Source organism: Streptomyces sp. NPDC028991 (assembly GCF_055564775.1).
Genome location: NZ_JBVHVP010000002.1, coordinates 56625 through 111736 on the forward strand (window position 1 = coordinate 56625; position 55112 = coordinate 111736).

Here is a 55112-nt window from a genome sequence, read left to right on the forward strand (position 1 = left end):
CACCAGCCGGAGTCGGGAGGGAGCGGACGATGTCGATGACCTTCCGGTTCGTCCGGCCGCTGCACCGGCCCTCCCCGGACGAACCCGGCCCTGCGGGCCGCGCCGCGTCACCCGACCGCCGCGCCGCCTGACCCGCTTCGCCTCCTCTGCCTCACGCCACTCCCTCACCGTCTCTTCGGCCGGGACCTCGGCGCGGCCGTCTCCTGCCTCAGCCGTCCCTTGTCCCAGCCGTCTCCTGCCGTAAGGACGTATGCCATGGAAGTCATCGGGGTGCTCGCCCTGGTCTGTCTGCTCGTCGTCGCCGTCGTGCTGTTCGGCGTCTCGCGGCTCTTCCGCAAGGTGGAGCAGGGCAAGGCGCTGATCGTCTCGAAGATGCGCAAGGTGGACGTGACCTTCACCGGCCAGGTGGTGCTGCCGGTGCTGCACAAGGCCGAGGTCATGGACATCTCGGTGAAGACCATCGAGATAACGCGGGCCGGCAAGGAGGGGCTGATCTGCCGGGACAACATCCGCGCGGACATCCGCATCTCCTTCTTCGTCAAGGTCAGCAAGACCGCCGAGGACGTCGTCAAGGTCGCCCAGGCGGTCGGCACGGCACGCGCCAGCGACCGGAACACCCTTCAGGAGCTGTTCCACGCGAAGTTCTCCGAGGCGCTGAAGACCGTCGGCAAGCAGATGGACTTCACCGACCTCTACACCAAGCGCGAGGAACTGCGGTACCGGATCATCGAGGTCATCGGCGTCGACCTCAGCGGGTACCACCTGGAGGACGCGGCGATCGACTACCTGGAGCAGACGCCGCTGAACCAGCTCGACCCGGCGAACGTCCTCGACGCCCAGGGCATCCGGAAGATCACCGAGCTGACGGCCGTGGAGCACGTACGCACCAACGAGGCCCGGCGCACGGAGGAGAAGGAGATCACCCGGCAGAACGTCGACGCGCGCGAGGCCGTGCTGGAGCTGGAGCGCCGTCAGGCGGACGCCGAGATCAAGCAGAAGCGCGAGATCGACACCACCCGGGCCCGTGAGGAGGCCGAGACGGCACGGGTGATGGAGGAGGAGCGGCTGCGTGCGCAGGCGGCCTTCCTGCGCACGGAGGAGCAGCTCGGCGTGCAGCGCGAGAACCAGGCCCGTGAGGTCGCGGTCGCCGCGAAGAACCGCGAGCGGGTCATCGCCGTGGAGAACGAGCGCATCGAGAAGGACCGCATGCTGGAGGCCATCGGCCGCGAGCGGGAGACCGAGCTGACGCGGATCGCCGCCGAGAAGGAGGTCGAGGCGGAGAAGCGGGACATCGCCGAGGTCATCCGCGAGCGCGTCGCCGTGGACCGTACGGTCGCCGAGCAGGAGGAGTCCATCAAGAGGCTGCGGGCCGTCGAGGAGGCTGAGCGGCAGCGGCAGGCCGTGATCATCGCCGCCGAGGCGGAGGCCCAGGAGCGGCTCGTCAAGGACATCAAGGCCGCCGAGGCCGCCGAGCAGGCCGCCACGCACCGTGCCGCCGAGGAGCTCACCCTGGCCGAGGCCCGGCTGAAGAGCGCCGACCTCGACGCGCGGGCCAAGCTGCGGACGGCCGAGGGGCTCCAGGCCGAGGCAGCCGCGGAAGGGCTGGCGGCCGTCCAGGTCCGCGACAAGGAGGCCGAGGTCATCGAGAAGGCCGGCCGCGCCGAGGCCGAGGCGACCGAGGCCCGGATGCGCGCCGAGGCCGAGGGCGCCCGTGCCAAGGCCCTGGCCGAGGCCGAGGCCATCGGCGGGAAGCTGAAGGCGGAGGCCGCCGGACTGACCGAGAAGGCCGCGGCGATGGCCGCCCTGGACGACGCCTCGCGCGGACACGAGGAGTACCGGCTGCGTCTGGAGGCCGAGAAGGACATCCGGCTCGCCGGACTGGACGTGCAGCGGCAGGTCGCCGAGGCCCAGGCCACCGTGCTCGCCACCGGGCTGGAGAACGCCGACATCGACATCGTGGGCGGCGACTCGGTCTTCTTCGACCGCCTGATGTCCTCGATCTCGCTCGGCAAGGGCGTCGACGGGTTCGTGAAGCACTCCGAGACGGCACAGGCCCTCGCCGGCCCGTGGCTGGACGGCTCGTCGAGCTTCCCCGACGACCTGACCCGCGTCCTCGGCTCGGTCTCCACGGCCGACGTGCAGAACCTGACGGTCTCCGCGCTCCTCATGAAGCTGATGAAGTCGGGCGGCACCGACGCCGGGCAGGTGCAGCGGCTCCTCGACCGGGCGGGCGAACTGGGTCTCGCCGACACCCCGCTCACCGCCCTGAACGGCGCGGCCCGGGTCTGAACCGCCGCCGGGTGCCGAAGCCGCCGCACGGGGGTCGGCGGTTTCGGCACCCGCCTCCTGGAAGCTCCTGGAAGGGACGAACGATCATGGCCACCGCACCGGAGACGGCCCCGCACGACGCCGCCGACGCAGGCGCGTACGAGGTGCTGCGCGACCGCCTCGCCGCGCAGGCCGCCGAGCTCACCCGGCGGACCGAACACCTCAACACCCGCCGGGTGGAGGAGTTCGGCTCGGCACGGCTCGAACTGGCCGGCACCGAGCGGCTGCGCACGGAGCACCCGGGCGTGCCGTGCGACGTCGTCGCCGTCGGGGACACCCTGCTCCTCGGCTCCACCGGCCGGCCGGGCCGCCGCCCGCAGACCGCGGTGGCCGACGTCTTCACGCTGTACGACCGCGACCTGAACCGGCTGCCCGAGCCGGCCGTGCCGGGCCTGCTCGACGACCCGTCCTTCGTGCGGGAGTTCGCGGACCTGCACCGCTACTACCGGCAGGCCCGCCTGCTGCGGCTGCGCTCCGTCGACGGCAGGCTGCTCGCCGTCTTCCGCACCGGCGAGAAGGCGGACGACATCCGCGTGCTGCGCTGGACGCTGTCCGAGGACGGGCGGGCGGCGGCCTTCCTGGACGCGCGGGGCGAACGCGACGACGTCTTCCCCCCGTCCCACGACTTCGAGTGGACCGCGGCGACCCGCGAGGACCACGTGCTGGGCCGCCACCCGCACGTGGCCGTCCAGGGCGAGCTCTTCGTCGCCGCCGTCGGCGGCACCCTCACCGTCAAGCTGGACGACGACACCGAGACGGGCGAGGGCATCCACAGCGAGCCCGTCGACGAGCCGCTGCAGGCGCTGGCCGACGCCGACATCGCGCACGCCCGGGTCGGCGCACTGATCCTGCTGCGCGTCCGGCCCTACAAGGAGGACACCGACCGCTACCTGGTGTTCAACACCCTCACCAGGTCGGTGGTCCGCATGGACGGCATCGGCCTGGCCTGCCGCCGGCTGCCCGACGGCCAGGGCATCGTCTTCCCCGGCGGCTACTGCCTGGCCACGGGCGCCCACAAGACGTACGAAATGGACACCACGGGGCTGGAGTTCGAGCGGGAGACGCGCTCGCCCAACGGCGAGGACGTGCTGTTCGCCTTCCACGCGCGCGGCGAGAGCCGGGGCCTGCTGCTGTCGTACAACACGATCCGCAAGGAGGTCGCGAACCCCCTGCCGTGCCGGGGCTGGGCCCTGGCGGACGACGGCACCTTCACGGTGCTGCGGGCGGACGGCGACGAACCGGCCCAGGTGCACCCGGTGCAGCTGTGGCACTCGCCCTACGTCTCCGACACCCACGCCGCCACCGCGCCCACCGGGAGCGGCCCGCTGGCCCGGGTGGGCAACGCCGACCTCGTACGCGGCATCGCCGCCTGCCTGTCCGTCGCCGGCGCCGTCGGCGAGGGCATCACCACGGCCGAGGGCTACCGGGCGCTGGCCGCCGCCTGCGTGCGCGCGGCCGACGGCCACCACTGGCTGGGCGAGGACGACCTGGGCGGCCTGGCCGGTGTGCTGGCGGCGGTACGGGAGACCGCCGAGCAGGTACTGGCCGAGTTCGAGACCGTACGGTCGCTGACCCGGCAGGCCGCCGAGGCCCGCGACGAGGCCGCCGAGCGGATCGCGGCGGTGGTCCGCAGGCTGCGCGGCGAGGCGCCCCGCCAGGCCGCGGCCTGGGTGCGCGGCCTCACCGAACTGCGGCGCGCCCACGGGCACCTGCTGACCGTCAAGGAGATGCGGTACGCCGACGGCCCCGGCATCGACGCCCTCGCCGAGGAGGCCGGGACCGCCCTCGCCGACCTCGGACAGCGCGCCGTGACCTTCCTCGCCCGCGAGGACGCCTTCGACACCCAGCGCGAGGACGTCGAACGGCTCGTCGCCGACGCGGAGGCCGTCACCACCGTCGCCGAGGCCGGTCCCGTCGCCGCCCGGATCGACGAACTCGCCGACGGGCTGCGCACGGTCACCGACGTCGTGGCCGAACTCGACATGGGCGACGCCACGGTCCGCACCGCCCTGTTGGAGCGCGTCGCCGCCGTCCTGGGCGGCGTCAACCGCGCCCGCGCCACCCTCGACGCCCGCCGCCGCGCCCTCCTCGACCACGAGGGCCGTGCCGAGTTCGCCGCCGAGACGACACTGCTCGGCCAGGCGGTCAGCTCCGCGCTCGCCGCCGCGGACACCCCCGAGCGGTGCGACGACCAGCTGGCCAGGCTGCTGGCCCGGCTGGAGGACCTGGAGTCCCGCTTCGCGGAGTTCGACGCCTTCCTCGGCGAACTCGCGGACCGGCGCACCGAGATCTACGAGGCCTTCGCGGCCCGCAAGCAGGCGCTCTCCGACACCCTCGCCCGCCGAGCCGAACAGCTCGCCGTCTCCGCCACCCGGATCCTCGGGACGATCGCCAGACGGTGCGCCACGCTCGCCGACACCGACGCGGTCAGCACCTACTTCGCCTCCGACCCCATGGTGGCCAAGGTCCGCCGCACCGCCGAGGAACTGCGTGCCCTCGGGGACACCGTCCGGGCCGAGGAGCTCGACGGCCGCCTCAAGTCGGCCCGCCAGGAGGCGTCCCGCGCCCTGCGCGACCGCACCGACCTGTACGCCGACGACGGCCGCACCCTGCGCCTGGGCACCCACCGCTTCGCCGTCAACACCCAGCCCCTCGACCTCACCCTCGTCCCGGACGAGGACGGACTCGCCTTCGCCCTCACCGGCACCGACTACCGGGCGCCGGTCACCGACCCCGGCTTCGCCGCCACCCGCCCGTACTGGGACCGCTCGCTGCCGTCGGAGTCGCCCGGCGTCTACCGCGCCGAACACCTCGCCGCCCGCCTGCTGCGCGAACACGGCCCCGGCGTCCTCGCCTCGGCCGACGACCTGCCCGCCCTCGTCCGCGAGGCCGCGCAGGAGGCGTACGACGAGGGCTACGAGCGAGGCGTGCACGACCACGACGCGACGGTCGTCCTCACCACACTGCTGCCCCTGTACGAGAAGGCCGGGACCCTGCGCCACGAGCCGGGCGCCCGGGCCGACGCCCAGCTCTTCTGGTCGCACGGCACCACGCCCGAGGCCCGCCAGACGTGGACCCGGCGGGCCGTGTCCCTGGCCCGGGCGCGGGACACCTTCGGCCTGTCCTCAGCGATCGCGGACCTGGAGGCCGAACTGGCCCGGGCCATCGGCGCGTGGAACCCGCACGCCGAGGACGCGGCCGGTGCCGCCGCCTGCTACCTCTTCCACGAACTGACCGGCACCCCCGACGGCTTCGTCCTCGGCGCGGGCACGCGCACGCTCCTGGAGAAGTTCCGCCGCACGGTGGGCGATCCCGCCTTCGACGAGGACCTCGCCGCGCTCGACGACCTCGCCGCCCGCAGGCAGCTCGCCGAGGCGTGGCTGTCGTCGTACGCGGCCGCCACCGGCACGGACCTCACCCCGGGCGACCTCGCCGAGGCGGTGGCCGCCGAACTCTGCCCGGACCTTCCCCGCTACCACGGCGAAGCACCGCCGGCGGCCACGGCGGAGGGCCTGCTGGGCACGCATCCGCGCGTCACCGGAGGCCGGCTGCCGCTGCGGCTGGACGAGTTCCTCGCCCGTACCGCGCGCTTCGCGGCGCTGGACGTGCCCGCGTTCCGCGCCTACCAGCGGCGACGGACGGCCCTGGTGACGGCGGAACGCACCCGCCTGCGCCTGGACGACCACCGCCCGCGCGTCATGTCCGCCTTCGTCCGCAACCGCCTCGTCGACGAGGTCTACCTCCCGCTCATCGGCGACAGCCTCGCCAAGCAGCTCGGTGCCACCGGCGACACGAAGCGCACCGACACCGGCGGCCTCCTGCTGCTCCTGTCCCCGCCCGGCTACGGCAAGACGACCCTGGTCGAGTACGTCGCCGACCGCCTGGGCCTGATGCTGGTGAAGGTCGGCGGCCCCGCGCTCGGCCACACCGTCACCTCACTCGACCCGGCCGACGCCCCGAACGCCACCGCCCGCCAGGAGATCGAGAAGATCAACTTCGCGCTGGCCTCCGCGAACAACACCCTGCTCTACCTCGACGACATCCAGCACACCTCGCCGGAGCTCCTCCAGAAGTTCATCCCGCTGTGCGACGCCACCCGCCGCGTCGACGGCGTGTGGGACGGCCGGCCCCGCACCTACGACCTGCGCGGCAAGCGGTTCGCCGTCTGCATGGCCGGCAACCCGTACACGGAGTCCGGCGCCCGCTTCCACGTCCCCGACATGCTCGCCAACCGGGCCGACGTATGGAACCTGGGCGACGTACTGACCGGGAAGGAGGACGCCTTCGCGCTCAGCTTCCTGGAGAACGCGCTCACCGCGAACCCGGTCCTGGCCCCGCTCGCCGGCCGCGACCGGGCCGACCTGGAGCTGCTGGTGCGCATCGCCTCCGGCGACCCCACCGCCCGCGCGGACCGCCTCGCCCACGCCTACCCGCCGGCCGAGTCGGAGCGGATCCTGGCCGTCCTGCGCCACCTCCTCGCGGTCCGCGAGACGGTGCTGGCCGTCAACGCCGCCTACATCGCCTCCGCGGCCCAGGAGGACGGCACCCGTACGGAGCCGGCCTTCCGGCTCCAGGGCTCGTACCGCAACATGAACAAGATCGCCCAACGCATCCGCCCGGTCATGAACGACAGCGAGCGCGCCGCCGTCCTCGACGACCACTACACGGCGGAGGCCCAGGCACTGGCGCACGGAGCCGAGGCCAACCTCCTCAAGCTCGCCGAACTGCGCGGCACCCTCACCCCCGATCAGGCCGCCCGCTGGGCCGAGGTACGGGCCGCCCACGTCCGTACCGCCACCCTGGGCGGCCCCGAGCACGACCCCGTCACCCGCGCGGTCGCCGCCCTGGGCCTCCTCGCGGACCGGGTGGCCGCCGTCGAGTCGGCCATCACCCGCGCCGCCGACCCCCGGCACCTCCTCGCCAACCCGGACCGCTCGGGGTGACCGCGCCGGCCGTCGCGGGCGTGCCCTCGGGAGACGGCGAAGGGGCCCGTACTCACCAAAGCGCGAGGTGAGTACGGGCCCCTGCGGAAGCCGGTCCGCGTGAGGCGGTCCGGGTAAGGCGGTCCGCGTAAGGCGGTCAGACGGTGCTCTTCGCCGACTCCTGGTCTTCGTCGTCGTCTCCGGTGCTCCCACCGGCGTTCCGGGTGCGGACGAACTCCAGGAAGGTGTTGAGTTCGCGCTTGACGACGGGGGCGAGGAGATAGAGGCCGATGATGTTGATGACGGCCAGCGAGAAGAGGAAGGCGTCCGCCAGGTCGATCAGGGTCTGCAGCGTCAGCAGCGAGCCCGCGATGGCGAAGAGGGTGTAGACGACCTTGTACGTGATCTCGCTGGCCCGGCTGCGGCCGAAGAGGTACGTCCACGACTTGAGGCCGTAGTAGCCCCAGGTCAGCACCGTGGAGATCGCGAACAGCAGCACCGCGAGGGTGAGGACGTACGGGAACCAGGGCAGGACCGTCTCGAAGGCGTCGGAGGTGATCGTGACGCCACCGATCTCCTTGCCCTCGCGGGCCTCGCCCCAGCTGGCGGGGTCGGCGATGACGATGGTCAGCGCGGTCATCGTGCAGACGACGACGGTGTCGATGAACGGCTCCAGCAGCGCGACCAGGCCCTCACTGGCGGGGTGCTTGGTCTTGACCGCGGAGTGGGCGATGGGAGCGGAGCCGAGGCCGGCCTCGTTGGAGAACGCGGCCCGCTTGAAGCCGATGATCAGCGCGCCCAGCACACCGCCGACGACCCCCTGCGGGTTGAACGCGCCCTCGACGATGGAGACGACGGCGTCCGGCACGGCGGTGACGTTGACCAGGATCACGATCAGGCAGGCGAGGATGTAGATGCCGGCCATGGCGGGCACGAGCCTGCTGGTGACGTTGGCGATGGAGCGGATGCCGCCGAGGAGCACGATGCCGACGATCGCGGCGACCAGGATGCCGAAGAACAGGGCGCCGGCGGAGGAGCCCAGCGCGCCGTCCTCGCCGCCGGCGACCGAGACCAGCTGTGCGTAGGACTGGTTGACCTGGAAGAGGTTGCCGCCGAAGAGGCCGAAGAACAGGATCAGGAAGGAGGCGAGGACCGCGAGGACCTTGCCGAGCGTCTTGCCGTTCTTGCCGAAGCGCTCGGCCAGCCCCTTGGGGAGGTAGTGCATCGGGCCGCCGGAGACGGTGCCGTCGGCGTGCACCTCGCGGTACTTCACACCGAGGGTGACCTCGACGAACTTGGTGGCCATGCCGAGCAGGCCGCACAGGATCATCCAGAAGGTGGCGCCGGGGCCGCCGATGGAGACGGCGACGGCCACACCGGCGATGTTGCCGAGGCCGACGGTGCCGGAGACGGCGGCGGTCAGTGCCTGGAAGTGGTTGACCTCGCCGGCCGACCCCTTCTCGTCGTACTTACCCCTCACGACGTCGAAGGCGAGTTTGAACTTGCGGAGCTGGATGAATCCGAACCAGCTGGTGAAGACCAGACCGGCCACGACGAGCCAGGCGACGATGAGGGGCAGGTCGGCACCACCGACGGGGACGGTGTAGAAGACCACCTCCCCCAGCCACTTGGCTATGGGCTCGAAGAATCCGCTGACGGCTTCGTCTACGGACTGGGTGACGGAGTCGAGTGACACTTGGCTACCTCGATGACGCGGGGCTGGCGGGCTGGGGAGTCTCGCCGTATGAGCGGTCTATGAGCGAACGTCGTTGTCCGGTGGGCGAACCCGTGCGCACGAACCGGCTTCGGACCGTGATCGTCCCGGACTGTCGTGCGTGTGTGCGGGCCATCCCTCCGCAGTACGGCAGTCGGCCGATCCACCTGCGGAGTTGCGCCGTTCTACCACGTCTTTGCTGGAGCTTTAGTGACGTATCTCACGTCACGGTTCGTGACCAGCACAAATCCCAGCAGGTGAGACCGGACCGTTATCCGGGGCGCCGGATGCGTGCTATGGGCACGTACAAGTCGAGGGGTGCCGGGGCGGTCGAAGCCGACCTCGAGGCCGGTCAGGTCGCCGTCACCACGGCGAACGGTCCGGACGACGCGCTGCCGGCCAAGGTCGTCGACGACGCCGGCCGCGGGCTCGCCGGCCGAGTGGCCCGAAGGGCCCGCCCTTCGCGGCGTGGGCGCGTGCCGTGAGGAGCCGAGGCCCAGCCGTTTGCGGCGCGCGGAGCGGTGATACCCGGCAGGCGTCGAGCGAAGGGCTGCTCGGTGCCTGCTGTCAGAAGAAGAGGAGGGTGCTGTGACCACCACAGTCGACGACATGCTCCGCACCTACCCCGCCGATCTGGGCGAGGTGGACCGGGAGGCCATGGTCAGGTGCATCGAGGAGTGCATCGCCTGCGCGCAGGCGTGTACCGCGTGTGCGGACGCCTGTCTGTCGGAGGGCATGGTCGGTGATCTGGCCAAGTGCATCCGTACCGACATGGACTGCGCCGACGTCTGCGGCGCCACGGCCGCCGTCCTGTCCCGGCACACGGGATACGACGCCAACATCACGCGGGCCGTGCTGCAGGCCTGCGCCACCGTCTGCAAGGCGTGCGCCGACGAGTGCGCCGCCCATGCCGACACGCACGAGCACTGCCGGGTCTGCGCCGAGGCCTGCCGGCGCTGCGAGCAGGCGTGCAACGAACTGCTCGCCGGCCTGGGCTGAGGCGGCGGAGCACAATGCCGGGCGGGCCCCCGGTCCTTCGGGGGCCCGCCCGGCATTGTGCGCTGCCGCCCTGGGTCAGTGGTAGGCGTGGACGACGGCGTGGCCCTTGCCGCGGCCGATCATCCACTTGTTGACCGGCGTGGTGATCAGGAACGCCACGGCGAAGCCACCGAGCAGGGCGTACCAGAACAGCCCGTCCGACAGGTGTGCGTCCATCGCTCCCGGTGTCAGCGCGATGATGCCGTTGTCGACCAGTTCCATCACCGCGATGGAGACGGTGTCGGCGGCCAGGGCCACCTTGATCGCCGCCTTCAGGGACACCCCGGCGCGCACCACCGCGAAGAGGGTGAAGGAGTAGCCGAAGACGAAGGCCAAAGTGATGGCCAGGGCCATCGTCGGCACGTTGCCCCACAGCAGGGCGGTGCCGATGACCATGCCGAGGATCTCGCCGATGGCGCACCCGGTGAGGCAGTGCAGCGTCGCCTTCACCGCCGTCGCCCAGGTGGTGCCCTGGGCGTGTCCGCTGTGCTGCCCGCCGTGACCGTCGTGCCCGCCGTGACCGCCGTGGCCGCCGTGACCGCCGTGGCCGCCCGCAGGGGCGGCGTGGCCGTGCGCGGTACCGGAGTGGTGCGTGCTGTGGTCCATGACCTTCATCCCCATTCGACGTCCCGCAAGGCCCGGGTGGCCCTCCAGCCGGAACGCTATACCCCTAGGGGGTATTCCTGAAGGGCTTCGGACCTCCTGTGGGCCAGTGCGGGCCAGTGCGGGGCGTGGGCGGGGCATGTGCGGGGCTTGGGCGGGGCACGTGCGGGGCGTGTGCGGGGCGTGTGCGGGGCGGGCACCGCTCGTGCCCGACCCGCACCGACGTGACGGGGTCAGTCCTTGCCGAGCAGCTTGGTCATCTGCTCGATCTCCGCGCTCTGCGAGGTGATGATCTCTCCGGCCATCCTGGTGGCGGGGTCGTGGGCGCCGTCGGCCTGTTCGGTCTCCGCCATCTCGACCGCGCCCTCGTGGTGCTTGATCATCAGCTCCATGAAGGCGGTGTCGAACGCCTTGCCCGAGGCGTTCTCGAGCTCGGTCATCTCCTCGGCCGTCATCATGCCGCCCATGCCGTGCGCGGAGTGGTCCATCGCGCCCTCGGCGGGCACTTCCTCGCCCCAGGAGGTCAGCCACCCGGAGAGCGTCCTGATCTCCGGGTCCTGGGCCTTCTTGATGTCCGCGGCGAGCTTCTTCACTTCGGCCGACTGCGCCCGGCCGGGTGCGAGGTCGGCCATCTCGATCGCCTGGCGGTGGTGGGGGATCATTCCCTTCGCGAAGGCCACGTCGGCGGCATTGTGCTGCCCTTGCGAAGCCGAAGCGGAGCCCGAGGCTGGAGCGGAGGCCGGAGCGGAGGCGGTGGCGTCGCCGTGGCCGCCGTGTCCGGCCGAGCCGTCGCCGTCGGTGTCCCCGCCGCAGGCGGCCAGGACGAGTGCTGCCGCACCTGCGGCGACGACGGCGGCACTGCGGCGGACGAGTGAACGCTTGCGGATCATGGTGGTGCAACTCCTTGACGCGCCGTTCGGCGGCGCGTGGTGAGAACGGGTGTCAGGGCACGCGAAAGCGCGACACCCCCACCGGAGAAAACCGGGCGAGGGGCGCCGGGCGGGCGGCTCTATATCCGCAGGAGCTGGAGCTCGGAAAGGTCGGGCGGTGCCCGGCCGTCGTGCGGCGATCCCGGCAGCGCCTCGGCGGGCGCGGGTGCCGTGGGCGTGTCCGGCAGGGCGCCGGTCAGGGTGGGCGGCGTGTAGGCCGAACCGGTTCCGGTGGCCGCGCACGTCCCGTCGGCGTGATCGAGATGACTCGATCCACCGTCCGAGTGCGTGCATCCCCCGTTCGCGTGCGGAACGCCGTCGGCCGCGGCCATCACCATTTCGTGACCGGTACCCGTCTGTGCGGCCGGCACCGCCCCGGGGGCGAGGCCGTGCATGCCCAGTACGCCGGTCAGCACCGTCATCACCAGCAGCACGAGCAGCCGCCCGGCCGGGCGGCTGTCTGATCGGGTGCTCCTCGTCACGCGCCCATCGTACGATCCCGCACCGGAGCGGCAGGCGCGCCGGCGCGTGTGGCGGACAGTCCCGGGCGGGCTCGGACAGTCCCGGGCGGGCTCGGGGCGGGCTCAGGCGGGCTCGGGGCGGGGGACCGGCCTCGAGCACACGCGTGTCAGGTCCTGGCGGCGGCCGGGGCCGGTTCCTCGCGGCCGTGCGGCCGTCGGCGAGGAAGGGGCTTGAGCTGGGCGCGGGCGGTGTGGAGGGCGGTGGTGTACCCGGCAGGGCCGGAGCCGGCGGTGACGACCTCGCGTATCCCGCTCACGCGGTCGCCTCCGGCTTCTCCGGGGCGATCTCGGCGATCAGGCCCTCGACCAGGGCCTTGATCTCGTCGCGGATCGGACGGACGGCCTCGACGCCCTGGCCGGCCGGGTCATCGAGCTTCCAGTCCAGGTAGCGCTTGCCGGGGAAGACGGGGCAGGTGTCGCCGCAGCCCATGGTGACGCAGACGTCGGACTCGCGGACCGCGTCGACGGTGAGGATCTTCGGCGTCTCCGCGGAGATGTCGATGCCGGCCTCGGCCATGGCCTCGACGGCTGCCGTGTTGACCTGATCGCCGGGGGCGGAGCCGGCGGAGCGGACCTCGACGCGGTCTCCGGCCAGGTGGGTCAGCCAGGCGGCGGCCATCTGGGAGCGGCCGGCGTTGTGCACGCAGACGAACAGGACGGACGGCTTGTCGGCCATGATGATCGTTCTCTCTCGTCGCATGGCGGAACCCGGCCGCCAATGGCTTCAGCCCCCGCTGGTGTCAGCGAACGGTGATGTGACAGTATCAGCGCATGCTGACTTCAGTCGATCCTGATGTGATCCGGGTGCTGGGTGATCCGCTCCGCCTTCGGATCGTGACCCTGCTGGCGCGCGAGACGCTCTGCACGACGCACCTGGTCGAGGAGACCGGAGCCAAGCAGACCAACCTCTCCAACCATATGAAGGTGCTGCGCGAGGCCGGGATCGTGGAGACCGAGCCGTGTGGCCGCTACACCTACTACAGGCTCAGGCCCGAGGTCCTGTCCGGGCTCTCCGAGCGGTTCGCCGCGCTCGCCGCCTCCGCCCGCGACGCGGCCGAGAACAAGAGGTCCTGCCCGTGACCTCCACCGAGCCCACCACCACCTCCGCTCCGACCGGGGGCGGGGGCGACTCGATCGTCGGGAAACTCTCCACCCTCGACCGCTACCTGGCGGTGTGGATCCTGACCGCCATGGCCGTCGGTCTGGGCCTCGGACGGGCCATCCCAGGGCTGAACGACGCGCTGGCGAAGGTGGAGATCGGCGGGATCTCCCTGCCGATCGCCCTCGGACTGCTGATCATGATGTACCCGGTCCTGGCGAAGGTCCGCTACGACAGACTGGATGCCGTCACCGGCGACCGGAAGCTGATGGCCTCCTCCCTGGTCATCAACTGGATCATCGGACCCGCGGTCATGTTCGCCCTGGCGTGGATCTTTCTGCCGGATCTGCCCGAGTACCGCACGGGGCTGATCATCGTCGGCCTGGCCCGCTGCATCGCCATGGTGATCATCTGGAACGATCTCGCCTGCGGCGACCGCGAGGCCGCGGCCGTGCTCGTCGCGCTCAACTCGGTGTTCCAGGTTCTGGCGTTCGGTCTGCTGGGCTGGTTCTACCTCGACCTGCTGCCCGGCTGGCTCGGCCTGGGCGACGGCGAGCACCTGGACATCTCGATGTGGGAGATCGCCCTGAACGTGGTCATCTTCCTCGGCGTCCCGCTGCTGGCCGGCTTCCTGACCCGCCGGACCGGTGAGAAGAAGATGGGCCGCGAGAGTTACGAGCGGCGGTTCCTGCCGAAGATCGGGCCGTGGGCGCTGTACGGGCTGCTGTTCACGATCGTCGTCCTCTTCGCCCTGCAGGGCAGGACCATCACCTCCCAGCCCCTGGACGTCGCCCGGATCGCGCTGCCGCTGCTGGTCTACTTCGCGGTCATGTTCTTCGGCACCTTCCTGCTCGGCAAGGTCCTGGGTCTCGCCTACGACCGCACCACCACACTGGCGTTCACCGCGGCGGGCAACAACTTCGAGCTGGCCATCGCGGTCGCCATCGCCACCTTCGGCGTCACCTCCGGCCAGGCCCTCTCCGGCGTCGTCGGCCCGCTCATCGAAGTCCCGGTCCTGATCGGTCTGGTCCACGTCGCGCTCGCCTGGCGCAAGAAGTTCACCACCGGCGCGGTGACCACGGCCCCGTGACGCGGCACGTGGGCGTGCTGGTGGGCGTGCTGGGGGGGGGCGTGTTGGTGGGAGTGTTCGGGGCGCTGCCGTCCGCTCGGCTGTGGCGCCTGACCGCAGGTCCGGCTCGGGCCGTGGTCAGGCGCGCAGGTCGAGCATGGCGGCCATGGCCGCCACCACGGACGGGGCGACCTGGTAGTAGACCCAGGTGCCGCGCCGCTCGGAGGTCAGCAGGCCGGCCTCGCGCAGCTTCTTGAGGTGGTGGGAGACGGTCGGCTGGGAAACGCCGACGTCCGCGATGTCGCACACGCACGCCTCCCCGCCCGGGTGGGAGGCGATCTTGGAGAACAGGCGCAGACGCACGGGGTCCGACAGCGCCTTGAACATGGCGGCCATCTTCTCCGCGTCGGCTCGGGAAAGCTCCCCGGCGGTGATCGGCGGACAGCACGGCACGACGTCACCGTCCTGTAGGACGGGCAGTTCCACGGCCTCTGATTTCGACATGTGTCTATCTTGACACTCGTCGATGCGGGTGCCAAGCTCCGAGGCGTAGACGGATATCGACAGGCATCGAAGCAAGGAGCCGTCGTGACCACCGCCCTCCGCCCCATGCTCACCGCGTTCACCGCGTTCACCGCGTTCACCGCGCTCACCGCGCTCACCGCGGCTCGGGCCCGCCGCACCGCCCGTCGGCCGACGGGCGGTGCGGCGTCAGCTTCCGCGTCAGCTGCGCTCAGGTCAGCGACAGCGCCACCCGGGTGGCCGAACGCCGGCAGCACACCCAGCTGACCGCCTTGACCCACGCGCGCTGACCCCCTTCGCCTCTCAAGGAGACCGAGCATCATGAGCACCCAGCAGCTCCCCGTCGTCGTCATCGGAGCCGGCCCCGTCGGGCTCGCGGCCGCCACTCACCTCGTCGAGCGCGGCATCGAGCCCCTCGTCCTGGAAGCGGGAGACCGTGCCGGTGCGGCCGTGCGTGAATGGAGCCACGTGCGCCTCTTCTCCACCTGGGGCGAGGTCGTCGACCCGGCCGCCGAGAAGCTCCTCGCCCCCACGGGCTGGACGCGCCCCGATCCGGCGACGTATCCGTCCGGCGGAGACTGGGCCGAGCAGTACCTGCAGCCGCTCGCCGACGCCCTCGGCGACCGCGTCCGCACCGGCGTCACCGTCACCGGCGTCTCCCGGGCCGGGCGTGACCGGATCGTCGACGCCGACCGGGACCAGCAGCCGTTCGTCGTGCACGTCGAGTACGCCGACGGCCGTGAGGAGCGCCTCCTCGCCCGCGCCGTGATCGACGCCTCCGGCACCTGGACCACCCCGTCCCCGGCCGGCGGCAGCGGCCTGCCCGCGCTCGGCGAGAAGGCGGCGGCCGACCGGATCACCTACCGCGTGCCGGATCTGAAGGACCCGGCCGTCCGTGCCCGGTACGCGGGCAAGCGCACGGCCGTCATCGGCTCGGGTGCCTCCGCCTTCACCGTGCTCGCCCTCCTCGCCGACCTGTCCGAGTCCGAGGACGGCAAGGGCACGCACGCGGTGTGGGTCCTGCGCCGGGGCATCTCCGGCTCCACCTTCGGCGGCGGCACCGCCGACCAGCTGCCCGCCCGCGGCGCGCTCGGCCTGGCGGCGAAGGCCGCTGTCGACAAGGGCCACGCGGACGCGGTCACCGGCTTCCGCACCGAGGCCTTCGAACGCGACGGTGACGGACGGCTCGTGCTCCTCGGAGAGGACGGACGCCGTCTGGACGCGGTGGACGAGGTGATCGTGCTCACTGGGTTCCGCCCCGACCTGTCCTTCCTGGGCGAGCTGCGTCTGGGCCTCGACGAGCGCCTCCAGGCCCCGGTGGAACTCGCCCCGCTGATCGACCCCAACCAGCACTCCTGCGGCACCGTCTACCCGCACGGCCACCGCGAGCTCTCCCACCCCGAGAACGGCGTCTACCTGGTCGGCATGAAGTCCTACGGCCGCGCCCCGACCTTTCTCGCCATGACCGGCTACGAGCAGGTCCGCTCCGTCACCGCCGAGATCGCCGGCGACCTCGAAGCGGCCGACCGCGTCGAACTCACCCTCCCGGAGACGGGAGTGTGCGGTGGCGCGGGCCTGTTCGACACCCCCGACGCCCGGCAGACCGACGGCGGCGGCTGCTGCGCGGCGACGGAACCCCAGCTCGTACAGCTCTCACACGGCACCACGCCGCCCAACGCCACCGCCACTCCCGCCTGATGCTTCCAGGCGCCCCTGCGCCGTGCCGACGAGCCGGGACGGGAGTACGAGCCCGTGCCGCGCGACCGAGCCCAGGGGCGGTAGCGCCGCCCGAGGTTCACTGGCGGTCGTGCCGCCTCGGTGACGGCCCCAGGGACGCGGCGGGTACCTCAGGAGGTTCGTCCCGGTCGAGTGGGCCCCAGCGCCCAGGCTGTTCGGTGATGATGCGGGAGGCTTCCATGATCACCCGGTCGGCGATCCAGCCGAGGGGTTCGATCTCGGTCACCAGGGGCTCGTTGTCCGGTCCGCGGGCCGACTCGGAGCCGTGCAGGACCCACGGCCGGGTGCGGGGGGCCTTGACGCGCGGCAGGTGGCAGTAGTCGTACAGCCGACGGGCGACCCAGACGCGCACGGGTCGCTCACCCCACCAGCTCTCGAGGTCCAGAGGGCTGGCCGACAGCCCCGGCAGCTCGATTCCCGTCAGATCGTCCGTACTGCTCGCCTTCGGCAGGTCGCTCTCCGGCCCCCGGGACCAGCGCACGTAGAGGCCGCGTCGGCGGGTGATGAGCCGGGTGAGCTCATCGAGGCTGCCGAACGTCGGCAGATCGACGGTCTTGGACATGGTGCTGGTGGGCCGATGCCGGGGGCGGTCAGGTGGTCAGAAGGGAGTCGTCTTCGGTACGCGCTCCGGGCAGCCGGTGGCGGGCCGCGATGAGGGCGGCGTCGACGTCGCGGGTTCCGGTCGACACGCACAGCGTGTAAGAGACATCTTCCATACGCCGACGCGCCTCCTCCGTGCCGTCTTCGGCGTGCAGGGCACGCAGCGTCGTGTACTGCTCGATGAGGTTCTTCAGCACGACGGGGTGTGCCAAGAGCATCGGGAGCCTCCCTCGTCACCATCGCTCACTTGGGTCATACACCGACCCGTGTGCCCCGGGCGCAGGCCGCCAATCCGGTGCGTTCCCGTACCCGGCGGCCAGGAGGGCCGGGGGCCTATGTGGTGCTCAGTCGGTGGACAGGGCCTGGAGCAGGTCGCCGACCTCGGGGTCGGGCAGGGAGCGGGCTACGTCGGCCTGGGCGACCATGCCGACCAGGTCGTGCCCGTCGATCACCGGCAGCCGGCGCACCCTTGTTCCGTCATGGTGCACGGGATCTCCTCCACGTCGTCGTCGGCGCCGACGGCCACGGCCTCACCCTGGGCCGGCTCGCCCGGCGGCCGGGCAGGTCGCGGGTTCCTTGCCCGCGCCGAGGACCTTCACGACGACGCCCCGGCCGGTCAGTACGCTCGGCCCCGCCCGTCAAGACGTCTCGGTCCGTGGTCGGGGAGCACCGTCTTGACAACGGAAAAGGGCGAGGCCCGAAGACCTCGCCCGACCGCTACAAAGCCCCAGCTCAGGGCCACACCAGGCAGTAAGGCTGATGCCCCGCCTCATGCAGCCGGTGCGAGAAGTCCTGCCACTCGTGCAGCGATTGAACACGGCGGGGTGCTGACCTGGGGTTTCTCGGAGACGTGTGCGTTGACCTGTGGAAACGACCTTCGGTAGTTCTCACGGGTCAACGCCGTTTCCCGGCCTCATGTGCCCTGGATGTGCCCTCGCGGCTCACAGAGCCAGAGGCTTGGACAGTGGTATCGACCTCTGTTGCAGGCCCTCCAGCACGAGGTGAGGGACCACTTCGAGTGCCGTGTTCAGGGCGTACTCCAGAGCCGCAGCATCGGGAGACCGATCGATGTCGAGGGCATCGGTCCATTTGCGAGGCTGATAGCGCGCCAGCATGGAGAAGCTGTAGAGAAGCAGCCACCAGGACATCAACGGAGTCGGTGGCGCTTTGCTGGGCTCGAAAGCCGCCCGCAGGTAACGGTGCGCCCGGAAGCGGTAGACCGGGGCCCGGGCATCGAAGAACTCTTCGATGTCCACCTCTTGCATGTCGTTCTTGGGAGCTGGCCAACACAGATCGACGGAGAAGCACCCGGCCTTGATTTCCTCGAACGCCTCATCCTCATCGCCCCAGACTCGCGCGCTCTGGAGGCCCGCGTACTTGGCGATGAAGTCCTTGACCCACATCCCTCTGCCCGGCAGCGGGGGAGTGTCCTCGTGTACGAAGACAGTGGCGCGAACGTATCCCGTGGGTTCACGTGTGGTGTTGTCAAAACACCCGCCCAAGTCTCTGGCAGGCACATAGCTGCGTGCCAAAAGGTCGACTACGGGGGTGTGCTTCGATTCTTCGAGTGGGACCTCGACAAGTTCAGGGATCGAATTCCATATGGATCCGAGGCTGACTGCGTCGGCCGTGCGTTCCGACCCAGTGGCGCCGGAGACTGCCTGGAAGGCACCCACCCCCTCCGGCCTTACTGCGATGTCTGGGATGTCGCTTTTCATGTCCAGGATTTTCAGGCCGTGTTTGTCAAAGGTCCACGTCCCCTCCGAATGGGCGGCTGTTATCGCTAGTCCAGCTTGGACGAGGCCGTAGTACAAGTTGATGGGGCGAGTGGCGGGAGAGACGACTTCGGCCGCCTTCATCTGCTCCTCGAACTGTTGCAGAGCGGCGGAGAACGTTCTCCTCCTGGAGGCAGAACTCTTGAGGTGACTCTTGTCCGTCAGGCTCGTGCGGCAGTGTCGCAGCCCCAGCTGTATCGCTGTTGTCCCGTTCATGTATGCCCGCCTTCTTCCGTGAAGGACAGTGTGGCTGGTCGTGAGTCAGGAAGACGGGAAAATACGAAAGGGCGATCGGCTGACCAGGCCCCACGAGAGCGAGTACAGGCCGTGCCTGGCTCCCGAGTCGTCTCTCCTGCGCTACCTGCTGCCGGGCAGGGCATGCAGCTGAACGTGGAAGGCGACGGCGTAACCCGCCATCGAAGCCTTCCAGGGGGCGGCATCGGCGTGGGCGATCTCCTTCCACGCCGCAGCGTTGGCGGCGGCGAACGCCTCCTTGGCCTTCGCTGGTGCAGTGCGCCAAGAAGGGAGGCTGCTGGCGAAGGCGTCCGCCTCAACGAGCGTGTGTCCGGCTTCGAGGAGCCGCAGGATGAGGATGGCGGGATCGATCCAGGCTGCGCCGCGTGTGGGCCAAGCCCAGTCGATGATGTGGGCGCGGTCGTCCACGAGCACGTTGTGCGGGGCGAGGTCGGTGTGCAGGAGGGTGTAGCCAGAGAAGAGGGCGGCAGTTCCGGGCGGGGCGTAGGCGGCCCAGCGCTGTTCGGCGGCCTTGATGGGAACGTCCGTGGGAGCGGTGGTCTCCTGGAGTTCCGCAAGAGCGGCAGCAACGAGGGGCAGGTCTGGGGAGCCCGGGCTGTAATCGGCGTGCCGTCCCGGGAGGATTTCGTATCCGAGGAGGCCCCAGCCGGCCACCTCGATGTGCCAGTACAGGCGGGGGCAGGCACGGGGGAGGTGTGGGTTGATCGCGGCCTCTCGACGCTGGGCCGGGGCCTGTGGGTGGTCGGTGGGGATGCCCTTGACGAAGACTGGGCCGTGATCCGTGTCGAGGAACGCGGCGATGCCCGAGTTCAGCCCTCCGCCGGCGGTGCGGGCGGCGTGGACGGGGCCCGCCTTGTCGGCGATGGCCTGGCGTGCCTCCACGGGAAGGTCGTGGAAGTGGCGGCGGATCATGGACACGGCGCGGTTCCTCGGAGAAGACGATGGGCTGCCCCGGCCAGCGTACGGCCGGGGCAGCGCGCCGGAGCGGAGCCCCGGTCTAGTAGGGCTGGTCGTCGCCGGCCGAGCAGCTGCACCCGGCGGACTCGGCGACGTCGACGTCCAGGTCGCCGATGATCCGGAACGTGCCCTCAGGGACCGGGGGCGCGGAGATGGGCACGGGCAGGGTGCCGGTGGCCTCTGTGGGCGGGCGCAGGCCGATGGTGACCGGGACCGGTGCGGGCCGGGTCAGGGTGGCGCTGGTGGGAGTCATGTTCCGTAACCTCCGTGTTGGCAGTAGAGCGATCGGTTGTCCCCCGCCTCCTGGTGGAGCTTGGCCAGCGGTCGGCATGTCCTGCAGGTGCCGACCTTCGAGCAGCCGGAGCATCCACCGGTGCGGAGCTGGAGGGACTCGGCGATGCCGCCGAGTCGGGGGAGGGCGGTCAGACCCTCGGTCATGAGGTTCACGCCGGGGTCGCGGCCGATCTTGCAGACCGAGGCGATGCCGTGCGGGTCCACGTGGAAGAAGGTGTGGCCGGCGTTGCAGCCGGTGAAGACACGGCGGGCGCGGACGTACTTCTGGGCCTGTGAGACGAGCGGCTTCGCCTCTCCGTCGATCGTCGGGGACATGTTCGTGAAGACCTGGTACGGGAAGCCCCAGCGGTCTTCCACCAGGCGGACCATGTCGTCCACCTCGTGGGCGTTCTCCTCGGCGACGATGATGTTGATTCGCACGGGCAGGCCCGCCGCACGGGAGGCGTCCAGGCCGCGGCTGAAGCGGTCGAAGGCGCCGCGGTTGCGGGTGACGGCGTCGTAGGTCTCCCCGGTCGCCCCGTAGAGGCTCACCGTCAGGCGGTAGGGCCGCAGGCGGGCGAACAGCTCCTGCATCCTCACTTTGTGGAGCTGGCTGCCGTTCGTCGATACCTGGATCATCATCCCGAGCCCGGTGGCGTATTCGTACGCGGCGGCGAACTGCGGGTCGATCAGTGCCTCGCCGCCGGTGATCTGGAGCCACAGGACACCGGCGTCTCGCAGCATCGTGAGCAGGCGCGTCTTGTCGTCCCAGTCCAGACCCTCGAACCGTTTCTCGCCGAGGTAGCAGAAGCCGCAGTCGTGGTCACAGCCGAGGTTGATCTCCCATGACGCCTTCGCGTACCCGTGGGTGGAGCGTTCGCGGGCGAGGAGGGTGTCCCGCAGTGGCCCGGCGGGCAGGGGCATCTGCCATGCGGCGGTGGCCGCCTCGGCGAGCCAGGCCGGGGCCGACCGGTCCTCGGTGACCGCTGTGCGCAGTTCCTCGAAGCGGGACTCGGGGATGGCCACTCCCTTGGCGTGACCGGGCCGGAGGAGGAGGTACTGGCCCAGGAACGGACTCGCGATCAGTTGGTGCACGTTGCCTCCATGTCGTCTGGCAGGGGGTGGGGCGGGTCCGTGCAGAGTGGAGTCGGGGGAACTCCTCGGACCCGCCCCGCTCACCGGCCACCTGTCCTTCGGCTGGCCGGCCGGTGAGGCTGGAAAGCCCCGACGCGGGGATCTACGAGGCAGTGGCCAGATCGTTGAGCAGCTCGTCGAGGCCGACGACGCTGAACGACTGGAGGCGACGAACCAACTGCGAGGCGAGGAACGTCCCGATGTTCGGGTGGCCGTACGGCAACGGCGCATCCGGCTGCGCGATGACCTTCACACCGCCCTCGTCCCGGCCGTACAGAGTGCCGTGCACGCCGTACAGGGGTGCGCTCCTGGCCAGGAACAGCGTCGGGTCGTCTTCCAGGTGCGGACAAAGCCTCGCGGCGGCACGGGTGTGCCTGCGGCACACCGGAGGTTGATTGGTGAGGATGCTCGGCCGACTTGGATCGTGATCCCGAGGGCCGGCGAGAAAGATGTAGCCGAGGGGTGTGCGGGCTGGACGCGTGCAGACCTGGCAGGTGAGCGTCTGCATGCACACCATCTGCCGGTGGGGGTGCATCAGCTTCCACTGCGGCTCACCGGAGATCCGGCCTTCGGCGTCGACAGGGTTCCACCCGCACCGGGCCCGGAGCACGCCCCGCGGGTCTCGGTCCCGGGGGTCTTCGTCCGCGTAGTACAGCCGCGGACCGGAGGAGTGCCGCGTGATGACGAGGTTGTCCGGCGCCGCGTCCTCCCCTTCCCTCTGGGTGATGTACGGGATCAGGGAGAGGTTCTTGTCTCTCGATTCGACGGCCCGCGGGTTGTACGTGAGGCGGAGAGGCGGGAAGGTCACGGCGCCTCCGTAAGGCACTGGTGGGCCACCATGCGTTCGAGGAGTTCGTCGAGCATCCACGCCATGCGCCGGATGTGTCCGACGGCCCGGCGGTGGTCGGTGGGTACTTCCTCGGTCCGGATGGTGCGCCCGCGCTCGATGAGGTCGGCCACTTGCTCGTCCTGCTCGGCCACCTTGGAGACCACGGCGAGGTGGCCGAGTCGCATCAGGTGGCCACGGAGACGCTGCGCGTGCTCGTCGACCTCGTGTTCGGTGGGCGTGTAGTCGTCCAGGACGGCTGCCACGTCATCGAGCAGTAGCCCGTCGACAAACGGCGCCCAGCGCTGAACCGCCTCCAAGACCTGCCTCAAGCCAGCCTCGGTGAAGGGCGGTACGGCGGCTCGCACGGGATGGGACCAACCGGGGCGGAGGGCGGTGGCCGTCATCGCCCCGTCTCCCCTGGCACGGCGAGGCGGAGCCGGTAGGTACCTCGTACGAGGACGGGCACGGTGATCTCCTCTGCGTGAAGTCGGCGAACCGGACGCCCCTGGAAGGGCCGACCGTCGGCTTCGAGGCTCTCGTCGCGGTAGTGGCGTTTCCACGCCGCCGCTACGCCGTCTCCCCGCCGTCTGGACGGCGGAGAAGCGCCGGTCGGACGGCGTGGAAACGCGTTCGGGACAGGACGAACCTGGGTCACGCCCGTTCGTACGACCGGAAGAGTGACCGCGATGCTGAACGACTCAAACCCGGCGAGCCATCGTCCGCACACGCACTGGATGCCCCTGGCCGGTCGATGCGAGCCGCTCGCCCCGGCCCGTGACCGGGTTCGCACGGTGCTGGCCGACGTCGCCCCCTGCGTGGACGACGCGGTGCTGGTCGTATCCGAGCTGGTGGGCAACGCCGTGCGACACACGACTGCCGGCCCCGACTGTCTGACCATCGAAATCGACAGGGATCAGGTCGTCGTCGCGGTCCACGACCCGGAGCCTGACGACGGTCGTGTGCACCTGTCGGAGACGGCTGCTGATCCGCTTGCCGAGTCCGGCCGTGGGCTGTGGCTGGTGCAGACGCTGGCATGTCGGTGGTACGTGGAGACCACCGCCGTCGGCAAGGCGGTCGTTGCCGTCCTGCCGCGCGGGAAAACGGCAGTCAGCCGAGCGGCAGGCTCTTGACGACGTCCCACCGATAGGCGCGGTCCTCGCGTCGCAACTCCACCAACTGCGCTTCCTGGACGTGCAGATCGACTGGCGCGAGGCCACGGAGTGGGGTGACGGCCTCGATGACTGGGGCGGCGCGGCGGGGCCGGTTGTTGTAGGCCAGGCTCAGGTGCGGGCGGAACAGCGCGGTCGGCTTGCGGGGAGCCAGCCCCAGCAGAGCCATGGACTCGCTGAGGGCCGCGTGCAGCGCCAGTACCGGGCCCCAAGGGGCGACCGTCAGGCGTACGGCTCCCCGAGAACCCGCGAGCGGGACCGCCCGCAGGCGGAAGGCCGCAGGGAGAAGCGGGGCCGCCGTGCTGATGACGTCATCGAGACGGCTCAGCGGCAGCGCTGCGGCGGAACCGACGCGTGTGAGCGTGATGTGCAACCCGTCGTCGGGGACAGCATCCAGGCCGAGCGGCGCGAGGTGCTGCTGGCAGCGAAGAGCGAGGTCGGCCAGTGCTGGGCTGCCGGGGAAGGTGAGCATCCAGTAGTACGCCCGGGTGTGTGCCGTCCAGCCGGGTCGGTCCCAGTGATCGACCATGGTCTCCACGGCGTCGAAGGCGGCCTGGTCGTGCGCCGCGATCACCGCCGGGTCACTCAGGTCGGCCGGCGGGTGGGCAGGGAAGGCTGCGGGATCGGCGCTGAGCTGGATGTGCGGCCAAGACACCCGGCGAACTCCTTCGTGATCGCCCCGCCTCGGCAGGCGGGAGCTGACGGCCCCAGACGCGGAGCTGTTCGTCATACTCGCGCACCGCCGGCCGGGACCGCCAAGGGGCTGCTCGCTCGTACAGGTCCCGAGAGCGTTGCAGCACCGAGCTGATCGGCAGCGGGCTGGCCAGAGTGATCGCCTGTTGCCCGAGGGACATGGCGTGCTCCACGTCGGGTGCTCGCTGTTGAAGCACCGCGGTGGCCACGTCGAGGCGGACCAGCGAGCGGCTCCACGCGGACTCGGACTTCTCGACCAGGTCGTCGAGGTCTTCGGCGTCCCGCAGCACGTGCCGGGTGTCCTGCAGAGCGACACGGGCGGTCAGCGCATTGGCCAGGGTGCGGGCCCGCCCATACGGCAAGAAGGAGATGCAGGAGGTCAGGCCGGGGGTCACGTCATGCCGGTCGGAGAGCTCCAGCGCCCGCCCGATGGCCCGCTCGGCCTGGTTCCGGTCACAGAGCTTGCCGAGCGCCCGGGCCCGGCCGTTGACCAGCAGCCGGATGGCTTGCGGGTGGTTCGGCGCCCGGTCCACCGCGGCGGCGGCCCGCGCGTCGGCCTCGTCGTAACGGCCTGAGTAGTACGCCGCGAAGGACTGGGTGCCGCAGGCCCACATCTCGGTGTCGAGATCGCCGATCGCCCGGCTCAGTTCCAGTGCTTCGGCGCAGTACGCCTCAGCCAGGGGAAACGCGCCGGTGTTCACCGCCATGTAGCCGAGCAGCCCGCCGGCACGTGCGGTGATCCGGAACAGTTCCCTGCGTGCGGACGGAGGTTGCTGACCGGCGAGCAGGGTGTGCCCCATGCCGCGCAGGCTCTTCGTCTGTCCCCACAGGCCGTCCGGCCCATCCTTCTCGTACCGCTCGGTGATCGCCTCGATCCGGGAGGCGAGAAAGGACAGAGTGGTCTGGTCGACGTTGCCGCAGGCCAGCTGGCGGGCTCGGGCGACGATCTCCGCCGGGTCGTCATCGTGGGCGGTCGGGCCGGCCTGGGGAGAAAGTGGAACGTCCGCCGGTAGTGGCTCTGGGGCAGTCGGCCGTTGAGCCGAGGCCGAAGCGAACAGGTCGCGGGCAGCCCTGCCCAGCAGCTCCTCCAGAATGCGGCACGTGTCGGGGCGGGGAAGCTGCTTCAGTTCCCCACTCATCCACCGGTCGAACTGTCGCGAAGAGACCGCGACCGAGGTCAGCCGAGGGTCGCCCGCCTCCTCGGCCAGGTTCCGGGCCGCGCGGGAGAACTGCACCTCGAACGCCGTGTAAGTCGTGAGGTGGCGCTCTTCGAGTAACTGCCGAAGCAGCGTGTTCCGGGGCATGGAAGACCTCCCAACACGTCGGCGGAACCAGGGGCTCCTCGGCGAACGGCACGCACGCCGGACCGTGCGGCGTACGGGATGTCCTACGCAAGAGTGCCGACGCAAAGCGCAATTAGGCAATATGTCTGGCCAAGTTGGCCCGTTCGGGTTGTCCGCCGACGGGCGGATGGACAGACTGCTTCCATGGCACTGAAGAGGCTGGTCCCTCAGTCGGTCTACCGACGCCAGCTCGCCACACGGCTGCGCGAGTTACGGGAGGCGTCCGGCCTGACCCTCACCGAGGTGTCGGAGCAGATCGAAGTCAACCAGGGGTCTCTCAGCCGGATCGAGACCGGCGAGCGCGGTACCACCCCGGTACTGGTTCGCGCTCTCCTCGACTGCTACGCCGTCACGGACACCGAGCTGCGAGACGACATCCTGGACTTGGTGCGTGCCGATAAGGAACAGCAGAAGCCCTGGTGGCGCAAGTACTCCACGGTTCTCACCCCGACCCGCTACGACGGTTACCTCGCCCTGGAGGCAGGTGCCGTCGCGCTGGCCAACTACCAGCCCTTGCTCGTTCCCGGCCTGCTTCAGACGGAGGACTACGCTCGCGCTGTCATCGCCCAGATGCGTCCTGATCTCGGTGACGATCAGGTGGACGCTCTGGTCAAGGTACGCATGGAGCGCCAGGAAAGCTGCTTGTCCAGTGAGCGCCCCGCCGAACTGCGGGCCGTCCTGGACGAAGCCGTCCTCCACCGCGTCATCGGCTCACCCACCGTGATGCGCCAGCAGTTCGCGCGCCTGGTCCAGGTCGGCGAACAACCGAACGTCACCATCCAGCTCCTCCCGTTCACCCTCGGCGCCCATCCGGGCCTGTACGGCCCCTTCGTCATCCTCACCTTCCCCCAACCCACAGCTCCGCTGGTCTGGCTGGAGAACCCCAACAACTCCGTGTATCTGGAGTCCCAAAGCGACGTCCAGAACTACACGGACACCTTCGACCAGCTCAGTGCCTCCGCCCTCAGCCCGGCCGAGACCCTTACCCGCCTCATCCGCACTGCCGAGGAGCTCGAACCTTGAGCACGATTCCACCCCGCCGCCCCCGCTCCGAGGAACTGCACAACGCGCACTGGCGCAGGAGCTCCTACAGCGGAGGCGCCAACGACTGCGTCGAGATCGCCGACCTCGGTGCGTATGCGGCGGTGCGCGATTCCAAGGCCCCCGACCTCCCACCTGTGATCCTCAGCCGTTCCGCCCTGGGCGATCTGCTGGACCGATACGCCGACGGTGAGGCTTGCATCGGCTGAGGCACTGCCCGAGCCGCACATGCGCCCGTTTCAGCCGCTGACTAGGAGCGCCCGCGTGAGCAATCAGTCCGACAAGCCGTTCCTCCAGATCGTGGTCTGCGCGGCTGGGGTTGCAGCCGACATCGGCCGGCTGATCACGGCAGCGCACGAGCGGCACTGGGATGTCGGCGTCGTCGCCACCCCGCAAGGGCTCGGCTTCCTTGACGCGGAAGCAGTCGAGATCCAGACCGGCCGCCTCATTCGCTCGGCCTGGCGGTCACCGGGGGAGCCGCGCCCGAGCCGAGCTGCGGATGCGATCGCGGTCGCCCCGGCGACCTTCAACACGGTCAACAAGTGGGCCGCCGGGATCTCGGACAACCTGGCGCTGGGCATCCTGTGCGAGGCGCCCGCCATGGGCGTTCCGGTCGCCATGTTGCCGTACCTGAACTCCGCCCAGGCCGCCCATCCTGCATACCGTAGGAGTCTGGACCTGCTGCGCGAAATGGGTGTCCTGATCGGTTCCTACGAGCCTCACCGGCCGAAGGCAGGCGGTGGGGCCGACCGCTACCGCTGGGAGGAAGTGCTGGAGCTGCTTGCCCCGAGGTTGCCCGCGCGGTCGTGATCAGCGACGACGTGCTCGCGGCGGCGGGGGCGAGACGGTGCTTGCCTCGTGGACCGGAGTGCTGGGTGTCCCATCGGGCCGCACTGTCCTGCGGGCCTGTGCTGCACGGGCGCGTGTGTTGGGCGTCGGCCGGACCACGTCCACGTCAGACTCGGTCGCGCGGTTCTGCAGCCGCCCGAGCGCCGCGAGACGACCCAGCAGAAGGTAGAGGCCCCCGGTGAAGTGGGACGAAGTGACCCTCGTCATCCTCGCCGCGTCCGGCTGCGTCACGCTACTGCTGGCGCAGATCAGCGAGGTGCTCGCGAGGCTGCCACAAATCATCCGCGCGTGGCTTCACGTTGCGGACGTACACGCACCGGCAATGTGATCGATTATGCCTTCACCGAGGCGGAGCCCCAAGGACACCGGCGAAGCTCAGGGCACATCAGTGCTCTAGCCCTAACCCATGTGCCCTGGCGGCCTGACGCCCCCTCCCGGCAAACGACGAGAGCGGGACCCGAAGGCCCCGCCCAACCCGCAAGAAACCCCAGCTCAGGGCCACACTAGGCAATAAGGCTGATGCCCCGCCTCATGCAACCGATGGCTGAAGTCCTGCCACTCGTGCAGCAACTGGTACACGTTGAACGCGTCCCTCGGCCCGCCCCGGTCCGGGACCGTCGACCAGATGAAGGCGGCCGCGCCGACCGCCTCCTCGCCGATACCGCGCAGGGGGTCGACGACGGTCATCGGGAGCTTCACGACCGCGTAGTCGGGGTGCAGGACGACGAGTTCCAGGGGCGGGACCTTGTGCAGGGGGACGCCCTCGATGCCGGTGAGGACCATGGCGGCCATGGTCTCCGGCTTGATCTTGGTGAACATGCCGTTCATCCCGAGCTCGTCGCCGCCGAGTTCCTCGGGGCGCATCGAGATCGGGACGCGGGCCGCGGTCGCGCCGTCGGGCGCGCCGAAGTACTTGTAGGTCACCCCCACCCGACCACCATTCCCGCTCCCCGCCCCCAGCCGGTCGGCCCGCCTCTCGAGCCGGTCGGACTCGCTCGGTGTGCCGTGTGCCTGACGTGCTTCGGTCGCTTCCTCCGCGTCGCGTCGGTGTCTTCCCCGCCGGGCACGTCGAGGACCCAGGTCGTCGGTCCCCTCGCCCAGTCCGCCACCGCGATGCATATCTCCACCCGACTGCTTTTCTAGGACGCGTGGCCCCCGCCGCGCAACCCGATCATCGTGTCAGTGACCTCCCCCACGGCCGCTCGCCGAAACGTGCGGTGAAACATATGTCCGTCATATGTCGTCGGGCGGCCGGCAGCCCCTCTCCGCGCCGCCCGCGTGAGCTGCGTGGATGGGCTCCAGTCTGGCAGACGGTACGGCGATCGGGGCGGTTGTCTACCCTGATGAGGTCACCCTGGGCAACCAGAGGTCGGGCGGGGCCCGAAAGGGCCCGAGCAGAGTCCGATACGTCGGAGAAGGTCGAGAAGGTCGGAGAAGTCGCAGGCATGAGCGAACTGGCATATCCATACGAAGCACCGGCCTCGCAGGCTCTGTTCGACCGCGCGGCGGCCGTCACGCCGGGCGGCGTGAACTCCCCGGTGCGGGCCTTCCGGGCCGTGGGCGGCACGCCCCGGTTCATGGTGTCCGGCACCGGGCCGTACCTGACCGACGCCGACGGCCGGGAGTACGTCGACCTCGTCTGCTCCTGGGGGCCGATGATCCTCGGGCACGCCCACCCCGAGGTGATCGCCGCCGTGCAGGACGCGGTCGCGCGCGGGACGTCGTTCGGCACGCCCGCCGAGGGTGAGGTCGCCCTCGCGGAGGCGATGGTCGAGCGGGTCGCGCCGCTGGAGCGGGTGCGGCTCGTGTCGAGTGGGACCGAGGCGACCATGTCGGCCATCCGGCTCGCCCGCGGGTTCACGCGGCGCACCAAGGTGATCAAGTTCGCCGGGTGCTACCACGGCCACGTCGACTCGCTGCTCGCCGCCGCGGGCTCCGGCGTCGCCACCTTCGCGCTGCCCGACACCCCCGGCGTCACCGGCGCCCAGGCGAGCGACACGATCGTGCTGCCGTACAACGACCTCGACGCCGTGCACGCCGCCTTCGCCGCCCACCCCGGCGAGATCGCCTGCGTGATCACGGAGGCGTCGCCCGGCAACATGGGCGTCGTGCCGCCGCTGCCCGGGTTCAACCAGGGGCTGAAGGACGCGTGCGCGGCGGGCGGCGCGCTGTTCGTGTCCGACGAGGTCATGACCGGGTTCCGGACCAGCCGCGCCGGGTGGTACGGGGTGGAGGGTATCGTTCCCGACCTCATGACCTTCGGCAAGGTCATGGGCGGTGGGTTCCCCGCCGCCGCGTTCGGCGGGCGCGCGGACGTCATGGCGCACCTCGCCCCCGCCGGGCCCGTCTACCAGGCCGGCACCCTCTCCGGGAACCCCGTCGCCACCGCCGCCGGCCTCGCGCAGCTGCGGCTCCTCGACGACGCGGCGTACGACAAGGTCAACGCCGTGTCGGAGCGGATCCAGGGGCTGGTCACCGAGGCGCTGAGCAAGGAGGGCGTCGCGCACACGCTGCAGACCGCCTCCAACATGTTCTCCGTCTTCTTCACCGACGGGCCGGTGCGGAACTACGAGGACGCCAGGGCGCAGGAGTCCTTCCGGTTCACCGCCTTCTTCCACTCGCTGCTGGAGAACGGCGTCTACCTGCCGCCGTCCTCCTTCGAGTCCTGGTTCGTGTCCACCGCCCACGACGAGCGGGCTGTCCAGCGCATCGCCGACGCCCTCCCGGCGGCGGCCCGCGCGGCTGCGGAGGCGACCGCGTGAGCCACGACACCGACCAGGAGCTGACCGTCGTCCACGTGATGCGGCACGGCGAGGTGGACAACCCCACCGGCGTCCTCTACGGCCGGCTGCCCGGCTACCACCTCTCCGAGCTGGGCCGGCGCATGGCCGACCGGGTCGCCGAGCACCTCGCCCCCCGTGATGTGAGGTATGTCGTGGCCTCCCCGCTGGAGCGGGCGCAGGAGACGGCCACGCCGATCGCCAAGGCGCACGGGCTCGACCTCGCCACCGACGCGCGGCTCATCGAGGCCGGCAACGTCTTCCAGGGCAAGACCTTCGGCATCGGTGACGGGGCGCTGCGCCGGCCCGCCAACTGGAGGCACGTGGTCAACCCGTTCAAGCCGTCCTGGGGCGAGCCGTACGTCGATCAGGTCGTCCGCATGATGGGCGCGCTGGACGCGGCCAGGGACCGGGCGCGGGGCCACGAGGCCGTGGTCGTCAGCCACCAGCTGCCGATCTGGACGCTGCGGTCGTACGTCGAGCGGCGGCGGCTGTGGCACGACCCGCGCAAGCGGCAGTGCACGCTGGCGTCCCTGACGACGTTCACGTACCGGGGCGACCGCATCGTCTCCGTCGGCTACACCGAGCCAGCCCGCGACCTGGTTCCGGCCCACCTCCTCGCCGGCGCCAAGCCGGTCAAGGGGCAGGGCAAGGCGTACGGGGCCTGAAGACGGCCGAACGGCGGCCCGACCGGTCGCTGTGCCGGCGGCTCGACCGGTGGTTGTGCCGGCGGTCAGGCCGGTGGTCGTGTCGGCGGCTCGACCGGTCGCTGTGCCGGCGGTCCGGCCGGCAGCCGTATGACCAACCTCGCGGTATGTGACCCTCGTTACGGAATCCGCACAAATATCCGGAACCCGCACGTTCGTCACGTCCTCTGACTGGGTGACCACCAGAGGACGCGACGAACGAGGTTGCGATGCGCACTTCCACCCGCACTCTCACCCGCAGGGGGATGCTCGGACTCGGCGCGGGCGCCGCGGCCGCGGTCGGGCTCGCGGGCTGCGGTTCCGGCTCTTCCGGCTCCCACACATCGTCGGACGGCACCCGCGAGGGCGGCGGTTCCGGGCAGCCCTCGCCTTCCGGCAGCAGCAAGGCACCGGCCCGGCCCATCGGCGACGGCTCCACGTCGTATACCGGCAAGCAGCCGCACCAGCCGGCGGCGCCCGTGCCGCTGGAGCCCGGCGAGACGCCGCCGCAGTTCGTCGTCTTCTCCTGGGACGGGGCGGGGGAGGTCGGCAACGGGCTCTTCCCGCGCTTCCTCGACCTCGCCCGGGAGCACGGTGCGCACATGACCTTCTTCCTCTCGGGCCTGTATCTGCTGCCCGAGTCGAAGAAGCGTCTGTACGAGCCGCCGAACAACCCGCGCGGCGCCTCCGATATCGGCTACCTCACCGACGCCCACATCAAGGACACGCTCGAGAACGTCCGCCGGGCCTGGCTGGACGGGCACGAGATCGGCACTCACTTCAACGGGCACTTCTGCGGCGGCAGCGGCTCGGTCGGGAACTGGACGCCGGCACAGTGGCGCAGCGAGATCGACCAGGCGAAGTCCTTCGTGAAGGAGTGGCGGACCAACACCGGCTGGAGCGACCTGCCGTCCCTGCCCTTCGACTACGACAAGGAACTCGTCGGCGGCCGCACGCCCTGTCTGCTCGGCCAGGACAACCTGCTGCCCACCGCCCGGGAACTCGGCTGGCGCTACGACGCCTCCTCGCCCGGTGGCCGTCAGGTCTGGCCGGCGAAGAAGGACGGCATCTGGGACCTGCCGTTGCAGCAGATACCTTTCCCCGGACACTCCTTCGAAGTGCTGTCCATGGACTACAACATCCTCGCCAACCAGTCGGTCAACTCGACCAAGGCGCCCGCCCACAACTACCCCGGCTGGCGCGAGCAGGCCACCAAGGCCTACATATCGGGCTTCAAGCGGGCATACGAGTCGAACCGGGCGCCCTTCTTCGTCGGCAACCACTTCGAGGAGTGGAACGGCGGCATCTACATGGACGCGGTCGAGGACGCGCTCAAGCACATCGCGCGGGAGAGGGAGAAGGGCGAGGACATCCGGCTCGTCTCCTTCCGCCAGTTCACCGACTGGCTGGACGTGCAGAAGCCGGAGGTGCTGGCGAGGCTCCGGACCATCGAGGTGGGGCAGCAGCCGGCCGGCGGCTGGAAGGCCTTCCTGAAGGAGGCACCGGCTTCCTCCGGAAACGCCGCCTGAAATGCGGGTTTCCGCCCGCGAGGGGGGTGCGAAAGATCCCCGGAACGGACATGCGAAACTTTTCACATGAGTGCCGCCAGCCGCGCCCCCCTGCGCTCGAACCGCTCGGACCGCTCGAACCGCCCGGACCGCTCGGACCGCATGCCGAACCGCTCGCTCCGGACCGGCAGCACCGTCCGCGTCCGTCGCCGTGCCGCCCTGACCGCCGGCGCCGTCGCGGTCGCGCTGCTCGCCACCGCCTGCGGCTCCGGCGGCACCTCGGGCGGCGGCGGCAACACCGGCTTCGTCACCGGCGCGGACGGCATCTCCACAGTCGACAAGGGTGAGCGGGCCGACGCCCCCGACCTGTCCGGCAAGACGGTCGACGGGGGGCAGCTCGACGTCGACGACTACAAGGGCAAGGTCGTCGTGCTCAACGTGTGGGGCTCCTGGTGCCCGCCGTGCCGCGCCGAGGCCAAGAACTTCGAGAAGGTCTACCAGGACGTCAAGGACCAGGGCGTCCAGTTCGTCGGCATCAACACCCGCGACACCTCCACCGGCCCGGCCCGCGCCTTCGAGGAGGAGTTCGGGGTCAGCTACCCGAGCCTGTACGACCCGACCGGCAAGCTGATGCTCCGCTTCGAGAAGGGCACGCTCAACCCGCAGGCCATCCCCTCGACGCTGATCATCGACCGGGAGGGGAAGGTCGCCGCGCGCACCCTCCAGGCGCTGAGCGAGGAGAAGCTCCGCAAGATGCTCGAGCCTTTCCTCAACGACGAGTCAGCCGGGTCCGCCGCCATGTCCGGCGAGTCGGAGAAGTGACGTGAGCGCACTGTCCACGCTCGCCGTGGCGGGCACCAACGGCACCGTGCTCAACGGCGCCCTGCTGGTGGCCCTGCCCATCGCGCTGCTCGGCGGCCTCGTCTCCTTCTTCTCGCCCTGCGTCCTGCCGCTCGTCCCCGGCTACCTCTCCTACGTGACCGGCGTCACCGGCACCGACCTCGAAGAGGCCCGGCGCGGCCGGATGGTCGCGGGCGCGTCGCTCTTCGTCCTCGGCTTCACCGCCGTGTTCGTCTCCAGCGGCGCGCTGTTCGGCTACTTCGGCCAGACGCTCCAGGAGAGCCAGAGCGTCCTGACCAAGGTGCTGGGCGTGTTCATGATCCTCATGGGCGTCTTCTTCATGGGCCTGATGCCCTGGCTCACCCAGCGCGAGTTCCGCTTCCACAAGAAGCCCGTGAACGGCCTGATCGGTGCCCCCGTGCTGGGCGCGCTGTTCGGCATCGGCTGGACGCCCTGCATCGGCCCGACCCTCGCGTCCGTCCTGGCGCTCTCCGCCGACCAGGGCACCGCCGGCCGCGGCGCCATACTGACCGTCGCCTACTGCGTCGGCCTGGGCGTGCCCTTCGTCCTCGCCGCGGTCGCCTTCCGCAAGGCGCTCGGCGCCTTCGGCTGGATCAAGCGCCACTATGTCTGGGTGATGCGGGTCGGCGGCGTCATGATGATCGCGACCGGGCTGCTGCTGCTGACCGGCGTGTGGGACAGCATCGTGCAGGACATGCAGACCTGGTCCAACGGCTTCACTGTAGGGATCTGACCGATGAGCAAGACCACCACGGGCAAGACCCCGACGGGCACCTCCGCGGGCACCCCGGCGGCCGGCGAGGACCAGGACCTCGACGCCGCCGGTTCCCAGCTCTCCACCGCACCCAAGGAGGAGGCACCCAACCTCCCCTCCCTGGGCGTCATCGGCTGGGTCCGCTGGTTCTGGCGGCAGCTCACCTCGATGCGGGTGGCGCTGCTGCTCCTCCTGCTGCTCTCGCTGGGCGCGATCCCCGGCTCGCTGATCCCGCAGGAGGGCGTCGACGCCCTGAAGGTCGAGGACTTCCGCGACAAGCACGACGTCCTCGGGCCCCTCTACGACACGCTCGGCCTCTTCCACGTCTACAGCTCGGTGTGGTTCTCTGCGATCTACATCCTGCTGTTCGTCTCCCTCATCGGCTGCATCGTCCCGCGCACCTGGCAGTTCGTCGGCCAGCTCCGCGGTCGTCCGCCCGGTGCCCCCCGGCGCCTGACCCGGCTGCCCGCGTACACCACCTGGCGCACCGGGGCCGAGCCCGAGCAGGTCCGCGAGGCCGCGCTCACGCTGCTGAAGAAGCGCCGCTTCCGCGCCCACACCGTCGGTGACGCCGTCGCCGCCGAGAAGGGCTACGCGCGCGAGGTGGGCAACCTGGCCTTCCACATCGCGTTGATCGTGATGCTGATCGCCTTCGCCTGGGGCCAGCTCTTCAAGTACGAGGGCAACAAGCTGATCCTGGAGGGCGACGGCTTCTCCAACACCCTCACCCAGTACGACGACTTCAAGTCCGGCAACCTCTTCGACCCGGACCACGACCTCGCCCCCTTCAGCTTCAGCCTGAAGGACTTCCACGGCACCTACGAGCCGACCGGCCCCAACCGCGGCACCCCGCGCATCTACGAGGCCAAGGTCGACTACAGCGAAGGCGCCTACGGGGCGGACAAGTCGACCACCATCAAGGTCAACGAGCCACTGGAGATCGACGGCTCCAAGGTCTACCTCGTCAGCCACGGCTACGCGCCCGTCCTCACCGTCAAGGACGCCAAGGGCAACGTCGTGATGGACAAGGAGGCGACCGCCCTGCTGCCGCTGGACTCCAACGTCACCTCCTCCGGTGCCGTCATGGTCCGCGACGGCTACCGCAACGCCGAGGGCAAGAAGGAGCAGCTCGGCTTCAACGCCTTCTTCCTGCCCACCTACGGCGGCGAGGGCAGCACGATGCTGTCGACCTTCCCCGCGCTGATGAACCCGATGCTGGCGCTCTCCGCCTACCACGGCGACCTCGGTGTCGACGCGGGCTTCGCGAAGAGCATCTACCAGCTCGACAAGACCAACCTGAAGGAGTTCAAGGACTCCGACGGCGAGCTGTTCAAGAAGCAGCTCAAGATCGGCGAGACCATGACGCTCCCCAACGGCGCCGGCACGGTCACCTTCGACGGCGTCCAGGAGTGGGCCGGTTTCCAGGTCACCCGGCAGCCCGCCAGCGGCTGGGCGCTCGCAGGCGCGGTCGCCGCCATCTTCGGCCTCGCCGGTTCCCTGTTCATCCAGCGCCGCCGCGTCTGGGTGCGGGCCGTCAAGGGCGCCGACGGCGTGACGGTCGTCGAGATGGCCGGCCTCGGCCGCAGCGAGTCCGCGAAGGTCCCCGAAGAGCTCGGCGACCTCGCCGGGATCCTGTACGAGCGGGCCCCCGACGCCCCCGACGCCCCCGACGCCCCCGACGCGCCCGATGCCCCCGACGCGCCGGACGCACCCGACGCACCGAAGAACGACGACGACACCCCCGATTCCCCCGACTCCCACGTCGTATCTGCCGAAGGGTCTGAGAAGTGACTCTCGCCGCCGCAACCGATCTGGCCGCCGCGACCAACGAGAACCTCGCGAACATCAGCAACACGCTGATCTACTCCGCGATGGCCGTCTACACCCTGGCGTTCTTCGCCTACATCGCCGAGTGGCTCTTCGGCAGCCGCAGCAAGGTCGGCCGCACCGCCGCCGCGCTCACCGCGAGCGGTGCGCAGAAGGCGGAGACCGGCCCGGCGGTCACCGTGAACAAGGCCGGCGGCACCGCCGTACTGGAGCGGCCGAAGGTCGTCGTCCGTGCGGCCACCGGCTCCCGCGACGTACCCGACGGGCCCGGCGCGCACGGCGGCACCGAGAAGGGCGACCTCTACGGCCGGATCGCCATCTCGCTCACCGCGCTCGCCTTCGTCATCGAGTTCGGCGGCGTGCTCACCCGCGCCCTCTCGGTGAAGCGGGCGCCGTGGGGCAACATGTACGAGTTCAACATCACGTTCACGACGGTCGCCGTCGGCGTGTACCTCGCGCTGCTCGTCCTGAGGAAGAACGTCCGCTGGCTCGGCCTCCCCCTGATCACCACGGTCCTGCTCGACCTCGGCCTCGCCGTCACGGTCCTGTACACCGCCAGCGACCAGTTGGTCCCCGCGCTGCACTCGTACTGGCTGTACATCCACGTCTCCACCGCGATCTTCTGCGGCGCGGTGTTCTACGTCGGCGCGGTCGCCACGATCATGTACCTGTTCAAGGACGCCTTCGAGAACAAGCTCGCCAACGGGGGCGAGCCCGGCCGCTTCGCCAACTCCGTCCTGGACCGGCTGCCCGCCGCCGCCTCCCTCGACAAGTTCGCCTACCGCGTCAACGCCGCCGTCTTCCCGCTGTGGACGTTCACGATCATCGCGGGCGCGATCTGGGCGGGCGACGCGTGGGGCCGCTACTGGGGCTGGGACCCCAAGGAGGTCTGGTCCTTCATCACCTGGGTCGCCTACGCCTGCTACCTGCACGCCCGCGCCACCGCCGGCTGGAAGGGCCGCAAGGCCGCCTACCTGGCGCTGGCCGCCTTCGGCTGCTGGCTGTTCAACTACTACGGCGTCAACATCTTCGTCTCCGGCAAGCACTCCTACGCCGACGTGGGCCTGGGCGCCCTCCAGTCCGTCGGTTTCTGACGCGCCGGACCCGCGCACCCCGAAGGCCGGTTCCCGTGGCCCACGTCATGGGAACCGGCCTTCGGCGTGGTGGACGAGACCGCGGTGCCCTAGGACCGGGAACGGGCGACGCTCGTGACCACGTCCCGCAGCCGTTCGACGTACAGCCGCAGGTTCTTGTGCGCGACGTCGGTGTCCGGATAGCGGCTCGCGAACCACAGGCCCTCCCGGAGCCGGGTCACCCACGCGCACACCTGGTCGCCGTACGACACCCTGAGCAGCGCGTACGCCGACTGGTCCGGCCAGTGGGCGGAGCCCGGGACGTCGCGGGCGTCGACGTAGGACACGATCGAGTACAGGTCCGGTGAGGTGGGGCGGAAGTCCGTGCCGAGCAGGCGCAGCACCCGGTCGATCGGCAGCCGGGCCAGCCGCCGGTTTGCCTGGAGCTCGGCGCGGACGGCCCGCAGGGCGCTCGGGAAGTCGGGGGCGCGTGCCACGGGGATCTCGATCGGCGCGCCGCCGACGTACCAGCCCACGGACTCCGACCACTGCGACCGCGACCGGGTGTGGAACGGCACGACCGTGCGGTAGACGGGTTCCCCGCCGATCTCGTGGACGACGAGCGCGGTGGCGGCCAGGACGCCGACCAGGCTGCCGCCGTGGGGACGGCAGTACGCCTCGAAGGCGGCGGCGTCGGCCGCGTCCACCAGTGTCTCGCGCAGGAGCCTCTGCTCGGGCAGCGGGCCGCCGGGCTCCACACCCAGGTCGACGGGGAAGGAGGGCAGCCGTCCGTCGCACCGCCGGATGAACTCCCGCCAGCGGGCGACGACATCGTGGCCGCCGTCGATCCGGTCCGCGTCCGCCCGCTCGGCCTCGCAGAAGTCGACGTAGCTGCCGACCCGCGGACGCGGCAAGGACCGGCCCTCGGCGCCGGCCGTGTACAGCTCGTGGATCTCGGCGGGGATGCGGTAGATGGAGTAGGCGTCGACGTTGCTGTGGTCGAAGGCCATGTAGACACTGACGCCGTCGTCGCGGACGACCGCCGTGTAGATCAGGTTGGGCCAGCGCAGCGCGTCCGCGACGCTGTCGAAGCGGTCCTGGAGGTGGCGGGTCAGTTCCGTCGCGTCCGGGAAGTCGCCGACGTCCTCGCGATACAGGGACACCGCGTCCGCGTCGAGGGTGAACCGCCGCATCACGTCCCCGGCCTCACCACTCCAGCGGAAGCCGCTGCGCAGCGTCTCGTGCCGCAGGGTCCAGACGCGCAGCGCCTCCTGGAGCATGTCGAGGTCGACCGGGCCCGGGATGTCGAAGGCCGCTCCGAGCCAGGTCGGCACGAACAGGCCGCCCTCGCGGACCGACCGGGCCGTCCGGATGTGCGACTCCTGGATGTACGCGGGCGGCCGCGCGTCCTCGGGCAGCGCTGCCGCGATGTCCAGGGTCCGAGGACTGAGCGTCCACTCGACGAGGCGCCCCGGCCGGATCTCGCAGCGCTGGATGTCGGTCATTCGCACGAGGGGGATCTCCGTTCGCAGATGTAACAGACCCGACCAAGGGAATGCCGTGCCCGCGACCGCGCACCTGGTGTGTCGGCACGGTTCAACGGAACGGATGGCTCCTCGAACGCCGATACGGGGGCTGTCCGGGAGGCTGTCGTTCACTCCGGGCGGACCTGCTCCAGATACGCGTGCAGGGCGCCCGAGCCCGCCAGCATCGCCCGCGTCCGCGCGGTGAGGGCCCGCCCGCGTGCCTCCACCGCGGCGCGCAGCGCCTCGCTGCCGCCCTCCCGCCGCAGGCCGTCCAGGACGGGGCGGATCTGGTCGAACAGGTAGTGGCTGCGGCGCAGCGTGCGCACGAGCCGCGCGTCGCGGACGTCGGCGGGTGCGTACACGCGCTACTCCGTGCCCCGCTCCCGCCCGGGCGTGAGCAGCCCCGCCGCCTCCCACACACGCAGCGCGGACGTCCGTACGCCGGTCAACGCGGCCACCTCGCCGATGCGCAGGCCGCCGGCCGAGCGGGCCGACGGCTCGGGCTCCTCCCGTGCCAGCGCCTCCAGTGCCTCACTCGCGGCCCGCAGCGAGACCCGCTCTTCGTGGAGGGCGGCGTGCGCCGCGTCGACGAGCGCGAGCGCGCCGGACACGTCCCCGTCGTGCACGGTCCGCATGATCCGCTTCGCCGGCACCGGGTCGTATCCCTGCCGCAGTGTCCGGTACGTCGTCAGCGCGTGCCGGTGCACCTCCCCGAAGACGCGGTACCCGGACTCGGTCCGTGCGGCCGGGGGAAGAACCCCGGCGTCCTCGTAGTTGCGGATCTGCTGCGTCGAGAGGCCGGCCAGGCGGGCCAGGTCGACGGTGCGGAGACGGCGGTCGTCGGTGTCCATCGGCCCGCAGCCTATGCGCGGCCGTCATGTTATGCGCGGCCGTCATGAGGGGCAGGCCCGACAGGGGTGCCCGCTCAGGTGCGGGCCGCAGGAGCAGTCGACGGGTGGGCGGCGGGTGGGCGGCGGGGGAGGGATCTCGCCCGTCATCGCGTCCGCTACTGCGCGCCGAGGAGCTGGAGGATCCCGTTCACCGCTTCCACGATCGGCACGCCCAGCGCCCCGGCGGTCGCGGCGACGCCCGCGACGGCCATCAGGGCGCGGGTGCGGGCCTGCGGCTGGACCACGGCGTCGGGAGCCAGGACCGGCAGGGACTCGTCGATGGTCTGCGCGCCCAGGGGCGGTACCTGTGCCCGCAGTTCCAGGAGCTGAGCCGTCAACGCCTCGACGGCGGAGCGCAGTTCGGTATCCATGGCGGTCGGCGCCGCGTTCTTCACCATGCCGGTGTTGTTGGTGCCGCCGTACATGTTGACGTTGTCACCGTAGTGGTAGCTGTTGCCGCTCATGCCTTCCCCATCCCCACGTTGCCCGATCCGCCGAACATGTTGACGTTGTCGCCGAAGTAGTAGTTGCTGGGATTGATCAGGAGTTGCTCCACTCTCACGTGGAACTCCGCCTCGGGATTCTCGATGGCCTGCACGATGGGCGCGACGAGTTGGTCGAGATGGCGCGGGTCGGCACTGGTCACCATGGCGATGGACGGGCCGGACGTCTCTACCGCCAGGACGTAGTGGGCCGGAGCCGTCAGTACGGAGAACAGCTCCACGACGCAGAACACCAGCGCCGCGATGGCCCCCAGCCAGACGAAGGTGAGGATGCCCCCGGCCGTCGAGCTGTCCGCGAGTGCCGTCAGCCCGGCGACGATCGTCAGTCCGAAGGCCACCGAGAGGATCAGCGCTGTGCGCCTGAGGAACAGCAGCGTGGCTTCCTTGCGCCGGGGCGTCAGGGTGAAGGTGTAGACCCGCGTGATGTTCTGCAGGGGGTACGCCGCCGCGCCGACCCACAGCAGGCGCTTGCTGACCCGCAGGTCGATGCCCCGCACGGCCTGCGGGGGCACGGCGGGCGGTGGCGGGATGTCGTACTGGCCCGGTGGCTGGGTTCTCTGGCCCGGTGGTTGCGTTCCCTGGCTCGGTGGCTGGGTTCTCTGGCCGGGTGGCTGGAATTCCTGATGCGGGGTGTTCTCCATCGCCTTCCTGACCCTCCGTAGGCTGATGAGCCGTCAGTGAGTGACTCATTAATCACGCGGGGTGTCCCTGGTGCAAGTCACTTAGATACACGTGCAGTCGGCCGGCGCCCGCGAGCATGGCCCGCGTGCGTGCCGTGAGCGCCTGCTCCCGGGCGGCGATCGCCGCCCGCAGTGCCTCGCTGCCGCCCTCCCGCCGCAGGCCGTCCAGGACGGGCCGGATGTGGTCGAACAGATAGTGGCTGCGGCGCAGCGTGCGCACGACCCGCGCGTCGCGCACGTCGGCGGGGCCGTACAGCCGGTATCCGGTGCCGCGTTCCCGCCCGGGCGCGAGCAGCCCCGCCGCCTCCCACACCCGCAGCGCGGACGTCCGTACGCCGATCAGCGCGGCCACCTCGCCGATGCGCAGACCGCCGGGGCCGGGATGCGGTTCGAGCCTCTGATCGGCCAGCGCCTCCAGCGCCTCGCTCGCGGCCCGCAGCGAGCCCCGCTCCTCGTGCAGGGCGGCGTGCGTGGCGTCGACGAGGGCGAGCGCGCCGGGTACGTCCCCCTCGTGCACGGCCCGCATGACCCGCGTCGCCGGCACCGGTCCGTACCCCTCCCGGAGCTTTCGGTACGTCGTCAGGGCCTGTCGGTGCCGCTCGCCGAAGACCCGGTAGCCGGACTCGGTCCGCCCGGCCGGAGGAAGGACGCCGGCGTCCTCGTAGTTGCGGATCTGCTGGGTCGACAGCCCGGCCTGGCGGGCCAGGTCGACGGTGCGCAGACGGCGGTCGTTCGTCATCGGGCCGAGGGTATGGCCTGGAAACACGACCGGGACTGGTGATTTACGCGATGGGGAGGACGCGCGAGAGGTCCGACACTGCGGTGACCGTGCCACTACCCGACCCGCACACGGAGGTGCCGATGTCCGGTCCGCACGAGAAAGACAGGACGCAGACGGCGCAAGACCCGTCGTCGTCCTGGACACGCCGCTTACGAGGAGTGCTGGCCGGCACTCTCCTGCTGTCGGCGGCCGGTCTGGCTGCCGCGCCCGCCGCGACCGCGGGCGACACGACCGTCACCACCCGGTACGGGCAGGTGCGGGGCGGGGCGGGCGAGTCCGCGAACGCCTACCTCGGCATCCCCTACGCCGCCCCGCCGGTCGGAGACCGGCGGTGGAAGCCGCCGTCCCCGCCCGAGCGCTGGACGGGCGTTCGGAACGCCACGACCCCCGGCGACCCCTGCATGCAGGCGGAGTCGTCCACTCCCTGGGGCGACCTGGCCGGTCCCGGCACCCCCAGCGAGGACTGCCTCTACCTGAACGTCCACACGCCCGCCGACCGCTCCCCGCGCGAGAGGCCCGTGATGGTCTGGATGCACGGAGGCGGCTTCACGATCGGCTCCGGGGCGTTCTACGACGGCGGTGACCTCGCCGCCCGGGGCGACGTGGTCGTCGTCACCCTCAACTACCGCCTCGGCGCCTTCGGGTACCTCGCCCACCCGGGCCTGGCCGGAGAATCGCGGGAGGGCGTCTCCGGCAACTACGGCCTGCTCGACCAGCAGGCGGCCCTGCGCTGGGTGCGGCAGAACATCGCGGCGTTCGGCGGCGACCCGGGCAACGTGACGATCTTCGGCGAGTCGGCGGGCGGCGGCAGCGTCTGTCAGCACCTCGTCTCACCGCGCACGCTCGGACTGTACGACCGTGCCATCGCCCAGTCCGGCTGTGGCTTCCCGCTGCCCACCCAGGAGTCCCAGCAGCGCACCGGCGCGTCCTGGGCCGACTCCCTGGGCTGCGCCGACGTGGCCTGTCTGCGCGGCAGGCCCGCCGACGAGCTCCTCGCCGCCTCGCTGAGTCCCACGGCCCGCTGGGTCCCGAACGTCGACGGCCGGGTCCTGCCGCTGCAGATCACGGACGCGCTGGAGAGCGGCCGGTTCCACCGGGTCCCCGTCCTCCAGGGCACCACCGCCGACGAAGGCCGCCTCACCGTGGCGTCCATGTACGACCTGGCCGGCCGCCCGCTGACGGCGGCCGGATACCCGGTCGCCGTCCGTACCCTCTACGGCGACCGCTCCGACGCGATCCTCGCCCGCTACCCGCTGACGGATTACGGCACCCCCGCCGAGGCCCTCGGCGCGGTCCTCACCGACTCCCAGTTCGCCTGTCTCCAGTCCCGCACGGCGGAGCTGATGGCCGCCCACACCCGCTCCTACCAGTACGAGTTCGCCGACCGCCATGCCATGGACTACCTCGACCTGCCGGTCGGTTTCCCCCTCGGCGCCCCGCACGGCTCCGAGATCCGGTACGTCTTCGGCGGCGTCTCGGGCACTCCCGCCCAGAACGCCCTGGCGGCGAAGATGATCGGCTACTGGACCAACTTCGCGCACACCGGCGTCCCGTACGCGGTGGACGCCCCGCGCTGGAACCAGTACCCGAAGGTGCAGGTACTCGCTCCCGAGGCGATCACGGTGTCGACGACCTTCCCCGAGGACCACAAGTGCGACCTGTGGCTCCAGGAGGACCCGGCCGGCTCCTGACCGCCGCCTCCAGCACCGCGTAGTCCGCGAAGCAGCGCCGGTAGCGCAGGTGCCGGGTCTCCTGGGTGTGCCCGCGCTGCCACTCCTCCACCTCCTCCGGACCCTGACACGGTCCGGAGGAGGCGCCGCAGTCGGCCTCGTCCCCCGAAACGCAGCGCGCTTCGTACTCCGGCTGTGCCGTGGGGTCCTGGACGATGGTGAACGGTACGTACCGGAAGACACGGCGCCCGGCGTGCTCCTGGCGCTGGTGCCGGGCCAGCAGCACGTCGGCGTCGGTCTCCGCGCTGCCGTCCCCGGCGGCCCGTGCGTGTGTGCGCCGCTCGGCCAGCCGGGCGCAGGTGGCGCAGCCGGTGACCGGCTCGGGCGGCGGTCCCGCGTCGACCAGCGGCGGTACCGCCGACAGGCCGCCGCACGAACGGCCGTTGGCCGCCCGCACGCCGGCGCTCAGCCGTTCCTCGGCCGTCGCCGCCCGGATCAGCGCCGGGTCGGCCTGCCACTCCCGGCCGCCGCCGACGGGGCGCAGCATCGCGCAGGGCCCCGCCTCGCCCCGGTACTCACCGACCTCGCGGGTGCGCGGGTCGTAGACGAGCGTTCCCGGTTCCACCGGTTCCACCGGTCCCATCATCAGCCTCCGTCACTCTGGGTGTATCGAGAGTCGCCGAGGGGAACCTTCGGTATCAACGTCTGACGCGTGACACTCGTCCACTGTCACAAAGGGGGGAGAGGCCGTGGGCCGACGCAACGCCGGTGGCCCGGGCGTGAGTACGGCCGCCGTGTTCGGCGAGGTGCTGCGGCATTTCCGGGAGGCGGCGGCGCTCACGCAGGAGGGGCTGGCGGTCCGTATCCCCTGCGACCGGTCGCACATCGCCCGGGTCGAGGCGGGGACGCGGGTGCCGCAGGACACGTTCGCGAAGACGTGCGACGAACTGCTGGGCACGGGTGGGGTGCTGGCGCGGTTGTGGGGGCGGATCGACTGGTATCCGGAGGTGGAGCATCCGGACTGGTTCCAGCGCCGGGCCGACATGGACGCGGAGGCGGTGGCGCTGCGGGAGTACCAGGAGCGGGTGATGCCGGGGCTGTTGCAGACGGAGGAGTATGCGCGGGCGTTGTTCTCGCGCGTTGCGAGCGGCGCCAAGTTGGAGGAGCGCGTGCGAGCCCGTCTGAGTCGACAGCAGCGGTTCCTGTCCGACAGAGGCCCTTCCTACTTCGTCGTTCTTGACGAGAGCTGTCTGCGCAACGTCGTGGGGAGCCCGGCGGTCATGCAGGGGCAGTGTGCGCACTTGCTGGACCTCGGTAGACGCCCCAACATCTGCATTCAGGTCGCCCCGGCGAGCTTTCCGGAACTGCTCCGCCCCAACGTCTCCATGTCGCTGATCGAGCTGCCCGGCGCGGAGCGATGGGTGTACTCGGAGTCAGTGGACCGTGGCCATTTCAGCCGGGATCCGGCCGCCTACGCGCGCCACAGTCACTCCTATGATGTGCTCAGGGCGGATGTTCTGTCAGCCCGCCAGACTTTCGCCCTCATCGGCGACACGATGGAAGGGTACGAGCGGTATGGACAGGCACGAACTCAGCGCGGCGACGTGGGTCAAGAGCAGCCACAGCGGCGAGAACGGCGGCAACTGCGTCGAAATCGCCCCCGATATCCCCGCCGTCGTCCCCGTCCGCGACAGCAAGAACCCTGACGCCCCCGCCCTGTTGGTCAGCCACGCGGCCTGGTCCGCCTTCACCTCGGCCCTGCGCTGACACCGGAACCCGGGTTCTCGTGCTCCGGGATCGCGGGTGATCCCTCCAAGGACTACTCGGGGAAAAGACCACCACCAAGCCCCACCCCACCCGCCCACGGCGTCGGCTCACTCGCCCGGGTGAACATCACCGGTCGGGCTGGCTTCCGGGTCCCCTAACTCCCTTACGCTCAGCGCACTGACCGCTGACATATGTCAGCCCCCGTCGATGAGTAGCGTCGCCGACGAGGGCCTGGAGACCGGCGGGTCGCCCCCAACGTCACGCTCCTCGCCGTCGCCGCGGTCACCGCCCCGCTCGCCACGACCTGGCTGGGACGTGACCCGGAGCGCCCCTCAGTCGCCCTTGGGGTCCTCGTCCTTGTCCCTGCCCCGGTCCCCGTCCTGCTTCTTGTCGTCGTCGAGCGACTTCAGGAAGTCCGGATTGTCGTCCGGCGCGACGAACTGCCGCCGCCCGCCGCCCTGCCACGGCGCCCCGCCCGCCGCCTGCCGCTTCTTGCCGGCGATGAGCCAGGAGATCGAGCCGACCAGCGGAAAGAGCAGTACGAGGATCGCCCACAGCGGTTTGGGGATGTGGCGGATGTCCTCGTCCTTCGTGCTGATGCAGTCGATGAACGCGTAGACGCTCAACGCCAGTGGCACGAGGAACATCAGCACCCGGAGCATGGGGCCTCTCTCCAGCGGAAGCGGTGGCGGGGGACGCGTCACGGCCCCCGGTTACAGGGCCAGGGTAGCCGCTCGGGGATACTGGGCGGCATGGCTTACGACGATCTCCGCTCCCTGCTCCGGGCACTGGAACGCGACGGCGACCTCAAGCGCGTCAAGGCCGAGGTGGATCCGTACCTGGAGGTCGGGGAGATCGTCGACCGGGTGAACAAGGCCGGGGGCCCCGCCCTGCTCTTCGAGAACGTGAAGGGCTCCGACATGCCCCTCGCGATGAACGTCTTCGGCACCGACCGGCGCCTGCTCAAGGCCCTCGGCCTGAAGTCGTACTCCGACATCTCGGACAAGATCGGCGGGCTGCTCCGCCCCGAGCTGCCGCAGGGCTTCGTCGGCGTGCGCGAGGCCTTCGGGAAGCTCGGCGCGATGACGCACGTACCGCCGAAGAAGGTGAAGCCGGGCAGCGCGCCCGTGCAGGAGGTCGTCCTCACCGGCGACGACGTGGACCTCGACCGGCTCCCCGCCCTCTTCACCTGGCCGGACGACGGCGGCTCCTTCTTCAACCTCGGGCTCACCCACACCAAGGACCCCGAGACGGGCATCCGGAACCTGGGCCTCTACCGCCTCCAGCGCCACGACAAGCGCACCATCGGCATGCACTGGCAGATCCACAAGGACAGCCGGAACCACTACCAGGTGGCCGCCCGGCGCGGCGAGCGCCTGCCGGTCGCCATCGCCTTCGGCTGCCCGCCCGCCGTGACGTACGCCTCCACCGCGCCGCTCCCCGGCGACATCGACGAGTACCTCTTCGCCGGGTTCCTCCAGGGCAAGCGGATCGAGATGGTCGACTGCAAGACGGTCCCGCTCCAGGTCCCGGCGCAGGCCGAGGTCGTCATCGAGGGCTGGCTGGAGCCCGGCGAGATGCTCCCCGAGGGCCCCTTCGGCGACCACACCGGCTTCTACACGCCGCAGGAGCCGTTCCCCGCCCTGAAGATCGACTGCGTGACGATGCGGAAGCGCCCGCTGCTCCAGTCGATCGTGGTCGGCCGCCCGCCGACGGAGGACGGCCCGCTGGGGAAGGCGACGGAGCGTTTCTTCCTGCCGCTCCTCAAGATCATCGTCCCGGACATCGTGGACTACCACCTCCCCGAGGCCGGCGGCTTCCACAACTGCGCGATCGTCTCGATCGACAAGAAGTACCCCAAGCACGCGCAGAAGGTCATGCACGCCATCTGGGGCGCCCACATGATGTCCCTGACCAAGCTGATCGTGGTCGTCGACTCCGACTGCGACGTCCACGACCTGCACGAGGTCGCCTGGCGGGCGCTCGGCAACACCGACTACGCCCGCGACCTCACCGTCGTCGAAGGTCCGGTCGACCATCTCGACCACGCTTCCTACCAGCAGTTCTGGGGCGGCAAGGCGGGCATCGACGCCACGAAGAAGCTGCCCGAGGAGGGGTACACGCGGGACGGGGGCTGGCCGGACATGGTGCTGTCCGACCCGGAGACGGCGGCGAAGGTCGACCGCCGCTGGAAGGAGTACGGACTGTGACGTCGGCTTCCGCCGCGCTGCCGCAGCAGCCGGGGCGCACCAAGGCGTTCCTGCGCCTGGTGATGATCGAGCACTCGGTCTTCGCGCTGCCCTTCGCCTACATCGCCGCCCTCACCGCGATGTACGAGTGGGACGAGAACATCCACTGGGGCCGGCTGCTCCTGGTCACCGTCGCCATGGTCGGCCTGCGCACCTTCGCGATGGCGGTCAACCGGATCATCGACCGCGAGATCGACGCCCGCAACCCGCGCACCGCCCACCGCGAACTGGTCACCGGCGCCATGTCGGTCAGGCACGCCTGGACCGGCGCGCTGATCGCCCTCGTCGTCTTCCTGGGCGCCGCCGCCCTGCTCAACCCGCTCTGCCTGGCCCTCGCCCCCATCGCGGTGATCCCGATGGTGGTCTACCCGTACGGCAAGCGGTTCACGAACTTCCCGCAGGCCATCCTCGGCCTCGCCCAGGCGATGGGCCCGATCGGCGGCTGGCTGGCGATCACCGGTGAGTGGTCCTGGGAGGCCGTGATCCTCGGCCTCGCGGTCGGCATCTGGATCGGCGGCTTCGACCTGATCTACGCCTGCCAGGACGTCGAGACCGACCGCGAGGTCGGCGTGAAGTCGGTCCCGGCCCGCTTCGGCGTCCCGGCGGCCATCTGGGGCGCCCGCGCCTGCCACACCGTCACCACGGCCCTGTTCGCCTGGTACGCCGTCGCCACCGGCGCCGGTGCCTTCCTGTGGCTCGGCCTGCTGATCGTGGCGGGCGCGTTCGTCTACGAGCACACCATCGTGCGCCCGACCGACCTGTCCCGCCTGAACAGGGCGTTCTTCTCGGTCAACGGCTTCATCGGCATCGCCCTGTTCGTGTGCGCGCTGCTGGACCTGCTGGTGCGGGGCCTCACTGTCTGAAAACCCTGAGCCTGCGACTAGGCTCGGCATCATGAAGCCAGGACAGACGCAGCGCGCGCCTTGGATCGTGGGGGTGTCGGGGGCATCCGGTACGCCGTACGCGGCGGCGGTACTGCGGGCGCTGCTCGACGCCGGCGAGAGCGTCGACCTGGTGGTCAGCCGGGCCTCGCGGCTCACCCTGCTCGACGAGACCGGCATCTCCTTCCGGGACGCCCACTGGCGGACCGACCTGCACACCTGGCTGTCCCGGGGTGCCGACGGCAAGCCCGGCACCTTCGACGTCGACCTGGCCGGCGACCGGGTACGGCACTGGAGCGCGGGCGACCTCGCGGCCGGGCCGTCCTCCGGGTCGTATCCGGCCAAGGGCATGCTGATCGTGCCCGCGTCGACGGCCTCGGTCGCGGGCGTCGCGCTCGGGCTGTCGAAGGACCTGTTGCAGCGGTCGGCGAGCGTGACCCTGAAGGAGGGGCGCAAGCTGGTCGTGGCCGTACGGGAGACCCCGCTGGACGGCCGGACGCTGCGGCACCTGGTGACACTGGACGACGCGGGCGCGACCGTGGTGCCCGCCTCGCCGGCCTTCTACGCGGGGGCGACGCACATCCAGGACCTGGTGGACTTCGTCGCCGGACGCGTCCTCGACGCGGCGGGTGTCGAGCACGACCTCTACCGCCGCTGGCGCGGCGACCTCGGCGGGGCCCGCCCCACCACCTGAGCACCACCTCCCCCCACACACGTTTGTTATCCACATCTTCAGAACTCTTCAGTGGAAGGCTTCGATCGCATGGACGCGGTGGACAGGCAGCTCATCCAGGCCCTGAGGGAGAACGGCCGGGCCTCCTACGCGGAGCTGGGGCGCCTCGTCGGACTGTCGGGACCCAGCGTCACCGACCGCATCAACCGGCTGGAGGCGGCCGGCGTCATCACCGGTTACCGGGCCACCGTGGACGCCGCCTCGCTCGGCCTCGGCGTCACCGCCCTGATCGGCGTCTCGCTCTCCGACGCCGCCGACCACGAGGACGTGGCGCAGCGCCTGCGGGACCTGCGGGAGATCGAGGACTGCTGGTTCATCGCCGGCGACGACTCCTACATGCTCAAGGTGCGCGCGGCCGACGTGGACGGCCTGGAGAGCATCATCCGCCGGCTGTCGGGCACGAAGGGCGTGTCCAGGACCCGTACCACCATCGTGCTCTCCACCAAGTGGGAGAACCGGGTGGGCGAGCTGCCGGAAGAGGTTCAGTAGAAGAGGTCCAGTAGTCGGGGCGTACGGTTTACGAGTCAGTCTCAGAAAGAGGTATCGCATGGACGCCGGGCTCAAGCGGGAGCTGGAGCAGAAGGTCCGCTCCGGGGAGCGGCTGACCCGCGAGGACGGCATCGCGCTGTACGAGTCGGACGACTTGGCCTGGCTCGGCGGCCTCGCGCACGAGGTGCGGACGCGGAAGAACGGCGACGTCGTCCACTTCAACGTCAACCGCCACCTCAACATGACCAACGTGTGCACCGCCTCCTGCGCGTACTGCTCCTTCCAGCGCAAGCCGGGGGAGAAGGACGCGTACACGATGCGCATCGAGGAGGCGGTGAAGCTCGCCAAGTCGATGGAGGGCGAGAACCTCACCGAGCTGCACATCGTCAACGGCCTGCACCCGAACCTGCCGTGGCGCTACTACCCGCGCTCGCTCAGGGAACTGAAGGCCGCGCTGCCGGACGTGTCGCTCAAGGCCTTCACGGCCACCGAGATCCACCACTTCGAGACCATCTCCGGGATGTCCGCCTCCGAGATCCTCGACGAGCTGATCGACGCCGGTCTGGAGTCCCTGACCGGCGGCGGCGCCGAGATCTTCGACTGGGAGGTGCGGCAGCACATCGTCGACCACCGCACCCACTGGGAGGACTGGTCGCGCATCCACCGCCTGGCGCACGAGAAGGGTCTGAAGACCCCGTGCACCATGCTCTACGGCCACATCGAGGAGCCGCGCCACCGCGTGGACCACGTACTGCGGCTGCGCGAGCTCCAGGACGAGACGGGCGGCTTCCAGGTCTTCATCCCGCTGCGCTACCAGCACGACTTCGTGGACGTGCGGGACGGCAAGGTCCGCAACCGGCTCCAGGCCCGGACGCAGATGGCGACCGGCGCGGAGGCCCTGAAGACCTTCGCGGTCTCGCGCCTGCTGTTCGACAACGTCCCGCACGTCAAGGTCTTCTGGGTCATGCACGGCGTCCAGACGGCCCAGCTGGCCCTCCAGCACGGCGCCGACGACATGGACGGCTCGGTCGTCGAGTACAAGATCACGCACGACGCGGACGACTTCGGCACGCCGAACAAGCTCACCCGCGAGGACCTGCTGGACCTCATCCGCGACGCCGGCTTCCGGCCGGTCGAGCGCAACACGCGGTACGAGATCATCCGGGAGTTCGAGGGGCCCGAAGCGGAGCGTCGGGAGTCGCCGCAGCCGATGCGGGTGTGATTTTTCGGTGGTTCTCCGGCTGCGGGCCGGTGGGGGCCGTTCGCGCAGTTCCCCGCGCCCCTTCAGGGGCGCGGGGCTGTATCGATGTGCGGCTCCGCCGCGTGGGCGCGAGCAACCACAGACCACCCGCAGCCGACACGGGTCCGACTCCCCGCGGCGGGTAGTCGGACCACATGGCCGGTACCGAGGACGCTTACACTGCCGAACCCTTCGTTCCGAAGCGCGGCGGCCTCCCCGCCCTGCGCAAGGCCGCAGCCGAGTGCAGGGGCTGCCCCCTGCACCGGGACGCGACGCAGACCGTCTTCGGCGCCGGGAAGGCGACCGCCCGGGTGATGCTGATCGGCGAGCAGCCCGGCGACCAGGAGGACCGGCAGGGCAAGCCCTTCGTCGGCCCCGCCGGGGGCCTGCTCGACCGGGCACTGGCGGACGCCGGCCTCGACCCGGCGGACGCCTACGTCACCAACGCCGTCAAGCACTTCAAGTTCACGCGGGCGGAGCCCCGCAAGCGCCGTATCCACAAGGCGCCCACCCTGCGCGAGATGACCGCCTGCGGCCCCTGGCTGGCCGCCGAGCTGGCCCGCGTGGAACCCGAACTGATCGTGGTGCTCGGCGCCACGGCCGGCAAGGCGCTGCTCGGCTCCTCGTTCCGGGTCACGCGGGTGCGCGGCACGGTGCTGGAGGAGGAGATCCACGGCCGTCCGGAGCGGCTGGTGCCGACCGTGCATCCGTCGGCGGTGCTGCGGGCCGAGGACAGGGAGGGGGCGTACCGGGGACTGGTCTCGGATCTGGAAGTGGCCGCACAGGCACTCGGGTAATGGTTACCATGGCCTCGTGTCCCTTACTTTCGCCTTCGATCCGGCCATCACCCCCGACCTGCGCGACGGCGTACTCGACCTGTGGACCGACGTCTCCAACGCGGGCGGTTCCGTGGGCTTCGTGCCGCCGGTGGCGCGGGAGGACATCCGCCCCGAACTGGTCAGACACCTGGTGGGCATGGCCGAGGGCCGCACCCGCCTGCTCGTCGGCCACGACGAGACGGGGCAGGTGGCCGCCACCGCGTTCCTCGCCCTCAACACGCACCGCCTGATGACCCACTGGCTGTGGCTCTACACGGTGATGGTCCACCCGCGTCACCAGGGCCGGGGCTACGGCCGGGACCTGATGGCCGCCGCCGCGGACGCGGCCCGCACCGTCCCGGGCATCGAGGCGATCCGGCTCACCTGCCGGGGCGGCCTCGGCCTGGAGCGTTTCTACGAGTCCTGCGGCTACAAGGAGGTCGGCCGGGTGCCCGGCGCGATCCGCGTGGCGCCGGGCGACGACCGGGACGACGTCTTCATGCTGCTGCCGCTGACCTGAGCGCGTTCCCGTCGCGGCCCGACCCCGCTGAAAGATCGGCAACCCGGCATGTTTCACTGGACAGTGCCTCTTTGTGCCAGAAACGGAAGAGTGGATTGAGATGCTCCGCTACACGCTGATGCGCCTCGGGATCTTCGTCGGCTGCCTCGTGGCAGTCTGGGGGCTCGTCTACGTCGGCGTGTTCCCGCGCGGCCTCGGCGACTCCAACGGCATGTGGATCGTCCTGCTCTCCCTGCTGATCTCGGCCCCCATCAGCTACGTCGCGCTGCGCAAGGAGCGCGACCGGGCCTCCGTCCAGGTCGTGAGCCGCGTGGACCGCATGAAGGCCAACCTCGAGGCCAACCGCGGCCAGGAGGACACCGCCGACGACACGGCACGCGCGCAGGGCCAGACCTCGTAAGGCCCGTCACACCCACGCACGCCCCGGTTTCCGAATTCACAGGAAACCGGGGCCATCTGCGTTTTACGGGCAGGAGACCTCGCCCGCCTCTCAAAGTGAGGCTTTGGGCGTCTCAAAGCTCAGGTGTTAAAGTCTTGTGCATGAAGCACGCAGCCGCGCCCCACACACCGCCGAGCCTCGCGCTCGTGGCGCGCCTGCACGTGGACCTCTGTCGGTGCGCGTCCGCGAACTGTCGCCCCTGACGTTCCCCCCTCATCCGTCGTTCTCCACGTCAGCCCTGCGCGTCCGTCCCCGCGTCCCGTCCCCCTACGGAGCATGTCCGTGTCTTCAGTCACGAGCGTCACGAAGTACTTCAAGGTGCCCTTCTGGGCCCAGATACTCGCCGGTCTCGTTCTCGGCGTCCTGCTGGGCTGGCTGGCCCGCAGCCAGGACATATCCTGGCTGGTCACCACCCTCGAGAAGGTCGGTGACACCTTCATCGGTCTGCTGAAGCTGGCCGTCGCACCGCTCGTCTTCTTCGCGATCCTGGTGTCGATCACCAACCTGCGGAAGGTCAACAACGCGGCCCGCCTGGCGTCCCGCACCCTCCTCTGGTTCATGATCACGTCGCTGATCGCGGTGGCCATCGGCCTGACCATCGGCCTGGTCACCAACCCCGGCGCCGGTACCGGCCTCACCCCGGCCGACGGCGCGAAGCCCGAGAACACCGGGTCCTGGATCGACTTCCTGACCGGCATCGTGCCGACCAACGTCATCACGCCGTTCACCGACCTGAACGTCCTCCAGATCGTCTTCATGGCCGCCGTCGCCGGCATCGCCGCCCTCCAGCTCGGCGAGAAGGCCCAGCCGATCCTGAACCTGAGCGAGTCCGTCCTCGCCCTCCTCCAGAAGGCCCTGTGGTGGGTCATCCGCCTCGCCCCGCTCGGCACCGTCGGCCTCATCGGCAAGGCCATCGCCACCTACGGCTGGGACCTCATCGGCAAGTACGCCACCTTCACCGCCGACATCTACGTCGGCTGCGCGATCGTGATGTTCGTGGTCTACCCGGTGCTGCTCGCCACCGTCGCCAAGGCCAGCCCCCTCCAGTTCTTCAAGGGCGCCTGGCCCGCGATCCAGCTCGCCTTCGTCTCCCGCTCCTCCGTCGGCACCATGCCGCTCACCCAGAAGGTCACCGAGCGCCTCGGCGTGCCGAAGGAGTACGCGTCCTTCGCCGTGCCGTTCGGCGCGACGACCAAGATGGACGGCTGCGCCGCGATCTACCCGGCGATCGCCGCGATCTTCGTCGCACAGATCTTCGACATCCAGCTCGGCATCGGCGACTACCTGCTGATCGCCTTCGTCTCGGTGGTCGGCTCCGCCGCCACGGCCGGCCTCACCGGCGCCACGGTCATGCTGACCCTGACCCTGTCCACCCTGGGCCTGCCCATGGAGGGCGTCGGCCTGCTCCTCGCCATCGACCCGATCCTGGACATGATGAGGACGGCGACGAACGTGGCCGGCCAGGCTCTCGTCCCGGTGATCGTCTCGGCCCGCGAGGGGCTACTCGACCGCAAGGCCTACGGCGAGGCGCACAGCTCGCCGATCGACGAGCCGGAGCGCGAGCGGGAGCCGGAGAAGCAGGCGCCGGAGCCGGTTCCGGCCGCCGTCTGACCGGCGTGTTCCAGGTGCCGGCGTCGCGCTGACGTCCTGATCACCGCCGCACGGACCGTACGCTGATTCGCATGGGTGCTGGGAAGACCAAGCGGATGCCGCGTGCGGTCCGTGAGCAGCAGATGCTGGACGCCGCCGTGAGCGTCTTCGGGCAACGCGGGTACATGGCGGCGTCGATGGACGAGATCGCCGAACTGGCGGGTGTCTCCAAGCCGCTGGTGTACCTGTACCTGAACTCGAAGGACGACCTCTTCACCGCCTGCATCCGCCGCGAGGCCCGCGCCCTCACCGAGGCGGTGCGGGCCGGTGTGCGTCCGGGGCTGTCCGCCGACGGGCAACTCTGGTCGGGGCTGCGGGCGTTCTTCACGCACACCGCGCGCAACCCGGACGCCTGGCGGGTGCTGCACCTTCATGCCCGTACCCACGGCGAGCGGTTCGCGGCCGAGGTGGCGGCGATGCGCGAGGAGATCGTCGCGTTCGTGACGCAGCTGATCGCCGCGGCGGCGCGGGACGCGCACCGGGACCCGCACCTGCCCGAGGGCGAGGTCGCCGGGCTGGCCGAGGCGCTGGTCGGCGCCGCGGAGTCGCTCGCCGACTGGGCCGGCGCCACCGAGGGCGTCACCGCCAAGCAGGCGGCGGCGACCCTGATGAACTTCGCCTGGGCGGGCCTGGGCGACCTGATGCGGGGCCGGCCCTGGTCCCCGCCGGAGGAGCCCGAGCCGGAGCCGGTGGTGCCGGGGGCTCCGGTCCAGGCGGCTCCGGTGCACGGGTCTGCGGTTCAGGCGGCCCCGGTTCAGGCCGGGTAGGGCCCGACCTCGCCGGAGACGTGCAGCCGCCGCCCCTCACCGTCGCGCAGCTCGAACCGCCCGTCCCCGTCCCCGTCCACGGCCCCGTACGTCACCGTCCCCGGCAGCAGTACCGGCGCCCGGAACCGGGCCCGTACCACGGTCGCGTCCGGCGTCCCGTGCTCGGCGAGGCACCGGGCCACGGTCCACATACCGTGCGCGATGGCGCGCGGGAAGCCGAAGAGGCGGGCGGTGAGCGGGTGCAGGTGGATCGGGTTGCGGTCACCGGACGCGGCACCGTAGCGCCGTCCGACGTCACCGGCGAGGCGCCATTCGGCGCGCGCGGGGAGGGCCTCGCGGTGTGCGGCGGACGATTCCTCGGGAGCGTGGCCGGCCGTGCGGTGCCTGGCCAGGTAGGTGCTGCGCGATTCCCACACGAGGTCCGTGCCGGCCCGCAGCTCCGTCACGACCGTGGCCTCGGTCCCGCGCCGGTGCGGCGCCAGCCCCTCGACGTACGTGGTGAGTCCGTACTCGGCGGTTGCGGGCATGGCGGCCCGCCGGGTGATGGCGATCGACGTGTGGACGAGCCCGAGCAGCGGCAGTGGGAAGCCCCGGGCGCTCATCAGCCGCATGGCCGCCGG

The 55112-nt window shown here is 70.7% G+C and carries 58 protein-coding genes and 2 pseudogenes (1 of these 60 only partly in view); 33 read left to right on the forward strand and 27 right to left on the reverse strand.

What is annotated here, in order from left to right; all coding sequences use genetic code 11:
* The first annotated feature begins 255 nt into the window (after positions 1 to 255).
* Entirely contained in the window at positions 256 to 2289 is a 2034-nt protein-coding gene (locus ACZ4V1_RS04285) for an SPFH domain-containing protein (RefSeq protein WP_468329130.1), read from the forward strand.
* An 86-nt stretch (positions 2290 to 2375) separates the two neighbouring features.
* Complete coding sequence (locus ACZ4V1_RS04290; RefSeq protein ID WP_468329133.1) at positions 2376 to 7271, forward strand: DNA repair ATPase; 4896 nt, start codon at positions 2376 to 2378, stop codon at positions 7269 to 7271.
* Positions 7272 to 7407: 136 nt separating this feature from the next.
* Here ACZ4V1_RS04290 and ACZ4V1_RS04295 read toward each other — a convergent pair whose 3' ends face one another.
* On the reverse strand, positions 7408 to 8946 hold the full coding sequence (locus ACZ4V1_RS04295) for an alanine/glycine:cation symporter family protein (protein WP_468329136.1): 1539 nt from the start codon (positions 8944 to 8946) through the stop codon (positions 7408 to 7410).
* Positions 8947 to 9260: 314 nt separating this feature from the next.
* On the opposite strand from ACZ4V1_RS04295, the gene ACZ4V1_RS04300 reads away from it, so the two are divergent.
* Both ACZ4V1_RS04300 and ACZ4V1_RS04305 read left to right on the forward strand, forming a co-directional pair.
* Positions 9261 to 9449: a hypothetical protein gene (locus tag ACZ4V1_RS04300; RefSeq protein ID WP_468329139.1), complete on the forward strand. Its 189-nt coding sequence runs from the start codon at positions 9261 to 9263 to the stop codon at positions 9447 to 9449.
* Positions 9450 to 9552: 103 nt separating this feature from the next.
* The gene (locus ACZ4V1_RS04305; protein WP_468329142.1) at positions 9553 to 9963 is read left to right on the forward strand and encodes a four-helix bundle copper-binding protein; all 411 of its coding nucleotides are present in this window, start codon (positions 9553 to 9555) and stop codon (positions 9961 to 9963) included.
* A gap of 75 nt (positions 9964 to 10038) precedes the next feature.
* On the opposite strand, the gene ACZ4V1_RS04310 is transcribed toward ACZ4V1_RS04305, so the two are convergent.
* The 5 genes from ACZ4V1_RS04310 to ACZ4V1_RS04330 all read right to left on the reverse strand — a co-directional run bounded on the left by ACZ4V1_RS04310 (position 10039) and on the right by ACZ4V1_RS04330 (position 12731).
* Positions 10039 to 10608 carry a DUF4396 domain-containing protein gene (locus ACZ4V1_RS04310; protein WP_468329145.1) on the reverse strand — a complete coding sequence of 190 codons (570 nt, stop codon included), beginning with the start codon at positions 10606 to 10608 and terminating at the stop codon, positions 10039 to 10041.
* Between the two features lie 230 nt (positions 10609 to 10838).
* The gene (locus tag ACZ4V1_RS04315) at positions 10839 to 11495 is read right to left on the reverse strand and encodes a DUF305 domain-containing protein (protein WP_468329148.1); all 657 of its coding nucleotides are present in this window, start codon (positions 11493 to 11495) and stop codon (positions 10839 to 10841) included.
* A gap of 119 nt (positions 11496 to 11614) precedes the next feature.
* Positions 11615 to 12016 carry a DUF6153 family protein gene (locus ACZ4V1_RS04320; protein ID WP_468329151.1) on the reverse strand — a complete coding sequence of 134 codons (402 nt, stop codon included), beginning with the start codon at positions 12014 to 12016 and terminating at the stop codon, positions 11615 to 11617.
* Positions 12017 to 12162: 146 nt separating this feature from the next.
* Complete coding sequence (locus ACZ4V1_RS04325) at positions 12163 to 12312, reverse strand: hypothetical protein (protein ID WP_468329154.1); 150 nt, start codon at positions 12310 to 12312, stop codon at positions 12163 to 12165.
* Positions 12309 to 12731 carry an arsenate reductase ArsC gene (locus ACZ4V1_RS04330; RefSeq protein ID WP_468330879.1) on the reverse strand — a complete coding sequence of 141 codons (423 nt, stop codon included), beginning with the start codon at positions 12729 to 12731 and terminating at the stop codon, positions 12309 to 12311. The genes ACZ4V1_RS04325 and ACZ4V1_RS04330 overlap by 4 nt, the downstream gene beginning before the upstream one ends.
* 95 nt (positions 12732 to 12826) lie before the next feature.
* Between ACZ4V1_RS04330 and ACZ4V1_RS04335 the strand changes: the two genes are divergently transcribed.
* Positions 12827 to 13135 carry an ArsR/SmtB family transcription factor gene (locus ACZ4V1_RS04335; protein ID WP_468329157.1) on the forward strand — a complete coding sequence of 103 codons (309 nt, stop codon included), beginning with the start codon at positions 12827 to 12829 and terminating at the stop codon, positions 13133 to 13135.
* Complete coding sequence (gene arsB / locus ACZ4V1_RS04340; protein ID WP_468329160.1) at positions 13132 to 14244, forward strand: ACR3 family arsenite efflux transporter; 1113 nt, start codon at positions 13132 to 13134, stop codon at positions 14242 to 14244. Before ACZ4V1_RS04335 ends, arsB begins: the two co-directional genes overlap by 4 nt.
* A 117-nt stretch (positions 14245 to 14361) precedes the next feature.
* On the opposite strand, the gene ACZ4V1_RS04345 is transcribed toward arsB, so the two are convergent.
* Positions 14362 to 14727 (reverse strand): ArsR/SmtB family transcription factor, encoded by a 366-nt coding sequence (locus ACZ4V1_RS04345; RefSeq protein WP_468329163.1) that lies wholly within the window; start codon positions 14725 to 14727, stop codon positions 14362 to 14364.
* Between the two features lie 84 nt (positions 14728 to 14811).
* On the opposite strand from ACZ4V1_RS04345, the gene ACZ4V1_RS04350 reads away from it, so the two are divergent.
* Both ACZ4V1_RS04350 and ACZ4V1_RS04355 read left to right on the forward strand, forming a co-directional pair.
* Entirely contained in the window at positions 14812 to 15012 is a 201-nt protein-coding gene (locus ACZ4V1_RS04350) for a hypothetical protein (RefSeq protein WP_468329166.1), read from the forward strand.
* Positions 15013 to 15066: 54 nt separating this feature from the next.
* A complete protein-coding gene (locus ACZ4V1_RS04355; protein WP_468329169.1) occupies positions 15067 to 16443 on the forward strand; it encodes an NAD(P)-binding domain-containing protein in 1377 nt (458 codons plus the stop codon).
* A 97-nt stretch (positions 16444 to 16540) separates the two neighbouring features.
* Here the strand turns inward: ACZ4V1_RS04355 and ACZ4V1_RS04360 are convergent, their stop codons facing one another.
* The 9 genes and pseudogenes from ACZ4V1_RS04360 to ACZ4V1_RS04400 form a co-directional block, all read right to left on the reverse strand.
* Positions 16541 to 17044 (reverse strand): DUF6098 family protein, encoded by a 504-nt coding sequence (locus tag ACZ4V1_RS04360; protein ID WP_468329172.1) that lies wholly within the window; start codon positions 17042 to 17044, stop codon positions 16541 to 16543.
* A gap of 28 nt (positions 17045 to 17072) precedes the next feature.
* Complete coding sequence (locus tag ACZ4V1_RS04365; RefSeq protein WP_468329175.1) at positions 17073 to 17300, reverse strand: DUF5133 domain-containing protein; 228 nt, start codon at positions 17298 to 17300, stop codon at positions 17073 to 17075.
* Between the two features lie 126 nt (positions 17301 to 17426).
* Positions 17427 to 17705 (reverse strand): annotated as a pseudogene (locus ACZ4V1_RS04370) (CBS domain-containing protein); the annotation flags it as partial.
* 318 nt (positions 17706 to 18023) lie between these two features.
* Positions 18024 to 19073 (reverse strand): YaaC family protein, encoded by a 1050-nt coding sequence (locus ACZ4V1_RS04375; protein ID WP_468329178.1) that lies wholly within the window; start codon positions 19071 to 19073, stop codon positions 18024 to 18026.
* Positions 19074 to 19214: 141 nt separating this feature from the next.
* Positions 19215 to 20024, reverse strand: coding sequence for a protein kinase family protein (locus ACZ4V1_RS04380; RefSeq protein ID WP_468330881.1), 810 nt, complete (start codon positions 20022 to 20024; stop codon positions 19215 to 19217).
* Positions 20025 to 20109: 85 nt separating this feature from the next.
* Complete coding sequence (locus ACZ4V1_RS04385) at positions 20110 to 20322, reverse strand: hypothetical protein (protein ID WP_107479957.1); 213 nt, start codon at positions 20320 to 20322, stop codon at positions 20110 to 20112.
* A complete protein-coding gene (locus ACZ4V1_RS04390; protein WP_468329181.1) occupies positions 20319 to 21437 on the reverse strand; it encodes a radical SAM protein in 1119 nt (372 codons plus the stop codon). The genes ACZ4V1_RS04385 and ACZ4V1_RS04390 overlap by 4 nt, the downstream gene beginning before the upstream one ends.
* 142 nt (positions 21438 to 21579) lie before the next feature.
* Positions 21580 to 22284 (reverse strand): hypothetical protein, encoded by a 705-nt coding sequence (locus tag ACZ4V1_RS04395; protein ID WP_468329184.1) that lies wholly within the window; start codon positions 22282 to 22284, stop codon positions 21580 to 21582.
* Positions 22281 to 22634, reverse strand: coding sequence for a DUF6415 family natural product biosynthesis protein (locus ACZ4V1_RS04400; protein ID WP_468329186.1), 354 nt, complete (start codon positions 22632 to 22634; stop codon positions 22281 to 22283). The genes ACZ4V1_RS04395 and ACZ4V1_RS04400 overlap by 4 nt, the downstream gene beginning before the upstream one ends.
* A 357-nt stretch (positions 22635 to 22991) precedes the next feature.
* On the opposite strand from ACZ4V1_RS04400, the gene ACZ4V1_RS04405 reads away from it, so the two are divergent.
* A complete protein-coding gene (locus tag ACZ4V1_RS04405) occupies positions 22992 to 23435 on the forward strand; it encodes an ATP-binding protein (protein WP_468330884.1) in 444 nt (147 codons plus the stop codon).
* On the opposite strand, the gene ACZ4V1_RS04410 is transcribed toward ACZ4V1_RS04405, so the two are convergent.
* Both ACZ4V1_RS04410 and ACZ4V1_RS04415 read right to left on the reverse strand, forming a co-directional pair.
* Positions 23413 to 24129 (reverse strand): 2'-5' RNA ligase family protein, encoded by a 717-nt coding sequence (locus ACZ4V1_RS04410; protein WP_468329189.1) that lies wholly within the window; start codon positions 24127 to 24129, stop codon positions 23413 to 23415. The two genes, ACZ4V1_RS04405 and ACZ4V1_RS04410, sit on opposite strands and share 23 nt — an antisense overlap.
* Complete coding sequence (locus ACZ4V1_RS04415) at positions 24056 to 25471, reverse strand: hypothetical protein (RefSeq protein WP_468329192.1); 1416 nt, start codon at positions 25469 to 25471, stop codon at positions 24056 to 24058. Before ACZ4V1_RS04415 ends, ACZ4V1_RS04410 begins: the two co-directional genes overlap by 74 nt.
* 183 nt (positions 25472 to 25654) lie before the next feature.
* On the opposite strand from ACZ4V1_RS04415, the gene ACZ4V1_RS04420 reads away from it, so the two are divergent.
* The 4 genes from ACZ4V1_RS04420 (at position 25655) to ACZ4V1_RS04435 (ending at position 27728) form a co-directional block, all read left to right on the forward strand.
* Positions 25655 to 26533 (forward strand): helix-turn-helix domain-containing protein, encoded by an 879-nt coding sequence (locus ACZ4V1_RS04420; protein ID WP_468329195.1) that lies wholly within the window; start codon positions 25655 to 25657, stop codon positions 26531 to 26533.
* A complete protein-coding gene (locus tag ACZ4V1_RS04425; protein WP_468329198.1) occupies positions 26530 to 26760 on the forward strand; it encodes a DUF397 domain-containing protein in 231 nt (76 codons plus the stop codon). Before ACZ4V1_RS04420 ends, ACZ4V1_RS04425 begins: the two co-directional genes overlap by 4 nt.
* A gap of 55 nt (positions 26761 to 26815) precedes the next feature.
* Positions 26816 to 27361 carry a flavoprotein gene (locus ACZ4V1_RS04430; RefSeq protein ID WP_468329201.1) on the forward strand — a complete coding sequence of 182 codons (546 nt, stop codon included), beginning with the start codon at positions 26816 to 26818 and terminating at the stop codon, positions 27359 to 27361.
* A 217-nt stretch (positions 27362 to 27578) separates the two neighbouring features.
* Positions 27579 to 27728, forward strand: a complete 150-nt coding sequence (locus tag ACZ4V1_RS04435; RefSeq protein ID WP_468329204.1) for a hypothetical protein — start codon at positions 27579 to 27581, stop codon at positions 27726 to 27728.
* Between the two features lie 164 nt (positions 27729 to 27892).
* Here the strand turns inward: ACZ4V1_RS04435 and ACZ4V1_RS04440 are convergent, their stop codons facing one another.
* Positions 27893 to 28519 (reverse strand): hypothetical protein, encoded by a 627-nt coding sequence (locus ACZ4V1_RS04440; protein WP_468329207.1) that lies wholly within the window; start codon positions 28517 to 28519, stop codon positions 27893 to 27895.
* 326 nt (positions 28520 to 28845) lie between these two features.
* Here ACZ4V1_RS04440 and hemL point away from each other — a divergent pair, with 326 nt between their 5' ends.
* The 7 genes from hemL (at position 28846) to ccsB (ending at position 36910) form a co-directional block, all read left to right on the forward strand.
* A complete protein-coding gene (hemL, locus tag ACZ4V1_RS04445) occupies positions 28846 to 30162 on the forward strand; it encodes a glutamate-1-semialdehyde 2,1-aminomutase (RefSeq protein ID WP_468329210.1) in 1317 nt (438 codons plus the stop codon).
* A gap of 38 nt (positions 30163 to 30200) precedes the next feature.
* Positions 30201 to 30848: a histidine phosphatase family protein gene (locus ACZ4V1_RS04450; protein ID WP_468330887.1), complete on the forward strand. Its 648-nt coding sequence runs from the start codon at positions 30201 to 30203 to the stop codon at positions 30846 to 30848.
* 248 nt (positions 30849 to 31096) lie between these two features.
* Positions 31097 to 32395 (forward strand): polysaccharide deacetylase family protein, encoded by a 1299-nt coding sequence (locus ACZ4V1_RS04455; RefSeq protein ID WP_468329213.1) that lies wholly within the window; start codon positions 31097 to 31099, stop codon positions 32393 to 32395.
* Between the two features lie 66 nt (positions 32396 to 32461).
* Entirely contained in the window at positions 32462 to 33196 is a 735-nt protein-coding gene (locus tag ACZ4V1_RS04460) for a TlpA family protein disulfide reductase (RefSeq protein WP_468329216.1), read from the forward strand.
* A gap of 1 nt (position 33197) precedes the next feature.
* Positions 33198 to 33968: a cytochrome c biogenesis CcdA family protein gene (locus tag ACZ4V1_RS04465; protein ID WP_468329219.1), complete on the forward strand. Its 771-nt coding sequence runs from the start codon at positions 33198 to 33200 to the stop codon at positions 33966 to 33968.
* Positions 33969 to 33971: 3 nt separating this feature from the next.
* Positions 33972 to 35780 (forward strand): cytochrome c biogenesis protein ResB, encoded by a 1809-nt coding sequence (resB, locus tag ACZ4V1_RS04470; RefSeq protein WP_468329222.1) that lies wholly within the window; start codon positions 33972 to 33974, stop codon positions 35778 to 35780.
* Positions 35777 to 36910 carry a c-type cytochrome biogenesis protein CcsB gene (gene ccsB / locus ACZ4V1_RS04475; protein ID WP_468329225.1) on the forward strand — a complete coding sequence of 378 codons (1134 nt, stop codon included), beginning with the start codon at positions 35777 to 35779 and terminating at the stop codon, positions 36908 to 36910. Before resB ends, ccsB begins: the two co-directional genes overlap by 4 nt.
* Before the next feature lie 89 nt (positions 36911 to 36999).
* Here ccsB and ACZ4V1_RS04480 read toward each other — a convergent pair whose 3' ends face one another.
* From ACZ4V1_RS04480 to ACZ4V1_RS04500, 5 genes and pseudogenes are all read right to left on the reverse strand, one after another.
* Complete coding sequence (locus ACZ4V1_RS04480; protein WP_468329228.1) at positions 37000 to 38400, reverse strand: condensation domain-containing protein; 1401 nt, start codon at positions 38398 to 38400, stop codon at positions 37000 to 37002.
* A gap of 143 nt (positions 38401 to 38543) precedes the next feature.
* Positions 38544 to 39266: pseudogene (locus tag ACZ4V1_RS04485) on the reverse strand (TioE family transcriptional regulator).
* Between the two features lie 155 nt (positions 39267 to 39421).
* Entirely contained in the window at positions 39422 to 39769 is a 348-nt protein-coding gene (locus tag ACZ4V1_RS04490) for a hypothetical protein (protein WP_468329231.1), read from the reverse strand.
* Positions 39766 to 40320, reverse strand: coding sequence for a DUF6232 family protein (locus ACZ4V1_RS04495; RefSeq protein WP_468329234.1), 555 nt, complete (start codon positions 40318 to 40320; stop codon positions 39766 to 39768). The genes ACZ4V1_RS04490 and ACZ4V1_RS04495 overlap by 4 nt, the downstream gene beginning before the upstream one ends.
* 181 nt (positions 40321 to 40501) lie before the next feature.
* Positions 40502 to 41227, reverse strand: a complete 726-nt coding sequence (locus tag ACZ4V1_RS04500; protein WP_468329237.1) for a MerR family transcriptional regulator — start codon at positions 41225 to 41227, stop codon at positions 40502 to 40504.
* Between the two features lie 122 nt (positions 41228 to 41349).
* Here ACZ4V1_RS04500 and ACZ4V1_RS04505 point away from each other — a divergent pair, with 122 nt between their 5' ends.
* A complete protein-coding gene (locus tag ACZ4V1_RS04505) occupies positions 41350 to 42960 on the forward strand; it encodes a carboxylesterase/lipase family protein (protein WP_468329240.1) in 1611 nt (536 codons plus the stop codon).
* Here the strand turns inward: ACZ4V1_RS04505 and ACZ4V1_RS04510 are convergent.
* On the reverse strand, positions 42887 to 43582 hold the full coding sequence (locus ACZ4V1_RS04510; RefSeq protein WP_468330890.1) for a DUF7848 domain-containing protein: 696 nt from the start codon (positions 43580 to 43582) through the stop codon (positions 42887 to 42889). The two genes, ACZ4V1_RS04505 and ACZ4V1_RS04510, sit on opposite strands and share 74 nt — an antisense overlap.
* A 106-nt stretch (positions 43583 to 43688) precedes the next feature.
* On the opposite strand from ACZ4V1_RS04510, the gene ACZ4V1_RS04515 reads away from it, so the two are divergent.
* Together ACZ4V1_RS04515 and ACZ4V1_RS04520 are read left to right on the forward strand one after the other, a co-directional pair.
* Positions 43689 to 44645: a helix-turn-helix domain-containing protein gene (locus tag ACZ4V1_RS04515; RefSeq protein ID WP_468329243.1), complete on the forward strand. Its 957-nt coding sequence runs from the start codon at positions 43689 to 43691 to the stop codon at positions 44643 to 44645.
* Positions 44593 to 44706 (forward strand): DUF397 domain-containing protein, encoded by a 114-nt coding sequence (locus ACZ4V1_RS04520; RefSeq protein WP_468330893.1) that lies wholly within the window; start codon positions 44593 to 44595, stop codon positions 44704 to 44706. The genes ACZ4V1_RS04515 and ACZ4V1_RS04520 overlap by 53 nt, the downstream gene beginning before the upstream one ends.
* A 332-nt stretch (positions 44707 to 45038) precedes the next feature.
* Here ACZ4V1_RS04520 and ACZ4V1_RS04525 read toward each other — a convergent pair whose 3' ends face one another.
* Complete coding sequence (locus ACZ4V1_RS04525; RefSeq protein WP_468329246.1) at positions 45039 to 45368, reverse strand: PLD nuclease N-terminal domain-containing protein; 330 nt, start codon at positions 45366 to 45368, stop codon at positions 45039 to 45041.
* Positions 45369 to 45458: 90 nt separating this feature from the next.
* Between ACZ4V1_RS04525 and ACZ4V1_RS04530 the strand changes: the two genes are divergently transcribed.
* From ACZ4V1_RS04530 to ACZ4V1_RS04575, 10 genes are all read left to right on the forward strand, one after another.
* A complete protein-coding gene (locus tag ACZ4V1_RS04530; protein WP_468329249.1) occupies positions 45459 to 46916 on the forward strand; it encodes a menaquinone biosynthesis decarboxylase in 1458 nt (485 codons plus the stop codon).
* Positions 46913 to 47818: a menaquinone biosynthesis prenyltransferase MqnP gene (gene mqnP / locus ACZ4V1_RS04535; protein ID WP_468329252.1), complete on the forward strand. Its 906-nt coding sequence runs from the start codon at positions 46913 to 46915 to the stop codon at positions 47816 to 47818. Before ACZ4V1_RS04530 ends, mqnP begins: the two co-directional genes overlap by 4 nt.
* A gap of 31 nt (positions 47819 to 47849) precedes the next feature.
* Positions 47850 to 48530 (forward strand): UbiX family flavin prenyltransferase, encoded by a 681-nt coding sequence (locus ACZ4V1_RS04540; RefSeq protein WP_468329255.1) that lies wholly within the window; start codon positions 47850 to 47852, stop codon positions 48528 to 48530.
* Positions 48531 to 48599: 69 nt separating this feature from the next.
* Entirely contained in the window at positions 48600 to 49058 is a 459-nt protein-coding gene (locus ACZ4V1_RS04545) for an Lrp/AsnC family transcriptional regulator (protein ID WP_121748517.1), read from the forward strand.
* Positions 49059 to 49116: 58 nt separating this feature from the next.
* Positions 49117 to 50280, forward strand: coding sequence for an aminofutalosine synthase MqnE (mqnE, locus tag ACZ4V1_RS04550; protein WP_468329259.1), 1164 nt, complete (start codon positions 49117 to 49119; stop codon positions 50278 to 50280).
* Positions 50281 to 50453: 173 nt separating this feature from the next.
* Complete coding sequence (locus ACZ4V1_RS04555) at positions 50454 to 51095, forward strand: UdgX family uracil-DNA binding protein (protein WP_468329261.1); 642 nt, start codon at positions 50454 to 50456, stop codon at positions 51093 to 51095.
* Between the two features lie 16 nt (positions 51096 to 51111).
* Positions 51112 to 51636, forward strand: a complete 525-nt coding sequence (locus ACZ4V1_RS04560) for a GNAT family N-acetyltransferase (RefSeq protein ID WP_468329264.1) — start codon at positions 51112 to 51114, stop codon at positions 51634 to 51636.
* Positions 51637 to 51736: 100 nt separating this feature from the next.
* Complete coding sequence (locus ACZ4V1_RS04565) at positions 51737 to 52036, forward strand: DUF4229 domain-containing protein (RefSeq protein ID WP_404170635.1); 300 nt, start codon at positions 51737 to 51739, stop codon at positions 52034 to 52036.
* A 315-nt stretch (positions 52037 to 52351) separates the two neighbouring features.
* Positions 52352 to 53686: a dicarboxylate/amino acid:cation symporter gene (locus ACZ4V1_RS04570; protein WP_468329267.1), complete on the forward strand. Its 1335-nt coding sequence runs from the start codon at positions 52352 to 52354 to the stop codon at positions 53684 to 53686.
* Positions 53687 to 53757: 71 nt separating this feature from the next.
* Positions 53758 to 54492, forward strand: coding sequence for a TetR/AcrR family transcriptional regulator (locus ACZ4V1_RS04575; RefSeq protein WP_468329270.1), 735 nt, complete (start codon positions 53758 to 53760; stop codon positions 54490 to 54492).
* Here the strand turns inward: ACZ4V1_RS04575 and ACZ4V1_RS04580 are convergent.
* On the reverse strand, positions 54480 to 55112 hold the 3' portion of the coding sequence (locus ACZ4V1_RS04580; protein ID WP_468329274.1) for a MaoC/PaaZ C-terminal domain-containing protein. Its footprint extends 246 nt past the window's final position; only the last 633 of its 879 coding nucleotides appear in the window; its start codon lies off the right edge, out of view; its stop codon occupies positions 54480 to 54482. The two genes, ACZ4V1_RS04575 and ACZ4V1_RS04580, sit on opposite strands and share 13 nt — an antisense overlap.

Excerpts from the sequence above, each read along its gene's own strand:
- ACZ4V1_RS04525 (WP_468329246.1), bottom strand. The coding sequence starts at position 45,368 with ATGCTCCGGGTGCTGATGTTCCTCGTGCCACTGGCGTTGAGCGTCTAC.
- ACZ4V1_RS04460 (WP_468329216.1), top strand. The coding sequence starts at position 32,462 with ATGAGTGCCGCCAGCCGCGCCCCCCTGCGCTCGAACCGCTCGGACCGC.
- ACZ4V1_RS04455 (WP_468329213.1), top strand. The coding sequence starts at position 31,097 with ATGCGCACTTCCACCCGCACTCTCACCCGCAGGGGGATGCTCGGACTC.
- ACZ4V1_RS04500 (WP_468329237.1), bottom strand. The coding sequence starts at position 41,227 with ATGACGAACGACCGCCGTCTGCGCACCGTCGACCTGGCCCGCCAGGCC.
- ACZ4V1_RS04310 (WP_468329145.1), bottom strand. The coding sequence starts at position 10,608 with ATGGACCACAGCACGCACCACTCCGGTACCGCGCACGGCCACGCCGCC.
- ACZ4V1_RS04405 (WP_468330884.1), top strand. The coding sequence starts at position 22,992 with ATGCTGAACGACTCAAACCCGGCGAGCCATCGTCCGCACACGCACTGG.
- ACZ4V1_RS04570 (WP_468329267.1), top strand. The coding sequence starts at position 52,352 with ATGTCCGTGTCTTCAGTCACGAGCGTCACGAAGTACTTCAAGGTGCCC.
- ACZ4V1_RS04385 (WP_107479957.1), bottom strand. The coding sequence starts at position 20,322 with ATGACTCCCACCAGCGCCACCCTGACCCGGCCCGCACCGGTCCCGGTC.
- ACZ4V1_RS04440 (WP_468329207.1), bottom strand. The coding sequence starts at position 28,519 with ATGCATCGCGGTGGCGGACTGGGCGAGGGGACCGACGACCTGGGTCCT.
- ACZ4V1_RS04565 (WP_404170635.1), top strand. The coding sequence starts at position 51,737 with ATGCTCCGCTACACGCTGATGCGCCTCGGGATCTTCGTCGGCTGCCTC.
- ACZ4V1_RS04315 (WP_468329148.1), bottom strand. The coding sequence starts at position 11,495 with ATGATCCGCAAGCGTTCACTCGTCCGCCGCAGTGCCGCCGTCGTCGCC.
- ACZ4V1_RS04555 (WP_468329261.1), top strand. The coding sequence starts at position 50,454 with ATGGCCGGTACCGAGGACGCTTACACTGCCGAACCCTTCGTTCCGAAG.
- ACZ4V1_RS04505 (WP_468329240.1), top strand. The coding sequence starts at position 41,350 with ATGTCCGGTCCGCACGAGAAAGACAGGACGCAGACGGCGCAAGACCCG.
- ACZ4V1_RS04420 (WP_468329195.1), top strand. The coding sequence starts at position 25,655 with ATGGCACTGAAGAGGCTGGTCCCTCAGTCGGTCTACCGACGCCAGCTC.
- ACZ4V1_RS04355 (WP_468329169.1), top strand. The coding sequence starts at position 15,067 with ATGAGCACCCAGCAGCTCCCCGTCGTCGTCATCGGAGCCGGCCCCGTC.
- ACZ4V1_RS04510 (WP_468330890.1), bottom strand. The coding sequence starts at position 43,582 with ATGGGACCGGTGGAACCGGTGGAACCGGGAACGCTCGTCTACGACCCG.
- hemL (WP_468329210.1), top strand. The coding sequence starts at position 28,846 with ATGAGCGAACTGGCATATCCATACGAAGCACCGGCCTCGCAGGCTCTG.
- ACZ4V1_RS04450 (WP_468330887.1), top strand. The coding sequence starts at position 30,201 with ATGCGGCACGGCGAGGTGGACAACCCCACCGGCGTCCTCTACGGCCGG.
- ACZ4V1_RS04575 (WP_468329270.1), top strand. The coding sequence starts at position 53,758 with ATGGGTGCTGGGAAGACCAAGCGGATGCCGCGTGCGGTCCGTGAGCAG.
- ACZ4V1_RS04490 (WP_468329231.1), bottom strand. The coding sequence starts at position 39,769 with ATGAGCGGCAACAGCTACCACTACGGTGACAACGTCAACATGTACGGC.
- ACZ4V1_RS04290 (WP_468329133.1), top strand. The coding sequence starts at position 2,376 with ATGGCCACCGCACCGGAGACGGCCCCGCACGACGCCGCCGACGCAGGC.
- ACZ4V1_RS04285 (WP_468329130.1), top strand. The coding sequence starts at position 256 with ATGGAAGTCATCGGGGTGCTCGCCCTGGTCTGTCTGCTCGTCGTCGCC.
- ACZ4V1_RS04415 (WP_468329192.1), bottom strand. The coding sequence starts at position 25,471 with ATGCCCCGGAACACGCTGCTTCGGCAGTTACTCGAAGAGCGCCACCTC.
- ACZ4V1_RS04365 (WP_468329175.1), bottom strand. The coding sequence starts at position 17,300 with ATGCTCTTGGCACACCCCGTCGTGCTGAAGAACCTCATCGAGCAGTAC.
- ACZ4V1_RS04380 (WP_468330881.1), bottom strand. The coding sequence starts at position 20,024 with ATGATCCGCCGCCACTTCCACGACCTTCCCGTGGAGGCACGCCAGGCC.
- ACZ4V1_RS04345 (WP_468329163.1), bottom strand. The coding sequence starts at position 14,727 with ATGTCGAAATCAGAGGCCGTGGAACTGCCCGTCCTACAGGACGGTGAC.
- ACZ4V1_RS04300 (WP_468329139.1), top strand. The coding sequence starts at position 9,261 with ATGGGCACGTACAAGTCGAGGGGTGCCGGGGCGGTCGAAGCCGACCTC.
- mqnE (WP_468329259.1), top strand. The coding sequence starts at position 49,117 with ATGGACGCCGGGCTCAAGCGGGAGCTGGAGCAGAAGGTCCGCTCCGGG.
- ACZ4V1_RS04530 (WP_468329249.1), top strand. The coding sequence starts at position 45,459 with ATGGCTTACGACGATCTCCGCTCCCTGCTCCGGGCACTGGAACGCGAC.
- ACZ4V1_RS04330 (WP_468330879.1), bottom strand. The coding sequence starts at position 12,731 with ATGGCCGACAAGCCGTCCGTCCTGTTCGTCTGCGTGCACAACGCCGGC.
- ACZ4V1_RS04545 (WP_121748517.1), top strand. The coding sequence starts at position 48,600 with ATGGACGCGGTGGACAGGCAGCTCATCCAGGCCCTGAGGGAGAACGGC.
- ACZ4V1_RS04360 (WP_468329172.1), bottom strand. The coding sequence starts at position 17,044 with ATGTCCAAGACCGTCGATCTGCCGACGTTCGGCAGCCTCGATGAGCTC.
- ACZ4V1_RS04540 (WP_468329255.1), top strand. The coding sequence starts at position 47,850 with ATGAAGCCAGGACAGACGCAGCGCGCGCCTTGGATCGTGGGGGTGTCG.
- resB (WP_468329222.1), top strand. The coding sequence starts at position 33,972 with ATGAGCAAGACCACCACGGGCAAGACCCCGACGGGCACCTCCGCGGGC.
- ACZ4V1_RS04335 (WP_468329157.1), top strand. The coding sequence starts at position 12,827 with ATGCTGACTTCAGTCGATCCTGATGTGATCCGGGTGCTGGGTGATCCG.
- ACZ4V1_RS04375 (WP_468329178.1), bottom strand. The coding sequence starts at position 19,073 with ATGAACGGGACAACAGCGATACAGCTGGGGCTGCGACACTGCCGCACG.